The organism is Streptomyces sp. NPDC104309, assembly GCF_055584025.1.
The window spans coordinates 108,733-163,944 of record NZ_JBVJMV010000018.1; the positions used below are offsets into that span (position 1 = coordinate 108,733).

Genomic DNA, 55,212 nt, shown 5'->3' on the forward strand with positions numbered 1-55,212 from the left:
GGTCCTGGTCCGTGGGACGAACCGGGGCGGGGGACCTTCAAGGGACGGTGCCGGACCGTCAGGCTCCTTGTCCCGCAAGGTCGGTCACAGCTTGAACGGCACGCCGCGCCACGTCCATCCCGCGCCGAGGACCGCGTCCCGCAGGGGAATCTTCATCTCTGGCCCCAAACTTGAAACTGTGACCCTCGAAGTCTGAGCCGAGCACGCCACCAGACCACAGCACCGCCTTCGACCTGTCCGGGCCCGGCGCAGCTGCGCCGGGCCCGGACCTGGGGCTACTCGGTAGGCAGGGTCTCCCGCATCGCCTTGGCGGTGGCAGTTGGGTCGTAGCTCTCGGGGACGCCCTCGACCAGGATGATGTCGCCCTCAATGTGCCGCGAGCGCAGTGGTGCGATCTCCTGGTATGCGGGTGAGTCCCACCAGGCCCGTGCCTCGGCGATCCCGGGGAAGCCGATCACCACGACGTGCCCGGGCCAGCTGCCCTCTTTCACCTCATGCTGTGCGGCGTGCACGAGGAATCGGCCGCCGTGCGGCTCAAAGGTGGCGGTGATGCACTCGATGTACTCAACGATCTCAGGCGCCGGGGCGGCCTCTTGCAGGTGCGCTATGGCATAGGCGGGCATGGTGTCCTTCCAGTCGGTCGGGCTCCGTACGCCGCCGATCATGGCATGCGAAAGCACCCGGGGTGATGACCCGCCGGGCAGGGTTCCTGCCCTCATGACGACCTCCATCGCCGAGCAACTCAGTCTTGAGCCTCGTGCGTTCACTGGTACGGCACCAGTGAGACCCGCTGGAACCACTAGGAGCAGATCCGAATCAACGACCCGCGAAGTCCGGGGCTAGCGGTCGATCGGGATCTCGTAGACGATCTCGCAGTGCGCGGCGGGCACCACGAACTCGTGCTCGCGGCGTAGGGCGTCCGCGATGAGGAGTTCGGCAAGGGCGGCCTCGCCGAGTCGGCCGTGTGCGATGCCGGTGTCCACGATCAGCTTCGGCTCGTCGAAGTACGCCACCCACGCCGGGTCCGGATCGCCGGGACTGATCCGGCCGAAGTAGGTGTGGGCTTCCGAGATCGCGCCGTGGGTCGCACTGTGGTTCCCGAGGGTGGCGTGGGCGAAGGCTTCTCGCATGGCGAGCATGGCCAGTACGCGAGGAGTTGTCCCCACAGTGGCTCGGGTCTGGTCCTGGGCTGCTGTGACGAGTGCGAGGGCGTCCCCGGGCTTGTCCTGGCAGGTGGCCTGGAGGCTCATGCGGGCGAGGACGTTGGCCATGAACTGGCGGTCGTCGATGGCTTGGGCGAGGACCCGGTGCTCTCGGACAACCCTGGCGGCTGACCGCCGTGCATGTGTCGCCGGTGCGTGGAGCGGAACTCCGTCGGCTCTCTACGGATGGTGTCGTGATGTGGTGCGCGCACTGGCGCTGGGTGCCGTTGGACCTGGCGCGGGAAGCGCGGGAGAGGTCGGCCGCCGAGTGCGTCGACAGGGCCGTGCAGTGCCAGTTGTCCACGCACGGCGGCGATGGGCACTACGGCCTCCTCGACGACGTCGGCGAGTACGGGACCGCGCTGTGGCTCCGCCGGCGGGAGAGAACCGAGGTGGGCCTGGTCGTTCTGCCGGACTGCCCGGTGGTCGCCCCGGGGCCCGGCGGTGAGGGCTGCTGTCTGTTCGCCGGCCACACCGAGCAGCACACCTGGGAAGACACCTTGGAGGAGGTCTCGTGCCCCATCTGATCACGAGCCCGCACAACGACACGTTCCTCGTCCGCCCCGACTCTCCAAGCGGAATGCAGACCAGGCGCCCAGTCGTGATTCTCGACGGCATTCCGGAAGAGACTGCCGGGAGCGCGGTCGCGGCCCTCCGCGATGCGGGAGGACAGGCAGAGCTGAGGCAGCGGCCGGAACCACACTCCGCCGGTCCTGTCGCCTGACGGCCCGGTCGAGCAGCTCACGGCCCGGAGACGGCCCCAGCACAGCACGAGGCCCCCACCAACGGCTAACCCGCAGATAGGGGCCTTGACCAGGCAGGGTTACTTCTTCTTGCCCTGGTTCTTCACGGCCTCGATCGCGGCCTTCGCCGCGTCCGGGTCGAGGTAGGTGCCGCCCGGCTTGATCGGGCGGAAGTCGGCGTCCAGCTCGTAGGCGAGCGGGATGCCGGTCGGGATGTTCAGGCCCGCGATGTCGGCGTCGGAGATGCCGTCGAGGTGCTTGACCAGGGCGCGGAGGCTGTTGCCGTGGGCGGCGACCAGGACCGTGCGGCCGGCCAGGAGGTCCGGGACGATGCCGTCGTACCAGTACGGCAGCATGCGGACCACGACGTCCTTGAGGCACTCGGTGCGCGGGCGCAGCTCCGGCGGGATCGTCGCGTAGCGCGGGTCGTCGCTCTGCGAGAACTCGGTGCCGTCCTCCAGGGCGGGCGGCGGGGTGTCGTACGAGCGACGCCACAGCATGAACTGCTCCTCGCCGAACTCGGCGAGCGTCTGCGCCTTGTCCTTGCCTTGCAGAGCGCCGTAGTGGCGCTCGTTCAGCCGCCAGGAGCGGTGGACGGGGATCCAGTGGCGGTCCGCGGCTTCCAGCGCGAGCTGCGCGGTGCGGATGGCGCGCTTCTGGAGGGAGGTGTGCAGGACATCGGGGAGCAGACCGGCGTCCTTGAGCAGCTCACCGCCGCGGACTGCCTCCTTCTCGCCCTTCTCCGTAAGGTTGACGTCCACCCAACCGGTGAACAGGTTCTTCGCGTTCCATTCGCTCTCGCCGTGGCGGAGGAGGATCAGCTTGTACGGTGCGTCGGCCATGGCTCTGAGCGTAATCGACGCCGTACGGGCGCTGCGCGGGCCGGTCACAGGGCGGACAGGCGGGCGAGTGAGGGGTGTCACAGGCCCCGGGGCCTGTGACGATTGACGGGCGGCGTCAATTGACTGGCGGACCGCAATCCGGGGTTCGTAATGTTCGGACAGTCGCCGGGCCTCTTACCGGCGGTGCTCGTTCCGTACTTCCCTGGGGGGATCCCGAATGTCTGTCGCCGGTCTCAGACGGGCCGTACACGAGTCCGTGTCCGGTCTCCCCAGGGAGTTCTGGTGGCTGTGGACCAGCACGCTGGTCAACCGCCTGGGCGGGTTCGTCGCCACGTTCATGGCGCTCTACCTGACCCTGGACCGGGGCTACTCCGCCTCGTACGCCGGACTGGTCGCCGCGCTGCACGGGCTCGGCGGGGTCGTCTCCTCGCTCGGGGCGGGGGTGATGACCGACCGGCTGGGCCGTCGGCCCACCATGCTCATCGCGCAGAGCTCCACCGCCGCGTCCGTGGCCGTCCTCGGGTTCATGGTCCATCCGGTGGCCATCGCGGCCGTCGCCTTCGTCGTCGGCATGGCCAGCAACGCCTCGCGGCCCGCCGTGCAGGCGATGATGGCCGACATCGTCCGGCCCGAGGACCGGGTGCGGGCCTTCTCGCTCAATTACTGGGCGATCAACCTCGGCTTCGCCGTCTCCTCCGCAGGGGCCGGGTTCGTCGCCGAGTACAGCTATCTCGCCGGGTTCCTCGGCGAGGCCGCGATGACCCTCGGCTGCGCCCTCGTCGTCTTCATGAAGGTGCCCGAGTCGAGGCCCGAGAAGGCGGCGGTGCCGGAGCGCGCGGCCGGCGGCGCGGACGAGGTCCGGCTCTCCACCGTGCTGCGCGACGGGCGGTTCATGAGCGTCGTGGGGCTGTCCTTCGTCATCGCCCTGATCTTCCAGCAGGGGTACGTGGGGCTGCCGGTGGCCATGGGGGCGGACGGGTTCTCCAGCTCCGACTTCGGGACCGCCATCGCCGTCAACGGTGTGCTGATCGTGGTGCTCCAGATCCCGGTCACCCGCTTCATCCAGCACCGCGATCCGCGCCGGCTGCTCATCGTGTCGTCGCTGCTGGCGGGGTACGGATTCGGGCTCACCGCGTTCGCCGGGTCGGTCGCCGTGTACGCGCTGACCATCTGCGTCTGGACGGTCGCCGAGATCGTCAACTCGCCCATCCAGAGCAGCCTGGTGGTCCGGCTGTCGCCCGCCCGGGGCCGGGGCCGCTACCAGGGCATGTACACGATGTCCTGGTCCGCCGCCGCGCTGGTCGCGCCGCTGATGTCGGGCGCGGTGATCGACCGGTTCGGGGCGCAGTGGCTGTGGGGGGCGTGCGCTGTCCTGGGGACCGGGGCCGCGCTCGGCTACGGGCTGCTGATGCGGAATCTGCCGGGGGAGGACAGGGGCGGCAGCCGGGTGGCGGAGAGCGGCAGCTCTTCGGCCGGCTCCGGGGCCGACCGCGCCACCGGAAGCGGAAGCGGAACCGGCCGCGACGCCGGAACCATCGGGGCCGAGCCTTCCGTCGAGCCGATGGGGTGAGACGCCCGGTCTACGGGGCCGGGCTCGCGGCGCGGGCCCGGTTGGACGGGGACTCCCGCCGACGCGGTACGCAGGACGGCCCGTCGCCCTCTCCCCGGCCCCGCGCCCAGAAGTAGATGCCGATCGCGTACGAGACCAGCGCCACCGTGTTGAAGCGGCCGTACCGTCCGCCGTCCGGGAGGAAGAGGTCTTCGAGCGCGTAGCGGCCTCGGTGCACCAGGTAGAAGCCGATCAGGTCGATCGCGGTCCACGGGACGAGAACGACCAGCAGCACCAGCACCAGGTTCACGAAGTGCGAGACGAAGTCGCCGGCCAGGCCGACCGCGATCAGCGGCGCGGCCGCCGGCACCACGGCCGACACCGTGCCGCGCGCCGTCTGGAAACGGGCGGCCCCCGGCACCGCGTCCGCACACGAGGGCGCCCCGCGCGAAACGGAGAGCAGTCCGTCCCGCGCGGGGCGCCCTTCCGGCTCCGCCGGCCGACCGGTCAGCCGCTGCAGCCGCCGCACTGGCACGGGGCCCCGGACTGGCACCCGCACCCGCAGCCGGAGCCGCAGCCGCAGGCGCCGAGGACGGTCAGGCGCACCACGTCGGCGGGCGCCTCCTGCTGGGGATCGGTCGTGGGGGAATCGGCCATGGTTCCTCCTCAGGACGTACGTCAGGGCCGTACGCCACTGCGACGCGCGCACGACCGGGGCGTACGGACAAGTCGTGCCGCCCCACCCCATTGGATGCCCACCCGGGCGGGCGCATCAACAGCGCACACGCGCAGAGACACATGTGCGACCCTGTGCGACCGCGCACGCCCTCACGGGCCAGAGGCCCCCTGGCCCGTGGCCCCCGGCCCGTGACCTCCGGCCTTGCGGCTACGCGCCCTCCACCGGGGTCGGCTGCTGGATCTCGTCGGCGTGCTCGCCCGTCACCAGGTAGACCACACGCTTGGCGACCGACACCGCGTGGTCGGCGAAGCGCTCGTAGTAGCGGCCGAGCAGCGTCACGTCGACGGCCGTCTCGATGCCGTGCTTCCAGCGGTCGTCCATCAGGTGCTGGAACAGCGTGCGGTGCAGCAGGTCCATCTCGTCGTCGTCCTGCTCCAGCTGGAGCGCCAGATCGACGTCCTTGGTGATGATCACCTCGGCGGCCTTGGCCATCAGGCGCTGTGCCAGCTGGCCCATCTCCAGAATGGTGGCGTGCAGGTCGTGCGGCACCGCCGATTCCGGGAACCGCAGCCGGGCCAGCTTGGCGACGTGCTGGGCGAGGTCGCCCGAGCGCTCCAGGTCGGCGCTCATCCGCAGCGAGGTGACCACGATCCGCAGATCCGTCGCCACGGGCTGCTGGCGGGCGAGCAGGGCGATGGCCCGCGCCTCCAGGTCGTGCTGGAGGTCGTCGACCTTCTGGTCCGCGGCGATCACGCTCTCCGCGAGCTTGAGATCGGCATCGAGCATGGACGTCGTCGCCCGGCCGATCGCCGACCCGACGAGCCGGGCCATCTCGACCAGTCCCTCGCCGATCGAGTCGAGTTCCTCGTGGTAGGCGTCACGCATGGAAGTCCCTCTCCAGTCCTGTGTGCAATGCCGGGGCAGGCTGTGAGCCCCACGCTGCCACCCTGGGCGGCGTACGCGTCGCCTTCCGGCCGACCAAGTGAACCAACCCTTGCCCCTCGGTGAACTCTGGGCGACGAGTGTTCGGATACGCACTCGGATGGCTGGGAGAGTCCTCCGGCACCCGCATAACCTTGACGTATGGACGTGAACGCGGCAGTCGCCGCAGCTGCGGCGATCGGCGGTGCTTGTACCGGCGTGATCGCCATGCTGGCGTTCCGCTGGAGCGAGCGCGACCAGAAGAAGCCGACGCGGACCTCCCTGCGGCCCGACAGCAACGCGCCCCTGCCCCCCGGGGTGGACACGGTCCTGTCCGTGCTCAGTTCCTCCGCGGTCGTCCTCGACGAGAGCGACAGCGTGGTCAAGGCCAGCTCCGCCGCCTATGCGCTGGGACTGGTCAGGGGCGGGCGGCTCGCCGTCGACGCGATGCTGCACATGGCCAGGGACACCCGCCGCGACGGTGAGATACGGCAGGTCGAACTGGACCTGCCCCGGCGCGGTACGGGCCGCGGCGAGGCCCTCGCGGTCTCCGCCCGGGTCGCCCCGCTGGGCTCCCGGCTGGTGCTTCTGCTGGTCGAGGACCTCACCGAGGCCCGCCGCATAGAAGCGGTACGGCGCGACTTCGTCGCCAACGTCAGCCATGAGCTCAAGACCCCGGTCGGCGCGCTCTCGCTGCTCTCCGAGGCCGTGATGGACGCGTCCGACGACCCGGAGGCGGTGGAGCGGTTCGCGGGGCGGATGCAGATCGAGGCGACCCGGCTGACCAACCTCGTACAGGAGATCATCGACCTCTCCCGGGTGCAGAACGACGACCCGCTGGAGGACGCCGAGCCGGTCCGGGTCGACGAGCTGGTGGCCGAGGCCATCGACCGCTGCCGCCAGCAGGCCGGTTCGAAGCAGATCACCATGGCAGCGGGCGGCACCGCGGAGCTCCGCATCTGGGGCAACCGCGGTCAGCTCGCCGCGGCACTCGGCAACCTCGTCGAGAACGCCGTCAACTACAGCCCCGCCCGGACCCGAGTGGGCATCGCCGCCAGGCGGCTGTCCGTACCCGGCGGGGACCAGATCGAGATAGCCGTGACCGACCAGGGCATCGGCATCTCGGAGAAGGACCGCGAGCGGGTCTTCGAACGCTTCTACCGCGTCGACCCGGCCCGCTCCCGGGCCACCGGTGGCACCGGCCTCGGCCTCGCCATCGTCAAGCACGTGGCCGCCTCGCACGGCGGGGAGGTCACGGTCTGGAGCTCGGAGGGCCAGGGCTCCACCTTCACCCTGCGGCTGCCCGAAGCGGGCTCCGTACGGGAACGGGACCGCCGCTCCGGCGGACCGCTCATCGTCAACGGCGACGAGGGCCCCTACGGACCCGCTCACCCCGACACCCGTGAACCATTCCCAGCCCCGGAGGTCCTTCCGTGACCCGAGTGCTCGTCGTCGAGGATGAGGAATCCTTCAGCGACGCCCTGTCCTACATGCTCCGCAAGGAGGGCTTCGAGGTCGCCATCGCGGCCACGGGCCCGGACGGGCTTGACGAGTTCGAGCGCAACGGCGCCGACCTCGTCCTGCTCGACCTGATGCTGCCGGGCCTGCCCGGCACGGAGGTCTGCCGTCAGCTGCGCAGCCGGTCCAATGTCCCCGTGATCATGGTCACGGCCAAGGACAGCGAGATCGACAAGGTGGTCGGCCTGGAAATAGGAGCCGACGACTACGTCACCAAGCCGTTCTCCTCGCGGGAGCTCGTTGCCCGCATCCGCGCGGTGCTGCGCCGCCGCGGTGAGCCCGAGGAGGTCACACCGGCCGCCCTGGAGGCGGGCCCGGTCCGGATGGACGTGGACCGCCACGTCGTCACGGTCGCCGGCGGCAAGGTCGACCTCCCGCTCAAGGAGTTCGACCTGCTGGAGATGCTGCTGCGCAACGCGGGCCGGGTGCTGACCCGGATGCAGCTGATCGACCGGGTCTGGGGCGCGGACTACGTGGGCGACACCAAGACCCTCGACGTCCACGTCAAGCGCCTGCGCGCCAAGATCGAGCCCGACCCGGGAGCGCCGCGCTTCCTGGTGACGGTGCGCGGTCTGGGCTACAAGTTCGAGCCGTAGACCGGCGGGTGCACGACGGCGGAGGGCGCCCCCCCGAAAAGGAGGGCGCCCTCCGCCGTTCACGCGTGTGCGTACCGGGGCGCGGTCAGCCCGCCGAGGCGGACGCGGCGTCGGTCGGGGCGACCGTGTCGTCCGCGGAGTCGGACGCGCCCGGCGCACCCGGGTGCGCGGACGTGGAGCCGGTCGGCGTCGCGGGCGACTTCGACGGCAGCGTCGGCAGCGAGCTGGGACCGAAGCCCGTGAAGTAGCTGGTCGCCGGGACGACGAACGCGCCGAGCGGGATCTCCCCGGTCGAGCTGAACTTGAAGACGACGGGCTGCACGTTGCCGGCCTGCGCGGCCTCGTGGCTGTTCTCGATCACGGCGGACGCGTTGCCCTTGCCGCCGAGAACCACCCTGCCGCCGGCCGGGACCACGATGGGTCCGGAACCCTTGGCGGCGTGCAGCTGCACCGCGACGCTCGTACCCGGCAGGGTGACGGCGTCCAGGGTCTGCTGCTTGGTGCCGTTGTTGAACAGCGTCGCGGAGACGACCGCCGGGCCCTCGGCGCCGCGCTCGGGCTGGGTGATGACGTTCGCGTTCTGGATGCTGATGTCACCGGAGGTGGTGGCCGCGCTGTCCGGCCTGACCTTCAGCGTCGCTGCGTCATTGCCCGCACCGCACGCGGCGAGCGAGGCGATCGAGAACACGATGGCGGTGGCGGCGAGAGCGCCGTGTCGAAGGCTGCGGCTCACGGCGGCGGCAACTCCTTGAACGTTCGGACTGCGGACGGGTGGGGCGGGCGACGTAAAGCCGCCCTAAGGATGTGTCAGCGGCCTTAGGCTACCGAGCCGTCCCTTCCGCCCCGCACCCGACCCGCCCCTACGCGCCCCTTCGTGCTCCGGCGGTTGCCGGGGCGGGTGCCCTTGGCCGGTCCCGCACCCGGCCGGGGTTTGCGGACTGGCGCACGCCGAAACCCGTCGACATGCACCGTTCACATATCGCCCGTGATCAATTCATGGAGCGTGGCGCATTCCTTGCGCATAACCGATCACGGCGAGGCGTTGAGCAATATCCATTGATCAACCACACTTACGTCCGTACGGGTGATCGATGCTCGAACGGACTACGTAAAGTTCACCATCCGGAATCCGGCAAACCGGGACGTTAGACCACTTCGGAGGGGGGTTCCGGGGTGTGTGACGTGCGTGTTTCACCTCGCCCGTACAGCCGCTCCGACCTGCGAATACCGTCCCCCGAGAACCTTCCGCAGCACGTACGTGTTGCTGTTGTCAAGCCCCGAGATATGCCCTGACCTGCGAAAACGCCATTCAGGAGAAGCTGTTCTCGTGTTACCCTTGATAGCCACGGAAGGGGTACCTGTCACATGACGTTCAAGGTTGGCGACACCGTGGTCTATCCCCATCACGGGGCCGCGCTGATCGAGGCTATCGAAACTCGCCAGATCAAAGGCGTGGACAAGACCTACTTGGTGCTCAAGGTCGCCCAGGGCGACTTGACGGTTCGCGTGCCGGCGGACAATGCGGAGTTCGTGGGCGTACGCGACGTGGTCGGGCAGGAGGGGCTGGACCGGGTCTTCGAGGTGCTGCGCGCACCGTATGCCGAAGAGCCGACGAACTGGTCCCGGCGCTACAAGGCAAATCTGGAGAAGCTCGCCTCCGGCGATGTCATCAAGGTCGCCGAAGTGGTTCGCGACCTGTGGCGTCGTGAGCGCGAGCGCGGACTCTCCGCAGGTGAGAAGCGGATGCTCGCCAAGGCTCGCCAGATTCTGGTGAGCGAGCTCGCTCTCGCAGAGAACACGAACGAAGACAAGGCCGAGGCTCTGCTCGACGAGGTACTCGCGTCCTGAACCGGCTCGCGCCGGTCTCGAAAAAATGTGCCGCGGTGCCCGCTGACAACCGTATTCACGGTATGTCGTCGGGCGCTGCGGCATGTCTGGATTCAGCCATGGCGTGTCCGGATTGCGTCCCCGACTCACCGATGCGTTGGCTTCATCGCCAATCCCCCGGATACGTTGCTCGCGATCTTGTGCAGCCGATCCCGAGCGGCCGGTGCGGCTTGTCCGAATCGACCGGATGTCACGGAAGGGCCCGGTCGAGTCAGGGCGTGGCACCCGGCTCGCTTGTGGCCATACCCATGTCGGCTGTGGAAACAAACATGCCGAAGCTTCGGAGTGCAACCGATGTCTGATCTATCGCGTCCGTACCGCACGGCCGCCGTGATTCCCGCGGCCGGCCGCGGCGTACGGCTCGGCCCGGGAGCCCCCAAGGCGCTCCGCGCGCTGGGCGGGACGCCCATGCTCATCCACGCGGTACGGGCCATGGCGGCCTCCCGTTCCGTCTCCCTGGTCGTCGTCGTCGCGCCGCCGGACGGCGCCCCCGAGGTCAAGAACCTGCTCGACGAGCACGCCCTGCCCGAGCGCACCGACTACCTCGTCGTACCGGGTGGCGACACCCGTCAGGAGTCGGTGCGCCTGGGCCTCGACGCCCTGCCCGAGGACGTCTCCGTCGTCCTCGTCCACGACGCGGCCCGCCCGCTGGTGCCGGTCGACACGGTGGACGCGGTGATCGAGGCGGTACGGGACGGCGCGGCCGCAGTCGTCCCCGCGCTGCCGCTCGCCGACACCGTCAAGGAGGTCGAGCCCGGCGCACCGGGGGTACCGGAGCCGGTGCTCGGCACGCCCGTGCGGGCCCGGCTGCGCGCCGTGCAGACCCCGCAGGGCTTCGACCGCGGCACGCTCGTGCGCGCCCACGAGACCGTCGCCGTCAGCGGCGAGGGTGCCACGGACGACGCGGGCATGGTGGAGCGGCTCGGGGCGCCCGTCGTGGTCGTCCCCGGGCACGAGGAGGCGTTCAAGGTGACCCGGCCGCTGGACCTGGTGCTGGCCGAGGCGGTACTGGCGCGCAGGAGGGCCAACGATGGCTTCTGAAGAAACGATGCCCTCCGAGGGACGGACCGGACCGGTGATCCCGCTGGTCGGGATCGGTACCGACATCCACGCCTTCGAAGAGGGCCGCGAACTGTGGTGCGCGGGGCTGCTGTGGGAGGGCGAGGGGCCCGGTCTGGCCGGGCACTCCGACGCCGATGTCGTCGCGCACGCCGCGTGCAACGCGCTCTTCTCGGCCGCCGGGCTCGGCGACCTGGGGCAGCACTTCGGCACCGGGCGGCCCGAGTGGTCCGGCGCCGCCGGGGTCACCCTGCTGACCGAGGCGGCGCGGATCGTACGGGCCGCGGGCTTCGAGATCGGCAATGTCGCCGTACAGGTCGTCGGCGTACGGCCGAAGATCGGCAAGCGGCGCGACGAGGCGCAGCGGGTGCTGTCGGCGGCCGTGGGGGCGCCCGTCTCGCTCTCCGCCGCCACGTCCGACGGGCTCGGCTTCACCGGTCGGGCCGAGGGTCTCGCCGGGATCGCGACGGCACTGATCCACCGCGCGGGCTGATCCACCGCGCGGCCCCGCCCCGTCGTCCTGGCCCCGTCGTCCTCGCCGGAACACGCCCGGCCGGTGCCGCGCCGGGCTCCCGTCACCCGGACGGCCGACTCCCGCGCCTGCGTGCGCGAGGTCCTCGGCAACGGCCCGTTCCTCGTGTACGACCACCCTTCCGGCGGCCGGGAACGGGAAGCGGGAGCGCGGGAACCGGGTTGGGATACGGGGAGGAGCACCACCGATCCCCCTGAGAGGACGTACGCCATGACCGCCGCACTCTCCGCAGAACTCAAGGCGCTGCTCGACACCCCCGTCTTCGTCACCGTCGCCACCGTCCAGCCCGACGGCAGCCCCCAGGTCTCCCCGGTCTGGGTGAAGCGCGACGGCGACGACCTGCTCTTCTCCACGACCGTCGGCCGCCGCAAGGAGCGGAACCTGCGCCGGGACCCGCGGGTCTCCGTCGTCGTGCAGCCCTTCGCCGCTCCGTACACGTACGCCGAGGTGCGCGGCACCGCCGAACTCAGCACCGAGGGCGGTCAGGAGCTCATCGACGAGCTGTCCGCGAAGTACACCGGCAAGAAGTACGCGGAGTTCAACCCCTCGGCCGCCGACGACGCCGAGCGCGTGGTCGTCCGGATCACCCCGCGAAAAGTCGTCGGCCGGATCTGAGGCCTCCCGGTGTGCCGGCCACGAGCGGTCGGCGACGCCCGCGATCGGCACGTGGCGGGGAGAGACCCCGCCACAAGAAACTTTTCCCCGCGATCCCCGAGGGGTCGCGGGGCACTGGTGCGCGCCCACTACCCTTGAGGCGTGACTATTCGCCTGTACGACACCAGCGCCCGGAAGATCCGTGACTTCGTACCGCTCACCGCGGGCTGTGTCTCGATCTACCTCTGTGGCGCGACCGTCCAGGCCGCCCCGCACATCGGGCACATCCGGTCGGGGCTGAACTTCGACATCATGCGCCGCTGGTTCGAGTACCGCGGCTACGACGTCACGTTCATCCGGAACGTCACCGACATCGACGACAAGATCATCGCGAAGTCGGCCGAACAGGGCCGCCCCTGGTGGGCCATCGGGTACGAGAACGAGCGGGCGTTCAACGCCGGCTACGACGCGCTCGGCTGCCTCCCGGTCACGTACGAACCGCGAGCGACCGGCCACATCACCGAGATGATCGAGATGATGCGCGGCCTGATCGAGCGCGGTCACGCCTACGCGGCCGACGGCAACGTCTACTTCGACGTGCGCTCCTACCCCGGCTACCTGGAGCTCTCCAACCAGGACCTGGACGATCTGCGCCAGCCGTCCGGCGAGGGCGAGACCGGCAAGCGCGACCAGCGCGACTTCGCGATGTGGAAGGCGACCAAGCCGGGCGAGCCCAGCTGGGAGACCCCGTGGGGCCGCGGCCGTCCCGGCTGGCACCTGGAGTGCTCCGCCATGGCCCACAAGTACCTCGGCACCGCCTTCGACATCCACGGCGGCGGCATCGACCTGATCTTCCCGCACCACGAGAACGAGATCGCCCAGGCCAAGGCGTACGGCGACGAGTTCGCGAAGTACTGGGTGCACAACGGCTGGGTCACCATGTCCGGCGAGAAGATGTCGAAGTCGCTGGGCAACTCGGTGCTGGTCAGCGAGATGGTCAGGGCGTGGCGCCCGATCGTGCTGCGCTACTACCTCGGCACCCCGCACTACCGGTCGATGATCGAGTACAGCGAGGAGGCCCTGCGCGAGGCCGAGTCCGCGTTCGCCCGGATCGAGGGCTTCGTGCAGCGCGTCACCGAGAAGGCGGGCGAGACGGTCGAGCCCGCCGACGAGGTGCCGCCCGCCTTCGCCGAGGCGATGGACGACGACCTGGGCGTCCCGCAGGCGCTCGCGATCGTCCACACCACGGTCCGGCAGGGCAACTCCGCACTCGCCGCCGACGACAAGGAGGCCGCCGTCGCCCGGCTCGCGGAGGTCCGTGCGATGCTGGGTGTCCTCGGCCTCGACCCGCTCGACGAGCACTGGGCCGGCGAGAGCGACCGCGGCGACGATCTGCACGGCGTCGTCGACACACTCGTGCGCCTGGTCCTGGACCAGCGCCAGTCGGCCCGCGAGCGCAAGGACTGGCCCGCCGCCGACGCCATCCGCGACCAGCTCAACCAGTCCGGTCTCGTCATCGAGGACAGCCCGGCCGGACCACGGTGGACACTCGGCCCGCGCCAGTAGTCCTCCCCATGTGCCGCCCGGCCTTCCGGGCGGCACACTTCACTTACGTACGCATGTCTGAGAAGAAACGAAACAGGTAGGTCATGGCCGGGAACAGCCAGCGCAGGAACCGCCGCACGTCCAACAAGAAGGGCGCGCAGGTCGGCAGCGGTGGGCAGCGACGCCGTGGCCTCGAAGGCAAGGGCCCGACGCCTCCCGCCTCCGCCCGCAAGGGACACAAGAAGAACCGCGTCGCCAACGCCCAGGCCAAGCAGGCCGCGGCCCGCCGCCCGGCGCCCCGGCGCGGCGGCGCCAAGGGCACGTCCGAGATGGTCGTCGGCCGCAACCCGGTCTACGAGGCCCTGCGCGACGGCGTCCCGGCGACGACCCTGTACGTCCAGCAGTACATCGACAACGACGAGCGGGTCCGCGACGCGCTCCAGCTCGCCGGTGAGCGCGGCAACATCAACCTGATGGAGGCCCCGCGCGTCGAACTGGACCGGATGACGAACGGCCTGAACCACCAGGGCCTCGTCCTCCAGGTCCCGCCGTACGAGTACGCGCACCCGGAGGACCTCACCGCCGCCGCGTACGACAACGGCGAGGACCCGCTGATCGTCGCCCTCGACGGCGTCACCGACCCGCGCAACCTGGGTGCGATCGTCCGCTCCGTCTCCGCGTTCGGCGGGCACGGCGTGGTCGTGCCCGAGCGGCGCGCGGCCGGAATGACGGCGGGCGCGTGGAAGTCCTCGGCGGGCACGGCCGCCCGTACGCCGGTCTCCCGGGTGACGAACCTGACCCGGGCCCTGGAGGGCTACCAGAAGGCCGGTCTCACCGTCGTCGGCCTCGCCGCGGACGGCGAGCACACCGTCGAGGACCTGGAGGCCCTCGACGGCCCCGTCGTCATCGTCATCGGCAGCGAGGGCAAGGGCCTGGGCCGCCTCGTCGGCGAGACCTGCGACTACCGGGTCCGCATCTCGATGCCGGGCGGCGCGGAGTCGCTGAACGCCGGTGTCGCGGCCGGGATCGTCCTGTACGAGGTCGCGCGGCGCCGGGCCTGAGACGCACCCGGACGGGGGGCGGCCGACCGGGGCGCCCCCCGTTGACGGGTCTCGGACACATCGGGCCCGTCAAGGCAGTGTCCTAAACACACATCACTCGGTTAGATGAGTGTGGACACCAGAACGCCTCGGTTCGACGAACAACCCGCCCTGAGCATGACCAAGGTGGACTGCGACCCCGCGCAGGTCATCGTCAACCACGCCAGCTTCCGGGTACAGCTCGGCCCCGGCCAGCGCACGCGGCTGCGCGGTCTGGCTCCCGCGGGCGCGACCAGGATCCCCGCCATGAGCGGCGGCGCCGGAGCGGTGCGCGGCAGGCGCTCGCCCGTCGTGTGGAGCGGCAGGTCCGCCCCGGGCGATCCCGGCGCCACCGGGCTCCTCCAGGCCGTACGGAACTCCACCGTGGGCCGCCCGACCTCCGCGTACGACTCCTACGATCCCCACGCCCCCCGCACCGGCCACGACTTCGACGGCGGGCTGGGCGGCACCCAGGTCATCGAGCGCCTGGAAGAGACCCAGCCCAACCCCGTCATCACCGCACCCCGCCGGCCGGGCCGCCACGGCAACGGCCCGCTGCTGCCGCCCATGCGCCGGGCGGTCGGCGCCTACGACGCCGTCGACACCGGACCGTACGGCCGTGCGGCGTACGACGACGGTGAGTACGACGACGGTGAGTACGACGACGCGTACGACGACTTGACCGAGGCCCGGGACCGGCGGCACGCCAACGACTCCGTACGGCACGCGTACTACCCCGGGCGCCGTATGAACCTCGGCGTCGTGCTGCTGCCCATGCGCGTCTTCCTCGGCTTCATCTCCATCTACGCCGGCATGGGCAAGCTGTGCGACCCCGTCTACTTCGACGGCGGCGAGCGCGGCTCCATGGTCAAGTGGCTGACCTCGCTGCACCCCTGGGCGCTGGCCGAGCCGCTGCGCGACTTCGCGCTCTCGCACCCCGTAGGCGCCGGACTCACCGTCGCCTTCCTCCAGGTCGTCGTCGGCGTCCTCACCGTCCTGGGCCTCTGGCAGCGCGTCGCCGCCTCCGTCGGCGCGCTCCTCTCCGCCGCCCTGCTGGTCACCGTCAGCTGGCGCACCGTCGCCGTCTACGACACGCCCGACATCATCTACCTCGCCGCCTGGAGCCCGCTGATCATCGCGGGCGCCCCCGTCTACTCCGTCGACGGGCGGCTCGCCGGCGAGGCCTGGCGCAGGCTCGGCCCGCGCTCGGCGATCTGGGACCTCCGCCGCCGGGTGCTGCGCCGGGGTGCCGTCGTCGCCACCGTGGTCGTCGGCCTCACCCTGCTCGTGGGTTCCATGCTCGGTGGCGCGGTCCGTTCCTCCGGGGTCGTCACCGTGCCCGGTCCGAACGGCAACCCGACCAACCAGCTCCCCGGCTCCCCGCTCCCGCAGGAGTCCCATGGCCGCCGGGCCTCCCACACGCCCGACGGGCGACGTCCCTCGCCGTCCCGCAGCAGTGCCTCCACCACTCCTTCGGCCAAGGCGTCCACGCCCGCCGCGGACTCCGTACGCGAGTCCGGCCAGGCGGCCGGTGCCGGGCAGCCCAGCCAGACCCGGGGCACCGTGCAGCAGCCCCCGCAGCAGACGGCCCCGCAGCCGCCTCCGTCCGGCAGTTCCGGCCCGAGCTCCTCCGGCTCCACCGGCGCCGGCGGCAGTTCCGCGACCGGCGGATCGGACGGCGGCGGCGGCTCCACCGGCGGTACGTCCGGCGGCGGCGGGCAGAACCCCATCGGCGGTCTGCTCGGCTGAGCCGCCGGGTCGGCGCAGGACGGAGGGGCGGTCACCGGAACGAACCGGTGACCGCCCCTCCGTCCTGCCGCGTCGCGTGCCGCTATTGGCCGTCGAGCTCCTTGGCGGCCTCGGTCAGGTCCTTCGCGGTGTCGATGGCCCGCCAGTACGCGCCGTGCGGCAGCGGATACCCGGCCAGCCTGCGCTCGCGGGCCAGCCGTGGGAACGTCGTCCGCTCGTGGTCGCCCCGGTCCGGCAGCAGGGTGGTGAACGCGGGGGAGAAGACGTACACACCGGCGTTGATGAGATACGGGGAGGGCGGCGACTCGATGAAGTCGGTGATGTGCCCGAACGCGTCCGTCTCCACGGCGCCCCACGGGATGCGGGGACGGGCCAGGGCGAGGGTTGCGGTCGCGTCGCGCTCGGCGTGGAACGCGGCCATCTCGCGCAGGGAGAAACGCGTCCAGATGTCGCCGTTGGTGGCGTACCAGGGCTCCTCCGGATCGGGGAGCCGGGCGGCGGCGTACTTCAGCCCGCCGCCGCGTCCCAGGGGTTCGGACTCCACGACCGTCGTCACGCGCAGCGGCAGCACCGCCGAGTCCAGCCACTCCTGGAGCACCTCGGCCAGATGACCGCACGACACCACGGCGTCGGTCACGCCCTCGGCGGCCAGCCAGGAAAGCTGATGGCCGATGATCGGAGTCCCGGTGCCCGGGATCTCGACCATCGGCTTGGGGCGGTCATCGGTGTACGGGCGCAGCCGCGATCCCTGGCCACCTGCCAGGACCACGGCCTGCGTCGGATACGTATGCATGCCAGGCACGATATGCGGTGCCCGGACCGGCCGGTCAGCTGAACTGTGCGACGCCCGAGGCGAAGGACGTGTCGCAGACGGGCCGCGAGAACCTGTGGGCCCGCGTCGGACCGTACTGCTCGACGGCCGCGCGGCCCAGCGCCCTGGCGATCGACATGCAGTGCCGGGCGAGCGAGGGGCGGGCCTCGACGGAACGCTGCAGGTCGGTCAGGGCGACACCCGGGTCCTTCTCCCGGAGCTCCAGGAGCAGCCGGTCACGGAGGAGGTCCTGGGGGGTGCGCTTCGGGGCGCGCTTCGAGACGTCCTGAGCGGAGGCGGCCAGGACCTGGGACTCGGAGTTGTGCGCTGCCCACGGCACGCTGGTGACGGCGAGGGTCCCGGAGAGGACCATCACGACGGGCAGTACGAGAGCGAGGGATCGGCCGATACGGCGAGCGGTGTGGGTCACGCAGCGAGCGTAGCGGGCAGTGATGATTTGGCGACATTACGTCACCCGTGAGGGGGATGGTTCGAGGGGGCTTTTCGAATCGCGTGTTGACGGGTCGCAGTGAAATGCCCGGTGTGCCGGGGAATCCGGCGCCGTACGGATTCAAACCCGGACGCGCCCCGCGCCGCGCGAACGGCCCCGCATGACGGCTTCTCGCCCGCGCGCCGGCCGCTCGCCCGCACGCACGGGGTCTTCGCCCGTATGCCGGTCTCTCGCCCCACGCCGGCCGCTCGCCCGCGCGACGCGCGAGCGGCCCCGCACGAAGAACGTGCGGGGCCGCTGGCTGTGGTGCGGGTGATGCCGGTGCCCGGGGCGGGGCTGGACGGGGCTGGGTGTCAGTCGGTGAGACGCGCGCCCGTCGAGGTCGAGAAGACGTGCAGCTCGTCCGGGCGCGGCACGACGTGCAGCTTGGTGCCCTTCTCCGGAACGGCGCGGCCGCCGACGCGGACGACCAGGTCCTTGTCCTCGCCGTCGACCTGCGCGGAGCCGTAGACGAAGCCGTCGGCGCCGAGCTCCTCGACGACGTTGACCGAGACGGCCAGACCGGCCGGGGCGTCGGCGCTGTCCTTCGAGAGGGACTTCGCGGCGGCGCCGCCGTGCTCGACGATGTCGAAGTGCTCGGGGCGGATGCCGACCGTGACGGTCGTGTCGCCCTTCTCCGAGGCGGCGGTCAGCGCTTCGCGCGAGACCGGGACGACGCTGTTGCCGAACTTCACGCCGCCGTCGGTGATCGGGACCTCGATCAGGTTCATGGCCGGGGAGCCGATGAAGCCGGCCACGAAGAGGTTCGCCGGCTTGTCGTACATGTTGCGCGGCGAGTCGACCTGCTGGAGCAGACCGTCCTTGAGGACCGCGACACGGTCGCCCATGGTCAGGGCCTCGACCTGGTCGTGCGTGACGTACACGGTCGTGATGCCCAGACGGCGCTGGAGCGAGGCGATCTGCGTACGGGTGGAGACGCGGAGCTTGGCGTCGAGGTTCGACAGCGGCTCGTCCATGAGGAAGACCTGCGGCTCACGCACGATGGCCCGGCCCATCGCGACACGCTGACGCTGACCACCGGAGAGCGCCTTCGGCTTGCGGTCCAGGTACTCGGTGAGGTCCAGCATCTTGGCGGCCTCTTCGACCTTCGCCCGGATGTCGCTCTTGTTGACCCCGGCGATCTTGAGCGCGAAGCCCATGTTGTCCGCGACGGTCATGTGCGGGTAGAGCGCGTAGTTCTGGAACACCATGGCGATGTCCCGGTCCTTCGGCGGCAGGTGCGTGACGTCGCGGTCGCCGATGCGGATCGCGCCGCCGTTGACGTCCTCAAGACCCGCGAGCATGCGCAGGGAGGTCGACTTGCCACAACCGGAAGGACCGACGAGGACGAGGAACTCACCGTCCGCGATGTCGATCTCCAGCTGGTCCACAGCCGGCTTCGTGGAGCCGGGGTAGACACGGGACGCCTTGTCGAACGTGACACTGGCCATGCTGAATCTTCTCCTTCACCGGCAGGAACGTGCCGGACGATCCGAGTAAGGGAGTGGTCTGGTCCACTTGGGTGAATCCTCAGCGACGCTACCTGGACATGTGGAATCTGTCAGTAGTTCGAGGACCGCGAAATTCTGGGACCGCGCGGGGTGCGGTGTTGGTTACACTGCTCCGGCACGCCTCCTTAGCTCAGCTGGCCAGAGCAACGCACTTGTAATGCGTAGGTCGTCGGTTCGAATCCGACAGGGGGCTCAACGGGAAGTCCAGCTCAGATGTGCTCTGAGCTGGACTTTCTTTGTTTCGGCGGACGCGGCGGCGACGCCGGGAGCGGGCCGCGCGGGTGTCCGTGGTCTCAGTTCTGGTCTCGGTTGCGGCTTCGGGCGGGGCCTCTGGCGGCGGTACGAAGAACTCGCCCATGCGCCGCATCACGTCCTTCGACAGGTGTGTGGTCGGCCCTCCACGTACCGCCGCGTCCGGCTGATCCGGGTGTGCCGCAGGATCTCCATGATCGCGGGCATGTCATCCAGTTCGGTGGTGCGGCCCATCCGGTCTCCCTGGGCGTCAAGACCATCCGGGCCGGGCGGACCGTGCGGCAGATGACCAGCAGCACGCAGAGCGTGCCGACCAGGACGGGACGCATGGGGTGGGACGGCACGATCGTCGGGGCGACGAACCCTCAGAGCATCGTGTTCCTCACGGTCGTGCTGCCTCGGTTCGTGGACGGAGACCGCGGCCATGTCGTACCGGCGTGCGGGCAACGCCGGAACGTGCCCGGCGTCACGGACCGGGACTCCCCGGTCGTCTGGGAGGTGGTGACCGGCTGGTCAGAGCGCGTTGACGGGGGTCAGGTTCGGTCCGCGGCCGACGGCCCCCTGCCGTCTCGGACCGGCAACCGCATGCGGACCACGGTCGGAGAAAAGGCTTTGCGTTCGCGTTCCCCAGGTCGCTACGGTCAATCGGCCGCCGGACGGCTGGCCCATTGGACGAGGAGGAGGTGTGCAGCACATGCGCACGAGTGCTGAGTTGTCGAACCCGATTTCGACGTACACCACCTCACTCTGGAGCCACCCTGTCCGTTCACATCACCTCACTGATCGATCCTGAGCACAGGCCGTCCAGTCGCCGCCTTGCGTGGCTGGCGTCCGACGCCGATGGGATCCCTGTCGGATCGGTGTTTCTGCGGCTGTTCACCACCCCCGGGCAGAAGCACTACGCCGAGATGGACCTGCACGTCCACCCGTCCGAGCGCAGACACGGTACGGGAACGCTGCTGCTGACCGCCGCCGCGCACGCCGCCCGTGAGTACGGCCGCCGCTCGCTCGCGGCGCAGGCCGAACCCGGGTCCCCCGGTGCCCGGTTCCTGTCGGCCAGAGGCTTCAACGAAGCCGCGGCATTCACGTTCACCCGGCTGAACCTGGCCGAGGCGAACCTGCCGGCGCTCACGGCGCTCGTCGAACGGCCCCATCCGGGCTATCGACTGTCCTCCTGGGACGGCACCGTCCCGGACGAGCTCGCGGACACGTTCGCGCTGTCCCGCCGCGCCATGGACGACATGCCGATGGGCGGCACCGACTACGGCACGGTGGACTGGGACGTGGATCGCGTCCGGGCCGCGGCCGCGGCCGTGGCCCGGCGCGGCGATGTGCTGCACACCGTCGTCGCCATCGATGAGACCGACGGCTCGATCGCCGGGTTCACCGAGCTGGTCGTCCCCGGCGACGGCACCGGCGACGGTCAGCACTACGGCACCGGCGTCCTGCCCGAGCACCGCGGGCACGGTCTCGGCCGGTGGATGAAGGCGGCCGCCATCATCCAGGCCCGCGACCTGCACCCGCACCTCGACGGCCTGCGCACCGACACCGCCGACGGCAACCTGCCGATGCGCGCGATCAACGACGCGGTCGGCTACACGCCGACCCATCGGATCGTCCACCACAGGCTCGATCTCCTGCCGCACTAGCCGATCTCGGATCGGACGCGGCGTCAGCACGGTCCGCCCGTAGGCCGGTCGGTGCCGGCCCTCGGGGTCATCCGACTCTTCGTCAGAACCTCAAGCATCGACGGGCACCTCGCAGGACTCCGTCCCGGAGTGGGACAAGGCGAGTCCCGTCGTGGAAGGCACGCTCTTGAACCGCGAACAACTCTCCTCCATCGCCCACACCAACCACCCGATCAAGTCTCCGCTCGACGATGCCTCCGTGCGTCGGCTCCTGGAACACGGGCTGCCGCGAGGCGACGAGCGGGTGCTCGACCTCGGTTGCGGCAGCGCGGAATGGCTTCTGCGCGCCCTGGCCGTACGACCGCATCTGCACGCCGAGGGCGTGGACATCTCCCCGGACGCTCTGGCCCAGGCCAGGCAGGCGGCGAGTGACCGCGGTGTGGAGGACCGCCTCGTCCTCCACCACCAGGAAGCCGAAGGTTTCGTCTCCGCGGAGCCGTTCGACCTGGTGATCAGCGTCGGGGCCACGCACGCCTTCGGCGGTCTGCTGCCCACCCTCGCCGCGGCCCGCAAGCACCTGGCCCCCGGCGGCCGTGTCCTGATCGGTGAGGGATTCTGGGACCGCGCCCCGTCCCAGGAGGCCATCGACATGCTCGGGGACTGCACCGACCTGGCGACCACCGTGGACCGCGTCGTCGCCGACGGATGGACGCCGATCCACGGGCACATCAGCACACGTCGCGAACTGGACGACTACGAATGGGCCTGCTGGGGGTCGCTCGCCTCCTGGGCGCTCGACCACCCGGCCGATCCGGACAGTTCCCATGCGCTCGCCGCGGCGACCACCCACCGGACCGAATGGCTGCGCGTCTACCGGGACACCTGGGGCTTCGTCTCTCTCGTGCTGGGCCAGACGCCCGACCACTCCTGACACAGCTCCGCCGCTCAGCACCTGGTGGCAACCCGGCTGCCTGCCCTCGGGTCCCGGGACAGGTTTCCGAGATCCGGAAGGGCGGCTCGGGTGACAGTTGAGTCGTGGGGCGGGGGGCCCCCCCCCCCCCCCCCCCGCCCCCGGGGGCCCCCAAACCGCCTGGTGGGGGGGGCCCCCGGGGGCGCCCCCCGGGGGCGCCCCCCGGGGGGCCGGGGCCGGGGTTCCCGCCCCCCCGGGGGGGGGGGGGGGGGGGTTTTTGGGGGGGGGGGGGGGGGGCGCCCCCCCCCCCCCCCCCCCACGGCCACTGGTCGCCACAAACGAGCGTGGTCGGGCAGCCCGGGGCATCCCCCGGGCTGCCCGACCGGGGCCTCGCCCGGTTTCGTCGATGACTGGCGCTCGCGGAAGGGTTCGCCGAGCTGCAAGACCGCCGTGCAACGGGGTGGTGGTCGGCGCCGAACTCTTCTCCGGCAACTCCGCGGCTTCCGGCAGCGCTCCGCTCGCTGCCCTTATGGGGCGGTGGTCCTGCGGCGGGACCAGGCCCACAGTCCGAGTGCCAAGGCCGTGCCGACGAGGAGGACCGCGACCGCGACCCAGGTGGCGTAGGTGACCGCGTCGGTGAACGCGGTGCGCGGGTCGTGGACGTGCGTCACGCGGTCCTTGAAGCGTGTGGTGATCAGTGTGCCGAGGATGCTGGTGCCGAGGACGGCGCCGATCTGGCGGGCGGCGTTGACGGTGCCGCCCGCCTCGCCCTCGCGGCCGTGTGGGACGTGGCCGACGGCGAGGGCGGTGGACGGGGCGTTGGCGAGACCGCAGCCGAGGCCGAACAGGACGAAGGCGGAGGCGTACCCGGCGAACGCGGTGTCCGGTTCGACCTGCGCGAAGAGGGCGGCGCCGACGGCCGCGAGCAGCAGGCCCGCCGTGATCAGGACGCGCGGGCCGAGTCGGCGCACCAGTATTCCGGCCAGGACCGAGGCCGCGATGAACGCGCCGAATTCCGCGAGGAGTTGGACGCCCACCTGCAGGCCGGTCAGTCCTCTCACCCGCTGCAGCCACAGCACTTGGAGAAGGGAGAGGCCGACGAAGCCGAACAGGACGGTCGCGGCCAGTAGAAGGGAGGCGCTGTAGGAAGGGTCGCGCATCAGCCGCAGGTCGACCATGGGGGCGGTGCGGCGCAGTTCGACGATGGTGAAGGCGGCCAGCAGAAGGACCGCTGCCACGACGGCGGCCAGGGCCCGTGCGGAGCCGTAGCCGTGGTGACCGCCGTCGATCAGCCAGAAGACCAGTAGCGCGAGACCTGCGATCGCGGTGAACTGCCCAGCCCAGTCCAGGCGTTGGCCCGGGTTGCGGGATTCGGGGACCCGGCCGAGCGCGACCGCCGCCGCGAGGCCCGCCATGGCGAGGTTGAGCCAGAACGCCGTGTGCCAGGTCCACCAGCGCAGCGCGAGGCCCGCGATGAGGGGGCCGACGGCCAGCCCCAGCCCGGAGGTGGCCGCCCATGCGGCGATCGCCCCGGCGCGGCGGCGCGGGTCGCGGACGGCGTGTGTGATCAGCGCGAGCGAGCTGGGCGTGATCAGGGCACCGCCCAGGCCGGCGATCGCCTGGCCGGTGAGGACGGTGGCCAGATTGTCGGCCAGGACCAGCACCAGGGCGCCCGCGGCCATCGCCGCGGTCCCGGCGAGGAAGACGCGTTTGCGCCCCCACCGGTCGGCCAGTGCGCCGGCGCCGAGCACGCAGGACGCCACGACCAGGGTGTACATGCTCGGCACCCACACCATGTCGCCCGGGGCGAGGCGCAGGTCGGCCTGGACGGCACCGAGCGTGCCGATGGTCTCGGTGGTCTGGAGGAACACCGTGAACAGCCCCAGGCAGGCGGCGACGAGGACCGGCACGGGGCTGCCGGCGTGGGCGGTGCCGCGTTCCCCGGCTGCCGCGTCACGCAGAACGGTGGTCATCGTTCGCCCCTCCGGACAGCATGGTCTTGATCTGGCGGGTGACGGCGTCGGCGAGGACTTCCTCGCGGCCGGCCTCGACGGCGTCGAGGACCTGTTCGACCACGGCGGCGGGGCTGATCTTGGGCTGGTCGGTGTTGGCGGCCATGTCGGTGTCGATGAACGCGGCGTGCACGGCGACCGTGAGGGTGCCCTGTGGGCGCAGCTCTTCGCGTACCGCGTTGGTCATCGACCAGGCCGCCGCCTTGGAGACGCCGTAGGAGCCGATCTGGGGGAGCGTGTGCCAGGAGAGCACGGAGAGCATGTTGACCAGGGCCCCGCCGCCGTTCCTGCCGAGAACGGGGGCGAAGTCGTGGCACATGGCGAGTGTGCCGAACAGGTTGGTCTCCAGCTCGGCGCGCGCCCCGTCGAGGGTGTCCGAGCCGAGCAGCGAATCACCACGCAGGATGCCCGCGTTGTTGACCAGCAGGGTGGTGTCCGAGCAGCGCTCGGCGGCCGCGGCCACGGAGGCCGGGTCGGTGATGTCGAGTGCGAGGGGCGTCAGTCCGGGGTCGGTCACCGACTTCGGGTCGCGGGCCGCTCCGTACACGGTGTGCGCGCCCCGTGCCAGCAGGCCCTGCGCGAAGGCGCGGCCCAGTCCTCGGTTGGCGCCGGTGACGAGCGCGATGGATCCGTTGATGTTCACAGGGCCTCCTGCGGGAGTGTCGTGGACGAGGGTGAGGACGCGTGATCCGCGGAGGAGTCCTGGACTACGCGGGCCTGCCGGGCGAGGGCCAGTAGCCGGCCGTCGGCCGACCACACCGCGCTGTCGTCCACCGCCCAGCCGCTGCCGGCCTGTTCGGTGCGGATCCGGACCAGGGCCCAGCCCGTGAGTGCCTCGGCGTCCAGCGCGTCGGTGAAGTGGATGGTCAGCTCGGCGGTCGGCACCGGGCGCGGGGTGCGCCAGCGCGCGAACAGGGCGGGCGGGAGGACGTCGGTGAGGGTGACGACCGCGGCCTCGTCCAGCGCCCGCCCGTCGGTGAACCGCACCCAGGCGACCAGCTCGGCCCGCTCACCCCCGGCGAGAGGCAGCGCCTCGGTGGCGGGACGGATCTCCACCTGCCGGGCGAAGGCCACGACCCCGGCCGACAGGTCGAGGGGCATGCAGTCGGCCGGACCCGGTACCCGGGGCGAGGTCCGCCCGACATAGCTGGGCCCTCGGCGGCCGTGGCCGAATACCGCCGAGCCCACGAGCACCGTGGCTCCGTCCTGATGGCCCGTGAAGGCACAGGTCGCGGCCCGGCGCCCCACCGATGGCCTGGCCAGGGACAGATGGAGCGGAAGGGTACCGACAGGTGCGAGGAAGTGGGCGGTCAGGGCGCGGACCGGACGGCCTTCCCCTACGCCTCGTTCCCGCATGGTGGTGAGCGCCGCCGCCGCGACATGCCCCCCGTGCGCACCCGCCCAGGACCGCCACAAGGGGTCGATCCGAGCCACCGCCTCATCCTCGGTGGCACACGTGCTGCCGGGTGGTGAAGCCCTCATTCCCGTCTCCTCATTCGGTCGAGCCCAACGAGCCCGCTAGACAGTTGGAAAACGAGACTCACTATAGGTGTGTCAGTTTGAAAATCAAACGCTCATGTTGTTCGTTGCCTGGGCGGCATTCGGGGCGTCGGTCGCCAAGGGGGCATGGTGGGCATGGTGGGTCCCGTTTTCCAACGCGCTGTGCTTATAGTGAGTTGGAAAGGGCAACCAGGGTCTTTCGTTCGGATCAGGCCGGATCGGGGAGCGGCGCCCGGATGCGCGCTGTGACCCGTCAGCACGCCGCAACCCCCAGGAGGTCCAGGCAGATGCCCGCCGTCGGCCCACGTTCCTGCTCCATCGCGAACTCGCTCGCCGTCATCGGTGAGCGCTGGAGCCTGCTCGCGCTGCGGGAGGTGTTCCTCGGGGCGCGCCGCTTCGACCAGATCGCGGCGAACACCGGCGCCAGCCGGGACATCCTCACGGCCCGGCTGAAGAAGCTCGTGGAGAACGGGGTCCTGGCCAAGGAGCTCTACCAGGCCCACCCGCCGCGCTACGAGTACACGCTGACCGAGGCCGGACTCGCGCTGCAGCCGGTCCTGCTCGCCCTCATGGAATGGGGCGACCGCTACGTGACCGAGGGGGAACCCCCGACGGTGTTCAGGCATGACTGTGGCGAGGTACTCCACCCGCGCACCGTCTGTGACGCCTGCAGCCGGCCCGTCCCTCCCGACAGTGCCCACGCGATCCGCCTCGGTGGCGTCCCGCAGTAGTCCGAGGGCGCCCCGGCGCCGGGACGAGGGCGAGGCCGGCCGTCCCGGCGTCGGATCGAGGGGAAGGCCGGCCGTCCCGGCGCCGGACCGACGGCAGGACCCGCCGACCCGGCGCCGCCCCGTCGCCGAGCCGGTCACTGCCTCGGTTGATCCGGCATCGAGGACGCGATCCGGATGACCGTGCTGTTCAGCCGCCAACTCGCCTACGCGGGACTGATTCCCGTACCCGACACCGATCGGAGTACCAGTTCGTGACCATCCAATGCGCCGTCGACGGCGTCATCGCCACCGTCACCATCGATCGCCCCGCAAAACTCAACGCCCTGAACTACGCCACCATCGACGCGCTCGTCGCCACCCTCGACCGGATCGAGGCGGACGACGCGATCCGCGCCGTCATCCTCACCGGTGCCGGAGAGCGCGCCTTCAGTGCCGGCGCGGACATCGGCGACCTCGCGAACAGCATCGCGGGCGGTGTCGACCAGGCTCTGCGCGAGATCGTACGGCGGGGCAGGGCCTCACCCGCCGCATCGAGCAGTTCCCGAAACCGCTCATCGCGGCAGTCAACGGGCTTGCCTATGGCGGCGGTTGCGAGATCACCGAAGCGGCCCACCTCGCCATCGCCGGCGAGCACGCCACCTTCGCCAAGCCGGAGATCACTCTGGGCTTCCCGCCGCCCTTCGGCGGCTCACAGCGTCTTCCCCGGCACATCGGCCGCAAGAGGGGCCTGGAGATGATCCTCACCGGCGATCCGATCACCGCCGGTCGTGCGGCAGAACTCGGCATTGTCAACCACGTCGTTCCGCACGCCGACCTGCTCCCGGCCGCCCGTGAGCTGGCCGACCGCATCGTCCGTCACGCGCCCACCGCCGTGAGCGCCTGCCTGGCCGCGGTGACGCGCGGCATCAATCTGCCCATCGACGAGGGCCTGGCCGTCGAAGCCTCCTGGTTCGCCGTCACCGTTCCCACCGAGGGAGTCACCGAAGGGCTCCGCGGTTTCCTCGGCAAATCGGCCGACGCCACGCGGTAGCCCGCTCGCCCCTGGCGGCGGGGCCGGCGCGAGGCCGCTGTGGAAGCCGCCGCCGCACGCTGTCCACCGGCGACGTTGTGTGCCGGCCCGAAGATGTCGGCCCCGCGCGGCGACGTCCGCCCCAAGGCCACGAGCAGGACTTGGGGCCGACGCCGCGCGAGGCCTGAACCGACCGACGCGTCGCGGCGGAGATCCGCCTCGCTCCAGCCGTTCGTACTGGCATCTGACGCCCCGCGACGCCCCGCGACGCGGACCGCCGATGTCAGTGCGGGAGCCGCGTCGTCAGGCCGTCGAGGACGACCTCCAGGCCGTAGGCGAACTTGGTGTCGCGGATCTCGACGGGGTCGAGGGCCGGGGGAGCGGCGTAGGCCTCGGCGAGGTGGTCGTGGCCGGCCGCGGCCTGCTGGGCCGCGGGCATGAGGTGGGCGATGAAGTCCGCCTCGGTCTTGCCGGAACGGGCGACCGTGGTGAGCCAGGCGGCCTCCGTGGCGCTCATGCCGATGACGTAGGACAGGACGGTGTCGATCGCGCGGCTCGGCTCGGGGAAGCCGGCGGTCGCGAAGAGGGCGGCCAGCCGCTCGGTGAAGGACATGAGGTTGGGCCCCAGGTAGGCGAGGCCCGCCTGGCCGAGGACCGACGTCAGCCACGGGTGGCGCAGGGCCGTCGTACGGAAGGACCGGGCGGCCTCGGTGGCGGCGGCACGCCAGTCGGGGCCGTCGGTGCCACCGGCCCCGGAGTCCCCTCGGGCCGCGTCCGGGGACGGGACGGCGATCTCGGCGAAGACCTCGTCCACCGCCAGTTCCATCAGCTCGTCCTTGGTCGCGACGTGCCGGTAGAGGGAGGTCGCGCCGGCGTTCAGGCGGGCGCCGAGCTTGCGCATGCTGAGCGCCTCGATGCCGTCGGCGTCCAGCATGACGATCGCCTCGCGGACGATCGCGGCCCGGCTGAGCGAGGGCTGGTCGGTGCGGCGCTGCTGCCGGGTCCACACGGACGGGATCGGGTCGGACGTGGCGGCCATGACTCCTCCTTGATGCGTACACCGTTCGCAATCAGCGTACATGAATGGTTCTTGCGAACGCCGCACCCGTCTGCGTACAGTGTGCGCATCGAAGGAACGGTGTGCGCAATGGTGAGAGGAAACCCCATGGAGACCCGCAATCCACGCCGCTGGTGGATCCTGATCGTGCTCTGCCTCAGCTCGCTGGTCCTGGTGGTCGACAGCATGGCGCTGACCGTCGGGGTGCCGTCGATGACCGAGGACATCGGCGCGAGCGCCCAGGACACGCAGTGGATCCTCGACTCCTACATCCTGGTCTTCGCCGGGCTCCTGCTCACCTCCGGCAGCCTCGGCGACCGGTTCGGCCGCCGGAGAGTCATGATCGTCGGGCTGCTGCTCTTCGGCGCGGCGTCACTGGCCGCGACCTTCTGCACGAACCCCGGCGAGGTGATCGCCGCGCGGATCACGATGGGGGTCGGCGGGGCGCTCATCATGCCCTCGACGCTGTCGATCCTCATCACCGTCTTCGACGAGGAGGAGCGCGGCAGGGCGATGGCGGTGTGGAGTTCGGTGTCGATGCTCGGACTGGTCGGCAGCCCGGTGCTCGGCGGTGTGCTGATCGACCACTTCTCCTGGCACTCGATCTTCTTCATCAACGTCCCGGTCGTCGCCCTGGCCGTCCTGGCGGGCCTCACCCTCATGCCGGAGTCGAAGGGGCCGTGGCAGAAGCCCGACCCGCTCGGTGCGGTGCTGTCCGCGGCCGGTATCACCGCCCTGGTCTGGTGGATCATCGAGATCCCGCAGCACGGCGCCTTCGAGGGCCGGTCGGTGATCACCCTGGTCGTCGCGGTCGTCGCCCTCGCCGGGTTCGTGGTCTGGGAGAACGTCATCTCCGCGCCGATGGTGCCGCTGGTCCTGTTCAAGCACCGCAACTTCAGCGGGGGTTCGCTGTCACTGACCCTGGTGCAGATCGGCAACGGCGGTCTGCTGCTGGTGCTCACCCAGTACCTGCAGTTCGTGCTCGGCTACTCGCCGATCGAGGCGGGCCTCGCGTTCGTGCCGCTGGCCGGCGCCGCGCTGGTCGGCAACGTCGTGGGCACCGGGCTCGCCGCGAAGGTCGGCAACCGCCTCCTGGTGCTGGCCGGAATGCTCGTCATGGTCTCCTCCTTCGCGCTGCTGACCACCGTCTCGGCCGACAGCGGTTTCGCCGTCCCGGCGGTCGCGCTCGGCCTGCTCGGCCTCGGCGCGGGCCTCGCGATGCCGGCCGCGGTCGGCGCGCTGATGGGCACCATTCCGCCGGAGAAGGCGGGCGTCGGCTCGGCCCTCAACGACACCATCCAGCAGGCCGGCGCCGCGCTCGGCATCGCGATCCTCGGCTCGCTCCTGTCGAGCGGCTTCGCCCGCGAGATGCCCGCCGGTGCACCCGAGCAGGCGAAGCGCTCGATCGCGGACGCGCTGGCCGTCGCCCACGGCGACACCGGCCTGGTCCACGCCGCCCGGGAGGCCTTCACCGCCTCGATGTCGGCCACCTTCACCGTCAGCGCGATCGGCGTACTCGCCGCCGCCGTCCTGGCCGCCCTGGTCATGCGCGACAGCAGGCCCGAGCCCGCGGCGGCTCCGGCGGAGGAGCCCGAACTCGTCGCCTGACGTCCCCGTGAAGGCGGTCGACTCCGCGACCTGGCAGCGGGGCCGCGGCTGGGCGCTCTCCGTCGCGTTGATCCAGCTGCCCTACTACCAGCACCGGAATCCCCCGCTCGCCGCCCGCGCACGGCACGTGATCGGGGAGGTCCTGGCCGACCACACCTCCGGCACATGAGCGCCCGCTCGGCCTTCGCACCGCTGACCGCAGGGCCCGAGGACCCCCGTCACCACCCGGTGGCGGGGGTCCGGCCGTTCGCTCAGTGCCGCCCGGCCAGCCGGTCCGCGGCCTTGGCGATGGGGTCCGTGCCCGCGCGGGGCGAGGTGAGTTCGCGGCGGTCGGCAGCGCGGTAGGCGGCGTACATGCCGTGGACACCGATCCAGCGGAAGGGTTCCGGTTCCCACCGGCGGACCTTGTGGTTGACCCAGGGCAGGGACGTCAGCTCCGTGGGGCCGGACTGGCCGGAGTCCTGCTGGATCAGGTCGCGCAGGGTACGGGCGGCGAGGTTGGTGGTGGCGACGCCGGAGCCGACGTAGCCGCCGGCCCAGCCGAGACCGGTGGAGCGGTCGAGGGTGACGGTGGCGCACCAGTCACGGGGGACGCCGAGGACACCGGACCAGGCGTGGTCGATGCGCGTGGCCGCGGTGGTGGGGAAGAGGCGGACGAGGATGTCGCGGAGGGCCTCGATGGTGGCGGGCTGGGTGCGGCCGTCGTTGTCGGTGGCCGAGCCGTAGCGGTACGGCACGCCGCGACCGCCGAGCGCGATGCGGTCGTCGGCGGTGCGCTGGGCGTACATGTAGGCGTGGGCCATGTCGCCGAGGGTTTCGCGGCCGTCCCAGCCGATGGTGTCCCACATCGAGCTCGGGAGCGGCTCGGTGGCGATCATCGACGAGTTCATGGGGAGCCAGGTGCGCTTCTGGCCCTTGAGGTTCGCGGTGAAGCCCTCGGTGCAGCGCAGGATGTACGGGGCGCGGACGGTGCCGTACGGGGTGCGGGCGTGCTTGGGCTCGATCTCGGTGACCGGTGTCGATTCGTGGATGGTGACGCCGAGCGCCTCGACGGTGGCCGCGAGGCCCTTGATGAGTTTGACCGGGTGCAGGCGGGCGCCGTGCGGGGTCCAGGTGGAGCCGACGGCTCCGGTGACGTTGACACGCTCGGCGGTTTCGCGGGCGCCGCGCAGGACGCGGTCCTTCTCGCCGAAGGCGATCTCCACGGAGTGGAAGTCCTTGAGCCGGGCCAGTTGGGCCGGGGTGTAGGCGACTTCGAGAACACCGCCCTGGTGGATATCGGCGTCGATGTTCTCCTCGGCGGCGATCCGGACGACTTCGTCGACGGTGTCGTTCATCGCCTGCTGGAGGCGGACGGCGGCTTCGTGGCCGTGGAGTTTCGCGTACCGGTCGCGGCCCGCGATGCCGTTGTAGAGCCAGCCGCCGTTGCGCCCGGAGGCGCCGTAGCCGCAGAACTTGCCTTCGAGGACGACGATGTTGAGGAAGGGGACGGCCTTCTTGAGGTAGTAGGCGGTCCACAGCCCGGTGTATCCGCCGCCGACGATGCAGATGTCGGCGGTGGTGTCGCCGGGCAGGGGCTCCCGGGCCATGGGGGTGCCTTGGTCCGCGTACCAGAACGATATGCCGCCGTTGACGGTGCTGACGGTGCTCATGTTGCCCCTGCTTTGTCCGGTGTGAAGCCCTGTGGTGAAGCGTGTGAGCGGGACGTTACTGCGCCGGAGGGGTTTTCGTCCTGTGCCGGGACCGGGTCAGTGGGTAGCAGGCGAGGCCGATGAGCACGGCGGTGAAGTGGCCGAGGTCGGTGAAGGTGGGGCCGGTGACGAGGGGGACGCCGTAGAAGACCAGTACGGCGAAGAGGTACACGGGCCGCCAGGACGACGGGACGCGGTACGCGAGGACGGCGATGACGCCCGCGAGCGCGTAACTGACTCCGATGTCGAGTGTGTTGGCGGCGGACTCCGGTACGTGTCCGTGCCGGATGGCCCAGGCCAGGATGCCTTCGCTGACGAGGCTGGCGAGGACATGGGCGGCGACGGCGACGGCGAACCAGCGCAGGGTGCCCAGCCAGCGTTCGGCGGGGGCGTGGAAGACGGTGTAGAGGATGGCGTAGGGGACCCATCGGCCGCTGTCGATCCAGAGGGCACTGACGATCAGCACGCGTACGGGGTCGTGGGAGAGTTCGTGGATGTTGGTCGAGCGCTGACGCAGGAAGTCCTCCTCGAAGTCCGGGGACATCTGGTGCACGATGACGGTCGTGACGAAGAGCGCGGTCAGCCAGATGTAGGTGCCCGGTGCGCTGCGGATCCATGAGCCGACGCTGCGGATCCACGAGCCGGCGGTGGTACGCGGCCGGGTGGGCGGGGCGGGGCTGCTCGGAGTCATATCCGATTGATGCACGGCTCTACGATCGTCCGCGTGATTGACATTCCGGACGGACTGATCGACACCCAGTCCAAGTACAACGGGGCGGCCGGGCGGGCTTTTCTGGCAGCGTTGCCGGGGCGGGCCGCCGAGTTCCTGGAGCGGTGGGGGCTGCGGCGGGACGGTGAGGCGTTCCACGGGGTGTGCGCACTGGTGCTTCCGGTTGTGCGGGTGGCGGACGGTCGTCCGGCGGCGCTGAAGCTTCAGCCGGTGGACGAGGAGACCGTGGGGGAGCCGGTCGCGCTGCGGGTGTGGGGCGAGGCGGGCGCGGGGGCCGTGGAGCTGCTGGATCACGACGCGGCGACGGGGACGCTGTTGCTGGAGCGGCTGGACGGCCGCCGCTCGTTGGCGGGGATGGCGGACGAGCGGGAGGCGGTGCTGATTCTGGCGGGGCTGCTGGCCCGGCTCTCGTCCGTACCGGCTTCGGCTTCGGCTCTTGCTCCGGCTCCTGTTTCGGCCTCGGCTTCGGCTTCGGCGGTTCGCGGGCTGTCGGGACCGCCGGCTCTGTCAGGACCGCCGGCTCTGCGGGGGCTGGGGGAGATGGCGGCGCGGATGCTGGAGGAGGCGCCGGGGGCGGTGGCGGCGCTGGCGGACGAGGAGGAGCGGCGGCTGCTGGCGGACTGCGCGGCGGCGGTGCGTGAGGTCGCCGGGGAGCCGGGGGACCGGTTGCTGCACTGGGACCTGCATTACGGGAACGTACTGGCCGGGAGGGAGGGCCGGTGGGTGGCCATCGACCCGAAACCACTGGTCGGCGATCCGGCGTTCGAGCTGCTTCCGGCGCTGGTCAACAGGTTCGACGCGGCGGCGGTGCGGTGGCGGTTCGACGTGCTGACACAGGCGCTGGGGCTGGACCGGGAGCGGGCGCGGGCCTGGACGCTGGGGCGGCTGCTGCAGAACGGTCTGTGGGACGTGTCGGACGGGCAGCGGCGGCTGGACCCGGACCAGGCCGAGATCGCGCGGCAGCTGCTGGGGCGGAGCCGGCCGGTGACGGGTCTGTGCCTACGCTGACCTCATGATTCGTACCGCCACCCCTGCCGATGTTCCCGTCATCCACGCCATGGTCCGTGAGCTGGCCGACTACGAGAAGGCCCTGCACGAGGTGAGGGCCACCGAGGAACAGCTGCACGAGGCGCTGTTCGGCGAGCGGCCCGCCGCGTACGCGCACATCGCGGAGTCGGACGACGACGGCGAGGTGGTCGGCTTCGCACTGTGGTTCCTGAACTTCTCCACGTGGCGCGGGGTGCACGGCATCTACCTGGAGGACCTGTACGTACGTCCGGAGCGGCGCGGCGGCGGGCACGGGAAGGCTCTGCTGACGGAGCTGGCGCGGATCTGCGTGGCGCGGGGCTACGAGCGCCTGGAGTGGTCGGTGCTGAACTGGAACGCCCCGTCCATCGCGTTCTACGAGTCGCTGGGCGCGCGGCCGCAGGACGAGTGGACGGTGTACCGGCTGACGGACGGGGCGTTGACGAAGCTCGGCGGGTGACGGACCCCGCCGGACCAGGTGAAGCGGCCGGGCCGGGGAGTGCGCTCGGCTTTGTGAGGCGGCCGGGCCGGGGAGTGCGCTCGGCTATGTGAGGCGGCCGGGCCGGGGAGTGCGCTCGGCTATGTGAGGCGGCCGGGCCGGGGAGTGCGCTCGGCTATGTGAGGCGGCCGGGCCGGAAAGCGCGCTCGGGCCCGGGACGCCGGGTTACGGACCCTGCCGGTCCACGGGAGGCGGTCGCCCCAGGGATGCCGCTCGGCCGGGGACGCCGGGTTACGGGATCAGGACGACCTTGCCCATCGTGCCCCGGGTCTCCAGGGCGCGGTGGGCGGCGGCCGCCTCGGCGAGCGGGAAGCGCTGGACGGCGGGGCGGAGCCGGCCTGCGGCGGCTTCGGCGAGCGAACGGGTTTCGAGGGCGCGCAGACCGCCCGCCTTCGCCGTCATGACGGGGCCGAGCACGCTCTCGGAGGTGATGCCGCGTTCGGCGAGCTCTTCGTCGGTGAAGGTGAGCGGGGCTCCGTCGTGGAGTCCGGCGCCGGACCAGCCGAACACGATGTGCTGCCCGCCCGCACCGAGCAGGTCGACGGCGGCCCGGCCGGTGGTCCCCCCGACGGAGTCGTAGACGACGGTGGCGCGGCGGCCGAGCCCGTCGAGGTGGGCGCGGACCTGCCGGTCCCAGTCGGGGAGCGTGTAGTCGACGGCGAGGTCCGCACCGTTCGCCCGGACGGCGGCGACCTTGGCGGGGCCTCCGGCGAGGCCGATGACGGTGGCCCCGGCGTTCTTGGCGTACTGCACGATCAGGGTGCCGATGCCGCCCGCCGCTGCGGGGACGACGACGGTGGAGCCGGGGCCGAGTTCGGTGAACTGCAGGATGCCCAGGGCGGCGCGGCCGGTGCCGATCATGGCGACGGCCGCGGCTTCGTCGAGGCCGTCCGGGACCGGGTGCAGCTTCTCGGCGTCGACGACGGCGAGTTCGGCGTAGCCGCCCGGGACCATGCCGATATGGGCGACGACGCGCCGGCCGAGCCAGCCGGGATCGGTGCCCTCGCCGAGTGACTCGACCCGGCCGGCGACCTCGCGCCCGGGGATGGTCGGCAGCTCGGCGGGGGCCGGGAACGGGCCGCTCATGCCTTCGCGCAGAGCCGTGTCGAGGAGGTGTACGCCTGCCGCGGCCACGGCGATACGGACCTGGCCTGGGCCGGGCACGGGGTCGTCGGTCCACTCGTGGACGAGGTTCTCGGCCGGGCCGAAGGTATGAAGGCGAATGGCATGCACGGTGGACTCCCCGTCGTGTCGGTCGCTGTGGAGGCGGGCAGGTCCTGCGGGACCTGTGGAGCCACCCTCCGACCTCAAGCCCGCTTGAGGTCAAGTCCTGTCGTGGCGCCGCGGTTGTTCCGTTCCTCCCGTAGCGGCGAGGGGCGTTGTCAGTGGGGTGGGTGACGATGGGGGCATGGCACGCAGCAGCGGGAAGACGGACACCATCGCGACGGCACGGCGGCCGGAGGTGCGGCTGCCACCGCTCGTTCCGTACGACGGGGAAGGACTGGAGCCCGACGGGGACTACGACGGGGTGTGCTTCGAGGGGGCGGATCTGGCGGACGAGTCGGGGCCGGGCGCCCGGTTCATGGACTGTGCGCTGAACGGCTGCGCACTGGACCGTACGGAGCTGGTCAGGGCCCGCTTCATCGACTCGGTGCTGACGGGCGTACGGGGGGTGGGCACCGATCTCGCGGGGGCGTCGCTGCGGGATGTGGAGGTGGTGGACGCGCGGCTGGGCGGGGTGCAGCTGCACGGCGCGGTGCTGGAGCGGGTGCTGGTGCGCGGCGGGAAGATCGACTACCTGAATCTGCGGAAGGCGCGGCTGAAGGACGTGGTGTTCGAGGGCTGTGTGCTGTCCGAGCCGGATTTCGGGAATGCGGAGCTGGTGCGGGTGGAGTTCCGCGACTGTGTGCTGAAGCGGGCGGACTTCAGTTCCGTACGGATGGAGGCGGTCGACCTGCGGACGGTCGCGGAGCTGGACATCGCGCGCGGGGTGGAGCGGCTGGCGGGTGCGGTGATCAGCCCGGCACAGCTGATGGAGCTGGCTCCGGCGTTCGCGGCGCAGATCGGGGTGCGGGTGGAGGCGTAGCCGCCGGGCCGGACGCCCGGATCAGATACGGGGGAAGCGGGCCTGGAGGTCCCAGATCACGGGATTGTCGGCGAGACCTTCGTGCATGTCGGCGAGGTCGGCGATGAGATCGTGCAGGAAGTCGCGGGCCTCGCGGCGCAGCATCGCGTGGTTGAAGGTGAGCGGGGGCTCGTCGCCGGGCATCCAGTCGGCCTCGACGTCGACCCAGCCGAAGCGGCGTTCGAAGAGCATCCGGTCGGACGACTCCGTGAAGTCCAGCTCCGCGAACTGCTGCCGGTGCGAGCGGTTGCCGCGCGGGTCCTGGTCGATCTGCTCGACGATGTCGCACAGCGCCCACGCGAAGTCGAGCACCGGCACCCATCCCCAGGCTGTGGACACCTCGCGGTCCGCCTTGGTGTCCGCGAGGTAGACGTCCCCGGAGAAGAGGTCGTGCCGCAGGGCGTGGACGTCCGCGCGGCGGTAGTCGGTCTGCGGGGGATCGGGAAAGCGCCGGGAGAGGGAGTAGCCGATATCGAGCACGGTTCGATGGTGCCATGCCCTGGCACATGTCAACGCCGGGGCGGGTGACTGCTCGATCGAGTGAGGCCGATGCTGCGGCGGTCTTCGCCGGATTCACCGGGGCCGGTCCGGCGGACACCCCGGCCCGCGCGATCCGGGGGCAGGCACGGCCGGCGGGTCCGGGGCGGTCGCCGACGCGCGGCTGCCACGGCCTTCCCGTTCGGGGCCGGCCTACGGGAGCAGCCGCTGCTCCTTCGCCACGGCGACGGCGCCCGCGCGGGTGTCGACGCCGAGTTTGTCGTAGATGCGGCCCAGGTGGGTCTTCACCGTGGCCTCGCTGATGAACAGGGCGCGGGCGATGTCCCGGTTGCCCAGGCCCTGGGAGAGCTGGGCGAGGATGTCGAGTTCGCGGTCGGTGAGGCCGGGCCGGGGCTTGCGCAAGCGGGCCATGACACGGCTGGCCACGGGCGGGGAGAGCGTGGTGCGGCCCTGGGCGGCCGAGCGGATCGCGGCGAACAGTTCCTCCGGGCGCTCGGCCTTCAGCAGATAGCCGGTGGCACCCGCCTCGATGGCGCGGGTGATGTCGGCGTCCGTGTCGTACGTGGTGAGGACCAGGACGTGGGCCTCGGTGGCGGCGATGCGGCGGGTGGCCTCGACGCCGTCGATGCCCTCGCCGAGCTGGAGATCCATCAGGACGACGTCCGGGGTGAGCTTGGCGGCCAGGGCGACCGCCTCCTCGCCGCTGCCGGCCTCGCCGACGACCTCGATGTCCGGTTCGCTGCCGAGCAGCGCGAGCAGCCCGGCGCGTACGACGGCGTGGTCGTCGCAGAGCAGGATGCGTACGGGCGGCTTCGCGTTCATGCGGGGTCCTCCGGGGCGGGGGCGGGCGTGACGGGGTCCTCCGGAGCGGGGGCGGGCGTGAGGGGGACGGCGGCGGACAGGACCGTACCCTCGCCCGGTGCCGACTCGATCGTCAGTGTGCCGCCGAGCTGGTGCAGCCTCGCACGCATCGCGGGCAGGCCGTGGCCGCGTACGCCGTCGCCGGGCCCGGGGCGCCCGGCGGGTGTGAAGCCCCGCCCGTTGTCGGCGATGTCCAGGACGATCCGGTCGTCGAGACGGGTCAGCGTCAGCGCGGCCTCCGTCGCGTGCGCGTGCTCCTTCACGTTGGCCAGGGCGCCCTGTGCGATGCGCAGCAGAGCGGACTGCACCCGGTCGGGCGGTGCGGTGTGCTGCTCGCCCTCCACATGGCAGCGGACGGTGAGCCGCCCCTGCGCCTGCGCCGTCTCGCGTGCGGCCAGTGCGTGCAACGCCGCCTCCAGGCCGCCGCCCTCCGCGAGATCCGCCGGGGCCAGGTCGTGGACGAAGCGGCGGGCCTCGGCGAGATTGCGTTCCGCGATGCCCGTCGCCGTACGGACATGGCGGCGGGCGGTCGCCGGGTCGGCGTCCCAGGTGCGGTCGGCGGCCTGGAGCAGCATCTGCTGGCTGGACAGGCCCTGCGCCAGGGTGTCGTGGATCTCCATCGAGAGCCGCTGGCGTTCCGCGAGGGTTCCTTCCCGGCGTTCGGTGGCGGCCAGTTCGCGGCGGGTGCGCAGCAGGTCGTCGATCAGTTCGCGCTGCCGCACGGTCTGACGCTGCATATGGACGAAGACCGCTGTCGCGATGGCCGCCACCGCGGGCGGTGCGAGCACCAGGTTCGGGTCGAAACCCTCGGCCAGCCGCAGTTGCGCGGCGACGACGAACAGGGTGAGCAGGGCGACGAGCACGAGTGCGGCGCGTGGCGGAAGGATCCGCAGCCCGGTGTAGAACAGCGGGACCGCGCACCACGCGAAGCTCGGCGCGAGGACGACCAGCACCATCCACACGGCGACCAGCACCCCCAGCCACACCAGGTTGCGCGGCGTGGGACGCGAACCGAGCACCGGCCCGAGCACGTACAGCACGGCCAGCGCGACGGAGAGCGCGATGATCCACGGGGTGCGGCCCTCGCCGGGGTGCCGCAGCAGGAAGCGGGCGAGCGAGGCGCCGAGCAGCAGGAAGAACGCGGCGTGCATCAGGAGCGTGAGCCGGCGCGCGTCCGGGTCGCCGCTCCCGCTTGCTCCGGTGGCGCCGGTCCGTCCCGTGCCGGTGCCATCGGTCCGTCCCCTGCTGGTGCCGTCGGTTCGGCCCGTGACCGTGCCGGGTGCCGATCGGGTTCGGTGCTTCACCTTGTGCCCTCGCTCCTCACCGTCGTCATCGGCACTGCTGACCTGCACGGACACGTCCATGGTCACCCTGGACGGCCACCCCCGCATCAACCGATCGGCCGATGGGGCCGTCGGCCGTCCCGCGCGTGGCATCGAGCCGGTTCGTCGACCGTACGGCGCCCTGTGCGGCCGGAGGATCGATGGCAGAGCGGAAGAAGCTCATCCACCGAACTGCTGCCGAAGGAACCCACCATGAAGAAGCTGTCGCCGCGTACCCGCGTCCTGACCGGTGCCGTCGCCGCCGTCGTCCTCGGCGCCGGGACCTTCGGCGCCATGTCCGCCAACGCTTCCACCCCGGCCGCCGCGCCCGCCGCCGCTGTCCAGGCCGACACCTCGAACCGGAACCTCCAGCAGACCACCCACCTCACCGTGGCCGCCGCCACCAAGGCCGCGCAGGCCACCCTCGACGCCGCGAAGAAGGAGAACCAGCGTGTCTCCGTCGCCGTCGTCGACCGCAACGGCAACACCATCGTGACGCTGCGCGGCGACGGCGCGGGCCCGCAGGCGTACGAGTCGGCCGTGAAGAAGGCGTACACCGCCGTCTCCTGGAACGCACCCACCTCCGAGCTGGCCAAGCGCCTTCAGCAGGCCCCGACCCTCAAGGACATCCCCGGCACCCTGTTCCTCGCGGGTGGCGCCCCGGTACAGGTCAAGGGTGCCCCGGTGGCGGCCATCGGCGTGGCCGGAGCCCCCAGCGGTGACCTCGACGAGAAGTTCGCGACGGTCGGCGTCGCAGCCCTCGCCAAGTAGGCCGAGCGGCCCGAACACGCGAGCGGCCCGAACGCGCGAGCAGGCCGAACGGGCGAGCGGGCCGAGCAGGCCGGGCAGGCGAGCAGGCCGAGCAGGCCGAGCAGGCCGGGCAGGGCTGCGGGACGGGCGGGCCGGGCAGGCCAGAAGGACCGGCGGGCCGGGCCGGCCTGAGGGACCGGCAGGCCGAGCGGGCCGGGCGAACAGACTCCCCGGCCCCGGCCCCGCCCTGCGTCCTTCCGCACCCGCCGCACCCGCCCGCCCTGCGTCCTTCCGCACCCGCCCGCCCTGCGTCCTTCCGCACCCGCCGCACCCGCCCGCCCTGCGTCCTTCCGCCCCGCCCCGGCCCGCTTCCCCCACCTGGCCCACCCCGCCCCCGTGCCCGGCCGGTCCACCGCGTCGGCCCTCCGCGTTCGAACGCCCCGCGCCTAGGATCACGGGTGTGGATCACCGAACACCGGTTCGCCGCACAGTGCGCGCCGCCGTCCTCGCCCTGCTGGTTCTGACGACCTCGACCGGTTGCGCCGGCGGTGTCGAAGGCACCCCCGGCGCGGCCGGTCTGCGCGACCCGTACTTCCCGAAGCTCGGCAACGGCGGTTACGACGTCACGCACTACGACCTCGCCCTCGACGTCGACGCGCCCGCCGACCGGCTGCGCGGCACCGCGACGATCACCGCGCGCGCCACCCAGGACCTCAGCGCCTTCAACCTGGACCTCGTCGGGTTCACCGTGCAGTCCGCGACCGTCGAGGGCCGACCGGCCGCCGTCAACCGGGCCGGCCACGAGCTGACGCTGCGCCCCGACGCCGACATCGGGAGCCACCTGCGCAAGGGCAGGACGTTCCGTACCGTCGTCCACTACTCCGGCTCCCCGCAGACCATCACCGACCCGGACAAGTCGAAGGAGGGCTGGCTGAGGACGGCGGACGGAGCGGTCGCGCTCGGTGAACCGACCGGGTCCATGGCCTGGTTCCCCGGCAACAACTACCCGAGCGACAAGGCGTCGTACGACATCACCGTCACCGTCGCCAAGGGGCTGACGGTCGTCTCCAACGGCGAGCTGGCCTCCCGCGCGACCTCGGGCGGCACCACCACGTACCACTGGCACGTCGCGGAACCGATGGCGAGCTATCTCGCGACGGTCGCCATCGGCCGGTTCGACACCAAGTCGTCGGCCACCCCGGACGGCATCAAGGTGTTCACCGCCGCGGACACGAAGGTGGCGGCGGACAGCGCGCGGGTGCTCGCCCGTGTTCCCGAGGTCGTGAAATGGGAGGCGGAACGTTTCGGCCCGTACCCCTTCTCCGCCACGGGCGCGATCGTCGGGCGTGCCGGGGATGCCGGATACGCGCTGGAGACCCAGAACCGGCCGTACTTCCCGGGCCCGCCGAGCACCGGGCTGCTCGTCCACGAGATGGCCCACCAGTGGTTCGGGGACTCCGTCACGCCCGAGAGCTGGCGGGACATGTGGCTCAACGAGGGCTTCGCGACCTACGCGGAGTGGATGTGGGAGGCCGACAAGGAGGACAACCCGGTCCAGGACCGGTTCGACGCCGCCTTCGAGGACGACGACAACTGGGCCTTTCCGCCCGCCGATCCACCGACGGCCGCGGACATCTCGCAGGCGCCGGTGTACGGGCGCGGGGCGATGGTCATCCACAAGATCCGGCAGGCCGTGCACGACGACAAGCGGTTCTTCGCGCTCATCAAGGGCTGGACGAAGGCCCACCGGCACGGCAACGCGTCCACCGCCGACTTCACCGCCTATGTGGAGAAGACGACCGGCAAGGATCTGACGAAGCTGTGGAACACCTGGCTGTACGGCAGGAGCCGGCCCGCCTCGGAGGGCTGACCGGCTCCCGTGTACGACCAGTGGTGCTACTTCACGTTGACGCCGCTCCAGGCGGCGTCGACGGCCGCGAGTTCGGTGCTGTCCGCCCCGTACAGGTCGGTCGCCGCCTTCTCGGTCGCCGCGCGGGCGGCCGCGTAGTCGGTGGTCGACGTCATGTACTCGGAGAGGGCCTTGTACCAGATCTGGACGGCCTTGTCCCGGCCGATGCCGGTGACCGTGGAGCCGTCGATGGTCGGGGAGTCGTAGTCGACGCCGTTGATCGTCTTCGCGCCGCTGCCCTCGGACAGCAGGTAGAAGAAGTGGTTGGCGACGCCGGAGGAGTAGTGCACGTCGAGGTCGCCGACGCTGCTGTCCCAGTAGTCCGCGGAGCCGCCGTCCTTGCTCGGCTCGTCCATGTAGCGCAGCGGGGTGCCGTCGCCGTTGATGTCGATCTTCTCGCCGATGAGGTAGTCGCCGACGTCCGTGCTGTTGTCGGCGGAGAACTCCACCGCGGTGCCGAGGATGTCGCTGGTCGCCTCGTTGAGGCCGCCGGACTCGCCGACGTAGTCGAGGTTGGCGGTGGACGCGGTCAGGCCGTGGCTCATCTCGTGGCCCGCGACGTCGAGAGCGGTGAGGGCGCTCTTGTTGTCGGCGCCGTCGCCGTACGTCATGCAGAAGCAGCTGTCGTCCCAGAAGGCGTTGACGTACGCGTCGCCGTAGTGGACCCGCGAGTACGCGGCCTTGCCGTCACCGGCGATGCCGTCGCGGCCGAACGCCGACTTGTAGAAGTCCCAGGTCTTCGCCGCACCGTAGGCGGCGTCGACGGCGGCGGTCTGGCGGTCATTGCCGGTGCCGTCGCCCCAGGTGTCGTCGTCGTCCGTGACGAGGGCGCCGGTGCCGTTCTCGCCCTGGTTGAGGTCGTACGTCTTGTGGCCGCCCCGGTCGCCGTCGGTCAGTTCGAAACCGGAGCCGGTTTTGGTGGTCGTCAGATCGACCTGGCCGCTGTACTGACTGTTGCCGATGCCGGTCTCGATGGCCTCGTAGCTCTGAAGCTTCTTGCCGGTGGTCGCGTCGGTGATGATGTGCAGCCTGCTGGGCGTGCCGTCCTTCTGCACCCCGGTCCTCACCGTCTCGAAGGCGAGGACGGGCTTGCCTTCGCCCGCCCAGATCACCTTGCGGGCGGCGGCCGCGGTCTTGATCTTCGCCGTCGTCGACGGCACGGATATCCGGGCCTTGTTCGCCTTGGTGACGCCCTTGAGCTGTCCGCCGCGAGCCGTGTGGGTCACCAGGTCGCCGCCGAGGACCGGGAGCCCGGCGTAGGTGCGCTCGTAGCGGGTGTGGACGGTGCCGTCGGCGTCCTTGATCACATCACGGACGATCAGCTTCTCCTTGCTGCCGAGCCCGAGGGAGTCGGCGGTCGAAGAGGCGTCGGTCTGGGCCGAGTTGATGGCGGCGGTGCGCTGCGACGCGTTGTTCGCGCCGAAGGGGACGGCGCTGCGAGAGGCGGAGGGGCCGTCGGTGCCGTTGTCCGGGGCGGCGTTCGCCGCTCCGGTCTGGACGCCGACGACGACCATCGCGGCCACGGCGGCCAGGGCTGCGGCGCGACGGGTGTTCATGTGGGGGGTCATGCGTTCTCCGTTGCTCGTTCCGTGGGGGGTTACGAGCGGAGAGCGTGCCACCGAATGACCAGGATTGACGGTGTGCTAACAAATGCCTCACATTTTTTTGACCACTTCTTGTCCGAATGGGGTGCGCTTGTGTTCGCTATTCGGCGGAATCCCGAGGCAGGTGTGCACCATCGCGCAGACGGGCGGGAGCCCCCGGCCGCGGGGGACGCGGCCGGGGGCTCCCGGTGTGTACGGATCTACTCGCTGCGGAACGTCAGAGGTTGACGCCGAAGTCCTGGGCGATGCCGCGCAGGCCCGAGGCGTAACCCTGGCCGACCGCGCGGAACTTCCACTCCGCGCCGTTTCGGTAGAGCTCGCCGAAGACCATGGCGGTCTCGGTGGCGGCGTCCTCGCTCAGGTCGTAACGGGCGATCTCCGTGCCGCCGGCCTGGTTGATGACGCGGATGAAGGCGTTGCGCACCTGGCCGAAGTTCTGGCTGCGCGTCTCGGCGTCGTAGATCGAGACCGGGAAGACGATCTTGTCGACCTCGGCCGGCAGGCCCGCCAGGTTGACGTTGATCTGCTCGTCGTCGCCCTCGCCCTCGCCCGTGACGTTGTCACCGGTGTGGACGATGGTCTGGTCCGGCGTCGACTTGTTGTTGAAGAAGACGAAGTGGCCGTCGGAGACGACCTTGCCGCCGCCGTCCACCGCGATCGCCGAGGCGTCGAGGTCGAAGTCGGTGCCGGTGGTGGTGCGGACGTCCCAGCCGAGGCCGACCGTGACGGCGGTCAGGCCCGGGGCCTCCTTGGTGAGCGAGACGTTGCCGCCCTTGGACAGGCTTACAGCCATGGGAAGTCCCTTTCATCGTCGAGTGCGGGCTTCATGCCATCAAGAAGCTACCGTCACAGGTCATAACGCGGACAAGGGACCGAGAGGTTCCTGCTCCCTTTACTTTCTTTACCGAAATCCCCCGTTCCGCCGAAGCCCCCTGCCCGTCGAAGTGCCCTGCCCGCCGAAGCCCCGCCCCTGCCCGCCGAAGCCCCGCCCCTGTGCCGAAGCGTCTCCGGCCACCCCGTACGCGAAAGCCCGGCGGCCCCGTGCGGCAAAAGAAGGTGACGAACGCCCGGTGGGCCGGGGAACATGGGTGTCATGTCCGGGCCCTATGTCATCCGCGGTTCGGTCTCCCTGCCGGAGGCCGAGCTCATGTGGCGTTTCTCGCGGTCCTCCGGGCCCGGCGGGCAGCACGTCAACACCAGCGACTCCCAGGTGGAGCTCCGCTTCGACCTCGCGGCGACCGAATCGCTTCCCGAGGTGTGGAAGGAGCGGGCGCTCCAGCGTCTGGAGAGCAGGCTGGTGGACGGCGTGATCGCGGTACGGGCGTCCGAGCACCGCTCCCAATGGCGCAACCGGGAGACGGCGCTCGTGCGGCTCGCCTCCCTGCTGGCCGAGGCCACGGCGCCGCCCCCGAGGCCGCGCCGCAAGACCAGGATTCCGCGCGGTATCAACGAACGCCGGCTGCGCGAGAAGAAGCAGCGTGGCGAGACGAAGCGCGGGCGCTCCGGCCGCGACTGGTGACGACGCGCGGCCGGTCGCGCGGCGGCGGGCCGGGGAGTCTCACCCCAACTGCCGGTACCGCCCCCGGAAGTACGTCAGCGGCGCCCCGTCGCCGCTCGGCAGGGCCGCGCTCAGCACCCGGCCGATCACCAGCGTGTGGTCGCCCGCCGGGACCCGCTGCTCGGTGCGGCACTCCAGCGTGGCCAGCGCGCCCCCGACCAGCGGCGCGCCGCTGACCTCTCCCCTTGAGAAGGGGATGTCCTCGAACAGCAGCCGGTCGCTGATCCGGCCCTTCATCGCGAACCGTCCGGCGATGTGCCGCTGGCTCTCGGCGAGCACGGAGACCGCCCACAGCGGCTGCTCCGCCAGCAGATCGTCCATCCGTGAGCCGTTGCGCAGGCTGACCATGACCAGCGGCGGGTCCAGCGACACCGACATGAAGGCGGTCGCCGTCATCCCGACGTCCTCGCCTCGTCCGTTCTCGTCCAGGGGCGGTTCCTCGGCGGTGATCAGCACCACTCCGGCGGCCAGCCGGGCGAGGGCGCCACGGAACTCGTCGTTGCTCACCCCCTCAGCATGGGGGATGGGCTCGGAACGCGGGGCGGGGGACTTCGTCTGCAACACACCGGGCACGCTAGCCGCGCCTGGCGTCCCGCCGCATCGGACCAGGGGACCAGGCTGGTCCTAGGACCCCGGTCACGGCCACGGCGGCCCGGCGCTGCAACGCCCGGGATTTGCGTTCAAGAAAAGGACGGACCGCAGCCGGGCGACACTCGCGCCCCTTTACCATCTGTTGTGACTTGAGTCACAGAGTGCAATATTTGCTGACCCTGTGTACCGGCTGCACAGCTCACTGTGATTCAGTGGCCGTGACACTGCAGTAAGTACGTCGATATGAAACCTGGAGTGCTGTCGAGGTCTCGGGGAGTGCGAGCAATGGAGGCCGAGTCGGAGCCGTACGTCCGTCTTGCGACGATGCGGCAACTGCACCAGGCCGTCGCCGATCTCAATACGGCGCGGAGCCTGGCCGACACACTGCAGACCGTGGCCGACGGAATTGTCGCCGGTCTCGGCTACGAGCTTGCCTGCGTGAACCTGGTCCGTCCCGACGGCGACCTCGTCATCGCCGCCTTCGCCGGCAACACTGCGGCGGAAGCCCTCATCACCGGCCGCGTCGGCTCACGCAGCTCCTGGGAGCGCAGGCTTTCGATGGGTGAGGAGTGGGACGAGCTCCGCTTCATACCCCACACCGACGGCTGGGTCCTCCTCGACGACGACGTACCGCAGTGGCACACCGACGGACCCGATCCCCGCTTCGAGGACGAGTGGCACCCCCAGGACCGCCTCTACGCCCCGATGTACGCGTCCGGCGGCGGCCCCGATCTGCTGGGCGTCATCTCCGTCGACCGCCCCCGCAACGGCCGCCGACCCGGCGCCTGGGGCCGTGAGGCCCTCCAGATGTACGCATCGCAGGCGGCCATTGCGATCAGCAACGCCCGGCTGCGAGCAAACATGCAACGCGCCCTGGTCCGTCTGGAGCGGGAGCAGCAGGCGCTGCGGGCCAGCGAGGAGTCCTTCCGCCAGGCCTTCGAGTACGCGCCCAGCGGCATGGCCATCGCCGAGATGGGCGGCGACCAGCACGGCCGGCTGCTGCGCACCAACGACGCCCTGTGCCGGCTGCTCGGCCGCCCGGCATCCGTGCTGCGCCGCTACTCCTTCGCCGACCTCGTCCACCCCGAGGACATCGGCACCCTGCTGCGCACCTCCGCCGAGGGCGGTCGCGCCGAGCTGCGGCTCGGCCGACGGGACGGCACCTACCTCTGGGTGTCGCTGCGCAACTCCGTCGTGGCCGACACAACGGACGGCCCGCGCTTCCTGCTCACCCACGTCGAGGACATAGAGGAGCGCAAGCGTCACGAGCTGCATCTCGCACACCGTGCCTCGCACGACGCGCTCACCGGTCTGCCCAACAGCGCCGAGCTGCGCTCCCGGCTCGGCTCCCGGCTCTGCGAGCGCCCGCACTCGGTGGCCACCACCGCGGTCGAGGCGCTGGACGCGGCGTACGGCGACGTCGACGATCCGGACGCGCGGACGCACGGCTACGACGTGGACGCGGTGCCCGGCGGGCCGCACGACCACCATGTGCATTCCGTCGCGCCCGACACCGAGAACGACGACGGGGCGAAGGGCCTCGCGGTCCTCTTCTGCGACCTCGACGGCTTCAAGTCGATCAACGACCGCTTCGGCCACCACACCGGCGACGCCGTGCTGATCGAGGTCGCCCGACGCCTGACCACCTGTGTCCGCGACGGCGACACCGTCGCCCGGCTCGGGGGTGACGAATTCGTCGTGCTGGCCGACGGCCTCGGTGCCGCGGATGCTGCGGACCTGGCCGTACGCCTTCGTAACGCCATCATTCCGCCCATCCGGGTCGACGGCCGGGCGGTGCGCGTCGGGGCGAGCTTCGGCATCGGCTGGGCCGCCTGCGGCATGACCGCCGAAGAGGTGCTGCGCTCCGCCGATCAGCGGATGTACGTGGAGAAGCGGTCCCGGGCGAAGGTTCACCGCAGGGCCGGTTGATGTTCACGACGGCGCTGTTCCCGCACCCGGCCGTGGTCGCGGGGCGGACGACGGCAATTCTTGGTGCGGGCCGTTCGGGGTAGGCTCGGCCGGTCGGCCACGGCTGGCAATTTTCGGCGACGGCTGGCGACATGGTGAGGAGTGACCCAGGGATGACGGCCGGGAACAACGGCACAAACACGCCCGAGGACGACGATCCGTTCGGCTACCTGTACGAGGACGGACAGGCAGCGGGCGCCCAGCCGCCGAGGCAGGGCGGCTACGGCTACCCTCCGGTGGCCCCGCAGCCCGGTGTGCCCCGGACCTCGTACAACCAGGTGCGGACCGTCGGCGAGCGGCAGTACGGGCAGCAGGTGCCGCACCAGCAGGCGTACGGCCAGCCGAACGCGCAGTACGCGGCCCCGGAGACGTACCCCGGTGCCCCCACCGCGCAGGTCCCGCAGCAGGGCGGCCGCGGCCGCGACGGCGGCCCCGGCAAGGGCGGCCCGAACACCAAGGGCCTGCTGATCGGCGCGGTCGCGGTGGTCCTGGTCGTGCTCGTCGGCATCGGCGCCGCGCTGATCACGGGCAACGACAAGGACAAGAAGAAGGACGAGGCCACCTCCTCCGCCGGCCCCGGCAGCCAGGTGCAGGAGTCCCCGAAGCCCCAGCAGTCCGCGAGCGCCGAGGCCCCGGCCGAGCTGCCCAAGCAGGACGCGGCGACGCTGAAGCTCGGCGGTTCGGCCCAGCTGGACAACACGACTCCTGGAGCCAAGAGCGCCAACGGCCAGTACATCAACCTCAACGAGGTCGGCCGGTCGGCGACCTGGTCGGTCGAGGTGCCGGAGGCCGGTGCGTACACGCTGTTCGTGACGTACGGCGTGCCGGGCAAGGACGCCAAGACGTCCCTCACGATCAATTCCGAGGCTCCCCGCGGCATCAACATGAACAACTACGCGAACGCGCCGGAGGGCGACCTGGAGAAGGGCTGGACGACCACGTACTCCTGGATCCAGCTCAGCAAGGGCTCGAACTCGATCACGATCTCGTGCAACGAGGGCGACCAGTGCGACGCCAATCTCGACCAGCTGTCGCTGAAGGCCGGTCACGTGAAGCGCTGACCTTCCCCGGACGCACTCCGGCCCCCTTGCCTTCGGGCGAGGGGGCCGGTTCGTTTCCCGATGCGCCGGCTCAGCCCATCAGGGCCAGGAAGCCCGCAACCGTCGCGGCCATCGCCTCGCGCCCGGGGGCGATGTACTTCCGCGGGTCGACGCCCGTCGTGTTCTCGCCCAGGTACGCCCGAACCGCGCCGGTGAACGCCGTGTTCAGTGCCGTGCCCACGTTGATCTTGACCATGCCGGAGGAGGCGACGGCCTGGCGGATCTCCTCGTCCGGGACGCCGCTGGAGCCGTGCAGCACCAGCGGGACCGGGACGGCGTCGCGGAGCCGGCCGATCAGGGCGTGGTCCAGGGCGGCGGTGCGCTCGGTCATGGCGTGCGAGGAGCCGACCGCGACGGCCAGCGCGTCCACTCCGGTGTCGCGGACGTACGCGGCGGCCTCGGCCGGGTCGGTACGGACTCCGGGGGCGTGGGCGTCGAGCGGGGCCTCGCCCTCCTTGCCGCCGACCTTGCCGAGCTCGGCCTCGATCCAGATGCCGCGCTCATGGCCCCAGGCCACCGCCTCGGCCGTGGCGCGCACGTTCTCCTCGTACGGCAGCTTGGAGGCGTCGAACATGACCGAGCCGAACCCCTCGGCGTGCGCCTGGTGCAACAGCTCCACGGACTCGACGTGGTCGAGGTGGAGCGCGAGGGGGGCGCCGGAGGTGCGGGCGACGGCCGCCGCCGCGGCGGCGATGGCCGAAAGCCGCCCGCCGTGGAACTTCACGGCGTTCTCGGAGATCTGCAGGATGGCGGGCGCCCCGGCGCGCTCGGCGCCGGCCGCGATGGCCTCCGCGTGCTCCAGCGTGATGACATTGAAGGCGGCGATCCCGCGTCCCTCGGCCTGGGCGGCGGAGACGAGTTCACCGGTGCTGACGAGCGGCATGCTGACCTCTTGCTACTTCTTCGAACCAGCTGAACGCGGGTCCGGGACGGGCGCGGCCTCAGGCCGCCGTTGTGTGTTCCTCGACGCCGACGCGCGGCAGCAGCTCCTCGTACGCCGCGCGGTCGAAGTCACCGGCCGTCGGGGAGAGCACGGTCGCCGTCGACAGTGCCACCGCCCGCCGCAGCCGGTCCGGCCAGCTCAGCCCCTCGACGAGGCCGGACAGCAGTCCGGCCACCGCGGAGTCGCCCGCACCGGTCGGGTTGCCCTGGACCTTGGCGGGCGGGGACGCCCGCCAGACGCCGTCGGGGGTGACCGCCAGCATCCCGTCCGGGCCCAGTGACGCGACGACCCCGTGCGCGCCGCGGCGGCGGGCGTCGCGGGTGGCGCGCAGGGGTTCGCGGGAGCCGGTGAGCTGGGCGAGCTCGTCGGCGTTGGGCTTGATCAGGTCGGGGCGGGCGGCGATACCGCGGCGCAGCGGTTCGCCGCTGGTGTCCAGGAGGACGGGGACGTTCGCCGCACGGGCCAGGCGGACCAGTTCGGCGTAGGCGCCGACGTGGATGCCGGGCGGCAGGCTGCCGCAGAGGGCGACGGCGTCGGCCCCGGTGAGGAGCTCCTCGTACCGGCCGAGGAGCGCGGCCCATTCGTCGGCGCCGATGAGCGGGCCGGGCTCGTTGAGTTGGGTGGTGTCGCCGGTGGCCCGGTCGACGACGGCGATCGTGCGGCGGGTGTTCCCGGCGACGGTGACGAAGGCGTCGGTGATCGGTGCGGCGGCGGGCGTGGTGCCGGTGGCGGCCGTCGGGTCCGTCTCCCGTGACGACGATGTGGCCAGCAGCTCGCGCAGTACGGCTCCGGTGGAGCCTCCGGCGAATCCGGTGACCACCGTGTCGTGGCCGAGGGCGGAGAGCACCCGGGCCACGTTGAGGCCCTTGCCGCCGGGGCGCTCGGACATGTCGCTGACGCGGTGGCTGGCGTGCGGGACGAGTTCCGGGACGCCGTACGTCAGGTCGAGTGCCGTATTCAGTGTGACCGTGAGGATCACCGCGGCCGCTCCCTCGATCCGTGCTCCGGAGCGCGAATCCTTGGAGGGAATGCGCTTTCTCTGCCTGTTTCCCAGGCGATCATGCCAAAGAGGTGACGGTCGGCCCAGACCTCCGGACCAACCGCCGTCTCTTCGTTACGCATTCGATTCGCCGTCAACAACGGGTCGGATCAACCGATCTGCGGATCGATGATCCATTCGCCCTTGCGCATGACGCCCTTGAGCGTGAAGTCCGCGTCCAGGACCACCAGGTCCGCGTCCTTGCCCGGCTCCAGCGAGCCGACCCGGTCGTACACGCCGAGCAGCCGTGCCGGGTTGGCGGAGATGGACTGCACGACGTCGTCGACCGGGATCCGGTCGATGGTCACGGCCCGGTGGAACGCGGTGTCCAGGGTGAGCGTGGAGCCAGCGATCGAGTTGCCCTCCACCAGCCGCGCGACACCGTCCTTGACCTCGACCGCGAGCGGGCCGAGCTGGTACCGGCCGTCGCCGAAACCGGCCGCGTCCATGGCGTCGGTGATCAGCGCGACGCGGTGGGCGCCCGCGTGGTGGTAGGCCAGCTCCAGGGCGGCGGGGTGCAGATGCGTACCGTCGTTGATCAGCTCGACGGTGATCCGTTCGTCCTCCAGCAGGGCGGCGATCGGACCGGGCTCGCGGTGGGCGAGCGGCGGCATCGCGTTGAACAGGTGCGTGGCGACGGTGGCGCCCGCGTCGATCGCCTCGACGGTCTGCTCGTACGTCGCGTCGGTGTGCCCGATCGCGGCGATCACTCCGTGCTCGGCGAGCAGCCGCACCGACTCGATGCCGCCGGGCAGTTCGGTGGCGAGCGTGAACATCTTCGCGGTGCCGCGCGCCGCGTCCATCAGCTTGCGGACCTCGGCCGGGTCCGGGTGGCGCAGCAGATCCTCGCTGTGCGCGCCTTTGCGGCACGGCGAGATGAACGGTCCCTCGAAGTGGATACCGGCCAGGTCGCCCTGCTCGACCAGCTCGGAGAGGACGCCGGCCCGCTGGGCGAGGAAGTCCATCTCGCCGGTGACGGTGGAGGCGACCAGGGTGGTGGTGCCGTGCTCGCGGTGGGTGCGGATGCCGGTGAGGACCTCGTCCACGGTGCCGGAGGTGAAGGACGCGCCGCCGCCGCCGTGGTTGTGCATGTCGACGAAGCCCGGGACCACCCAGTGGCCGCTCAGGTCGACGGTCGGGGCGCCCTGCGGTACCGAGCCGGCGATCCGGGCGCCCTCGACGATCACCCGGCCGTCCTCGACGGTCCCGGTGGGAAGCACCACCCGGGCACCTGCGAGAACTGTGCTGTCTGCGCGTCCGGCCATCAGGCGGATACCTCCGTGGAGAGTAGATCCCAGGCGAGCAGCCCTGCGCCCAGGCATCCGGCGGTGTCCCCGAGGGCCGCCGGGACGATGTGGGGCAGCTTCTGGAACGTGACACGTTCCTCGACGGCCGCACGGAGTGGTGTGAACAAGGTTTCCCCGGCCTCGGCCAGCCCGCCACCGATGATGAGGGCGCGCGGGTCGAGCAGCGTCAGCGCGGTGACCAGCCCGGCGGCGAGCGCGTCCACCGCGTTGCGCCAGACCTCCACGGCCGCCGGATCGCCCGACTCGACGGCCTTCGCGCAGTCGGCGGCGTCCGCCGCCGGGTCGCCGGACGCGGCGGCCCAGGCGCGGGTCACCGCGGCGGCGGATGCCAGGGTCTCCAGACAGCCGCGCTGGCCGCAGCCGCAGTCCGGGCCGTCCGGCCGGACCACGATGTGGCCGATCTCGCCCGCGTACCCGTGCGCGCCGGCCTCGATGGTGCCCGCGATGCCGATGGCCCCGGCGATCCCGGTGCCCAGCGGTACGAAGAGGAAGCGGTCGGCTCCCTTGCCCGCGCCGATCCGGCCCTCGGCGAGCCCGCCGGTGCGCACATCGTGGCCGAGCGCGACGGGGACACCGCCGAGCCGTTCGCCGAGCAGTTCCCGCATGGGTACGTCGCGCCAGCCCAGGTTCGAGGCGTAGACCGCGATCCCGTTCTCCGCGTCGACGATGCCGGGCACGGCGACACCGGCCGCGACGGCGCTCTCGCCGAGGTGCTCCTCGCCGTACGTCCGCAGGTCCGCGGCGAAGGCGAGGATCGACTCCACGACGGCGTCGGGGCCGCGCTCTCTGCCGGTCGCCCGCCGTGCCTCGTACAGCAGGGTGCCGTCGGCCCCGACCAGTGCGGCCTTCATTCCGGTGCCGCCCACATCGAGGGCGATGACGTGTTTCACGGGAAACAGTTTCGCCCGAGGAACCCCGATAGGTCTAGTCCACTAGTGCGGTTTGTTGCGCATCCATACAAAATCACCGCCGTGGTATCGCCGCTGCGGCGATACCACGGCCCGAGCGGCGGACTCAGGACGAAAGGATCACGCTGCGCGAGAGGTTGCGCGGGCGGTCCGGGTCGTACCCCTTCGACTCCGCGAGCGCCACCGCCAGCCGCTGCGCCCGGATCAGATCGGCCATCGGGTCCGCGGTGGCGTGCGCGACCAGTGTGCCGCCCACCCGTGCCACCTCGCCGGCGAGCCCCTCCGGCAGCGGACCGAACACCCACGCCACCCGCTGGGGTCCGGTGATCGAGATCGGGCCGTGGCGGTACTCCATGGCCGGGTACGACTCCGTCCAGGCGCCCGCCGCCTCGCGCATCTTCAGCCCGGCCTCCTGCGCCAGACCGTACGTCCAGCCGCGCCCCAGGAACGTCCACTGCTCGGCCGAGACCACCGCCTCGTCCAGCGGTTCCGTCACCGCGAGTTCCGCGTCGACCGCCGCGGCGGCCACCGTCTTCACCCCGGCCGGAAGCGGACCCGACGCCTCCAGGCCGGCCCGCAGAAAGGCCAGCGCGGTGGTGGCGAACCGGGTCTGGACGACCGACTCCTCGTCCGCCCAGTCCAGTACGGCCACCGTGTCGGCGGCCTCCATCACCGGCGTCCGCGGGTCGGCGGTCAGCGCGACGGTGGTGACCTTGCCGCGCAGTTCGGCGAGGAGCTCCAGCACCTCGGTCGTCGTGCCGGAGCGGGTGATCGCCACGACCCGGTCGTACGGCCGCCCGGCCGGGAACTCCGACGAGGGGTACGCGTCCGTCTCGCCCTGCCCCGCCGCCTCGCGCAGCGCCGCGTACGCGATGGCCATGAACCAGGAGGTGCCGCACCCGGTGACGGCGACCCGCTCGCCCGGACGCGGCAGTCCGTCGAACACCGCCCCCGCCTCCGCGGCACGCCGCCAACAGCCGGGCTGGGTGGCAATTTCCGATGCGGTACGCGACATGCTCGACGGCTCCTTGTGGCGTGGAACGGTGACGGTGCGGGCGGTGCGGTGCAGCGAGGGAGCGAAGGTCTGGACCACGAAGAGCCTTGCGCCGCAACCTACTTAGCAGTCGGCGCAGGTCAAGGGCAATGCCCCCGCGCGGCAACAGGGCCCGGATCCGGCTGCGTTGCGAAAGCGATATGACTCTGGTGTAGACCTTCGGTGATCGTTCGGGGGAGGATCACAGCTCATCCGGAGGCCCCCACGAGGACGTGGCCGGCGCGGATGACACCGAGGACGAGGACGGACTGGGCTGTGCAGCGGCGCTACTTGGGACTGACCGCGGCTGGGGCCGCACTGGCATTGACGACGACGTTGTCGGGATGCGGCGGCAGCGGCGACTCGGGGGACGTCACCCTCAGGCTCGTCGCGGCCGACTACGGCAACAGCGCGGCCAACAGTTCCAAGAAGTACTGGGCCGCACTCGTGAAGGGCTTCGAGGCGTCCCACCCCGGCATCAAGGTCGAGGTCAGCGTCTATTCGTGGAAGGACATCGACCGCGAGGTCGCCGGGATGGTGAAGAGGGGGGATGCCCCCGACATCGCCCAGATCGGCGCGTATGCCGACTACGCCAAGGCGGGCAAGCTCTACCGGGCCGACGAGATGCTGAACATCACCGCCCAGGCCAACTTCCTGCCGCGGCTGGCCGACGCGGGCAGCGTGGACCGCACCCAGTACGGGCTGCCGTTCGTCGCCAGCACCCGGCTGCTCTTCTACAACAAGAAGCTCTTCGCCCGGGCGGGCCTGGCCGCCCCGCGGACCTGGGACGACATACGCGACGACGCGACGGTGCTCAAGCAGCGCGGCGTGACGTACCCGTTCGCGCTGCCGCTCGGTCCTGAGGAGTCCCAGGCCGAGACCATGATGTGGCTGCTGAGCGGGGGCGGCGGCTACATCGACGACATGGGCTCGTACGAGATCGACTCGGCCGAGAACGTCAGGACCTTCGACTGGCTGAAGACGAACCTGGTCGACAAGGGCCTTGTCGGCCCCGTGGCCCCCGGCAAACTCGACCGGGGCAAGGCGTTCGCCGCGTTCACGAGCGGCGAGGTCGGCATGCTGAACGGTCATCCGACCCTGATGAAGGAGGCCGAGAAGAAGGGCGTCTCCGTCGGCATGGTGCCGCTGCCCGGTGTCGGCGGCCCCACCAAGGGCTCGATGGGCGTCGCCGACTGGATCATGGGCTTCAAGCAGCGCGGCCACCGGGTGCAGCTGGGCAAGTTCTTCGACTATCTGTTCACCGACAAGAACGTCATCGACTTCGCCGACGAGTACGGCCTGCTGCCGGTCACCGACAGCGCCTCCGCGGCGATGGAGTCCGATCCCCGGTACAAGCCGCTGCGGAAGTTCCTGGCCGCGCTGCCGAACGCGGAGTTCTACCCGTACGGCAAGACGTCCTGGGCCCGTGCCAACGAGTCGATCAAGGAGAACATCGGTAGGGCGGTCGAGCCGAACGGGAGCCCCGAGAGCGCGCTGGGGCGGATCGCGCGGGAGTCGGCGGCGGCGGAGCACACGGGGTGACGACCGGGTGACGACCGGGTGGCGACCCTCCGGCCGGGCGATAGGTTGGCTGATATGACCGCGCCCACGAACGGCCCCGACGACACGAACGGCCCCGCCGGACTCTCCGACCGGGACCGCGCCGTGCTCGCCGTCGAGCGGCAGTCGTGGGCCGGAGCCGGAGCGAAGGACCGCGCGATCCGCGAGCGGCTCGG

General features: G+C 71.2%; 53 protein-coding genes, 1 tRNA gene and 4 pseudogenes (1 of these 58 only partly in view). 29 read left to right on the forward strand and 29 right to left on the reverse strand.

Going from position 1 to position 55,212, the window contains the following annotated elements; genetic code table 11:
* Positions 1–275: 275 nt before the first annotated feature.
* A complete protein-coding gene (locus tag ACZ68L_RS25630; RefSeq protein ID WP_469580867.1) occupies positions 276–623 on the reverse strand; it encodes a DUF1330 domain-containing protein in 348 nt (115 codons plus the stop codon).
* A 279-nt stretch (positions 624–902) separates the two neighbouring features.
* Positions 903–1,301 (reverse strand): annotated as a pseudogene (locus ACZ68L_RS25635) (hypothetical protein); the annotation flags it as partial.
* Positions 1,302–1,399: 98 nt separating this feature from the next.
* Here ACZ68L_RS25635 and ACZ68L_RS25640 point away from each other — a divergent pair.
* Positions 1,400–1,729: a hypothetical protein gene (locus tag ACZ68L_RS25640; RefSeq protein WP_469580868.1), complete on the forward strand. Its 330-nt coding sequence runs from the start codon at positions 1,400–1,402 to the stop codon at positions 1,727–1,729.
* A 296-nt stretch (positions 1,730–2,025) separates the two neighbouring features.
* Here ACZ68L_RS25640 and ACZ68L_RS25645 read toward each other — a convergent pair whose 3' ends face one another.
* Positions 2,026–2,787, reverse strand: coding sequence for a phosphoglyceromutase (locus ACZ68L_RS25645; RefSeq protein WP_469580698.1), 762 nt, complete (start codon positions 2,785–2,787; stop codon positions 2,026–2,028).
* A 217-nt stretch (positions 2,788–3,004) separates the two neighbouring features.
* On the opposite strand from ACZ68L_RS25645, the gene ACZ68L_RS25650 reads away from it, so the two are divergent.
* A complete protein-coding gene (locus ACZ68L_RS25650) occupies positions 3,005–4,357 on the forward strand; it encodes an MDR family MFS transporter (RefSeq protein ID WP_469580701.1) in 1,353 nt (450 codons plus the stop codon).
* Positions 4,358–4,367: 10 nt separating this feature from the next.
* On the opposite strand, the gene ACZ68L_RS25655 is transcribed toward ACZ68L_RS25650, so the two are convergent.
* The 3 genes from ACZ68L_RS25655 to phoU form a co-directional block, all read right to left on the reverse strand.
* The gene (locus tag ACZ68L_RS25655) at positions 4,368–4,709 is read right to left on the reverse strand and encodes a hypothetical protein (protein ID WP_469580707.1); all 342 of its coding nucleotides are present in this window, start codon (positions 4,707–4,709) and stop codon (positions 4,368–4,370) included.
* Positions 4,710–4,843: 134 nt separating this feature from the next.
* On the reverse strand, positions 4,844–4,993 hold the full coding sequence (locus ACZ68L_RS25660; protein WP_469580709.1) for a hypothetical protein: 150 nt from the start codon (positions 4,991–4,993) through the stop codon (positions 4,844–4,846).
* Positions 4,994–5,222: 229 nt separating this feature from the next.
* The gene (phoU, locus tag ACZ68L_RS25665) at positions 5,223–5,900 is read right to left on the reverse strand and encodes a phosphate signaling complex protein PhoU (protein ID WP_361446439.1); all 678 of its coding nucleotides are present in this window, start codon (positions 5,898–5,900) and stop codon (positions 5,223–5,225) included.
* A gap of 198 nt (positions 5,901–6,098) precedes the next feature.
* Here phoU and phoR point away from each other — a divergent pair, with 198 nt between their 5' ends.
* Entirely contained in the window at positions 6,099–7,373 is a 1,275-nt protein-coding gene (gene phoR, locus ACZ68L_RS25670) for a two-component system sensor histidine kinase PhoR (protein ID WP_469580713.1), read from the forward strand.
* A gap of 5 nt (positions 7,374–7,378) precedes the next feature.
* Entirely contained in the window at positions 7,379–8,050 is a 672-nt protein-coding gene (phoP, locus tag ACZ68L_RS25675) for a two-component system response regulator PhoP (protein WP_465270482.1), read from the forward strand.
* An 85-nt stretch (positions 8,051–8,135) separates the two neighbouring features.
* Here the strand turns inward: phoP and ACZ68L_RS25680 are convergent, their stop codons facing one another.
* Positions 8,136–8,783, reverse strand: a complete 648-nt coding sequence (locus tag ACZ68L_RS25680) for a copper chaperone PCu(A)C (RefSeq protein WP_469580716.1) — start codon at positions 8,781–8,783, stop codon at positions 8,136–8,138.
* Between the two features lie 632 nt (positions 8,784–9,415).
* On the opposite strand from ACZ68L_RS25680, the gene ACZ68L_RS25685 reads away from it, so the two are divergent.
* From ACZ68L_RS25685 to ACZ68L_RS25715, 7 genes are all read left to right on the forward strand, one after another.
* Positions 9,416–9,898, forward strand: a complete 483-nt coding sequence (locus tag ACZ68L_RS25685; RefSeq protein WP_006380568.1) for a CarD family transcriptional regulator — start codon at positions 9,416–9,418, stop codon at positions 9,896–9,898.
* 333 nt (positions 9,899–10,231) lie between these two features.
* Positions 10,232–10,978, forward strand: coding sequence for a 2-C-methyl-D-erythritol 4-phosphate cytidylyltransferase (ispD, locus tag ACZ68L_RS25690; protein ID WP_469580718.1), 747 nt, complete (start codon positions 10,232–10,234; stop codon positions 10,976–10,978).
* Positions 10,968–11,489, forward strand: a complete 522-nt coding sequence (gene ispF / locus ACZ68L_RS25695; RefSeq protein WP_469580720.1) for a 2-C-methyl-D-erythritol 2,4-cyclodiphosphate synthase — start codon at positions 10,968–10,970, stop codon at positions 11,487–11,489. The genes ispD and ispF overlap by 11 nt, the downstream gene beginning before the upstream one ends.
* Positions 11,490–11,738: 249 nt before the next feature.
* Positions 11,739–12,143: a PPOX class F420-dependent oxidoreductase gene (locus ACZ68L_RS25700; RefSeq protein WP_361446428.1), complete on the forward strand. Its 405-nt coding sequence runs from the start codon at positions 11,739–11,741 to the stop codon at positions 12,141–12,143.
* Between the two features lie 141 nt (positions 12,144–12,284).
* Positions 12,285–13,688, forward strand: a complete 1,404-nt coding sequence (cysS, locus tag ACZ68L_RS25705) for a cysteine--tRNA ligase (protein WP_469580724.1) — start codon at positions 12,285–12,287, stop codon at positions 13,686–13,688.
* Positions 13,689–13,771: 83 nt separating this feature from the next.
* Complete coding sequence (rlmB, locus tag ACZ68L_RS25710) at positions 13,772–14,728, forward strand: 23S rRNA (guanosine(2251)-2'-O)-methyltransferase RlmB (protein ID WP_469580727.1); 957 nt, start codon at positions 13,772–13,774, stop codon at positions 14,726–14,728.
* 105 nt (positions 14,729–14,833) lie between these two features.
* Complete coding sequence (locus ACZ68L_RS25715; RefSeq protein WP_469580731.1) at positions 14,834–16,495, forward strand: DoxX family membrane protein; 1,662 nt, start codon at positions 14,834–14,836, stop codon at positions 16,493–16,495.
* Positions 16,496–16,577: 82 nt separating this feature from the next.
* On the opposite strand, the gene ACZ68L_RS25720 is transcribed toward ACZ68L_RS25715, so the two are convergent.
* The 3 genes from ACZ68L_RS25720 to ACZ68L_RS25730 form a co-directional block, all read right to left on the reverse strand.
* Positions 16,578–17,288 carry a nucleotidyltransferase family protein gene (locus tag ACZ68L_RS25720; RefSeq protein ID WP_469580734.1) on the reverse strand — a complete coding sequence of 237 codons (711 nt, stop codon included), beginning with the start codon at positions 17,286–17,288 and terminating at the stop codon, positions 16,578–16,580.
* Positions 17,289–17,322: 34 nt separating this feature from the next.
* Positions 17,323–17,736, reverse strand: coding sequence for a hypothetical protein (locus tag ACZ68L_RS25725; RefSeq protein ID WP_469580737.1), 414 nt, complete (start codon positions 17,734–17,736; stop codon positions 17,323–17,325).
* Positions 17,737–18,110: 374 nt separating this feature from the next.
* On the reverse strand, positions 18,111–19,247 hold the full coding sequence (locus tag ACZ68L_RS25730) for an ABC transporter ATP-binding protein (RefSeq protein WP_469580740.1): 1,137 nt from the start codon (positions 19,245–19,247) through the stop codon (positions 18,111–18,113).
* A gap of 179 nt (positions 19,248–19,426) precedes the next feature.
* On the opposite strand from ACZ68L_RS25730, the gene ACZ68L_RS25735 reads away from it, so the two are divergent.
* Positions 19,427–19,500: transfer RNA gene (locus ACZ68L_RS25735), tRNA-Thr, on the forward strand.
* 51 nt (positions 19,501–19,551) lie between these two features.
* Here the strand turns inward: ACZ68L_RS25735 and ACZ68L_RS25740 are convergent.
* Positions 19,552–19,769, reverse strand: a pseudogene (locus ACZ68L_RS25740) (tyrosine-type recombinase/integrase); the annotation flags it as partial.
* Positions 19,770–20,317: 548 nt separating this feature from the next.
* Between ACZ68L_RS25740 and ACZ68L_RS25745 the strand changes: the two are divergent.
* Together ACZ68L_RS25745 and ACZ68L_RS25750 are read left to right on the forward strand one after the other, a co-directional pair.
* Positions 20,318–21,208, forward strand: a complete 891-nt coding sequence (locus ACZ68L_RS25745) for a GNAT family N-acetyltransferase (protein WP_469580870.1) — start codon at positions 20,318–20,320, stop codon at positions 21,206–21,208.
* Positions 21,209–21,374: 166 nt separating this feature from the next.
* Entirely contained in the window at positions 21,375–22,118 is a 744-nt protein-coding gene (locus ACZ68L_RS25750; RefSeq protein ID WP_469580872.1) for an SAM-dependent methyltransferase, read from the forward strand.
* Positions 22,119–22,624: 506 nt separating this feature from the next.
* Here the strand turns inward: ACZ68L_RS25750 and ACZ68L_RS25755 are convergent.
* The 3 genes from ACZ68L_RS25755 to ACZ68L_RS25765 are packed head-to-tail and all read right to left on the reverse strand — an operon-like array spanning position 22,625 to position 25,591.
* Positions 22,625–24,070 carry an MFS transporter gene (locus ACZ68L_RS25755; protein ID WP_469580743.1) on the reverse strand — a complete coding sequence of 482 codons (1,446 nt, stop codon included), beginning with the start codon at positions 24,068–24,070 and terminating at the stop codon, positions 22,625–22,627.
* Positions 24,051–24,752 (reverse strand): SDR family oxidoreductase, encoded by a 702-nt coding sequence (locus ACZ68L_RS25760; protein WP_469580747.1) that lies wholly within the window; start codon positions 24,750–24,752, stop codon positions 24,051–24,053. The genes ACZ68L_RS25755 and ACZ68L_RS25760 overlap by 20 nt, the downstream gene beginning before the upstream one ends.
* Entirely contained in the window at positions 24,749–25,591 is an 843-nt protein-coding gene (locus ACZ68L_RS25765; RefSeq protein ID WP_469580751.1) for an acyl-CoA thioesterase, read from the reverse strand. Before ACZ68L_RS25765 ends, ACZ68L_RS25760 begins: the two co-directional genes overlap by 4 nt.
* Positions 25,592–25,896: 305 nt before the next feature.
* Here ACZ68L_RS25765 and ACZ68L_RS25770 point away from each other — a divergent pair, with 305 nt between their 5' ends.
* From ACZ68L_RS25770 to ACZ68L_RS25780, 3 genes and pseudogenes are all read left to right on the forward strand, one after another.
* Positions 25,897–26,340: a winged helix-turn-helix transcriptional regulator gene (locus tag ACZ68L_RS25770; protein WP_469580754.1), complete on the forward strand. Its 444-nt coding sequence runs from the start codon at positions 25,897–25,899 to the stop codon at positions 26,338–26,340.
* Positions 26,341–26,591: 251 nt separating this feature from the next.
* Positions 26,592–26,768: pseudogene (locus ACZ68L_RS25775) on the forward strand (enoyl-CoA hydratase-related protein); the annotation flags it as partial.
* A 125-nt stretch (positions 26,769–26,893) separates the two neighbouring features.
* Positions 26,894–27,370: an enoyl-CoA hydratase-related protein gene (locus ACZ68L_RS25780; protein ID WP_469580874.1), complete on the forward strand. Its 477-nt coding sequence runs from the start codon at positions 26,894–26,896 to the stop codon at positions 27,368–27,370.
* 262 nt (positions 27,371–27,632) lie between these two features.
* On the opposite strand, the gene ACZ68L_RS25785 is transcribed toward ACZ68L_RS25780, so the two are convergent.
* The gene (locus ACZ68L_RS25785; RefSeq protein ID WP_469580756.1) at positions 27,633–28,388 is read right to left on the reverse strand and encodes a TetR/AcrR family transcriptional regulator; all 756 of its coding nucleotides are present in this window, start codon (positions 28,386–28,388) and stop codon (positions 27,633–27,635) included.
* A gap of 126 nt (positions 28,389–28,514) precedes the next feature.
* On the opposite strand from ACZ68L_RS25785, the gene ACZ68L_RS25790 reads away from it, so the two are divergent.
* Both ACZ68L_RS25790 and ACZ68L_RS25795 read left to right on the forward strand, forming a co-directional pair.
* Positions 28,515–30,014 carry an MFS transporter gene (locus ACZ68L_RS25790; protein ID WP_469580758.1) on the forward strand — a complete coding sequence of 500 codons (1,500 nt, stop codon included), beginning with the start codon at positions 28,515–28,517 and terminating at the stop codon, positions 30,012–30,014.
* A gap of 16 nt (positions 30,015–30,030) precedes the next feature.
* Positions 30,031–30,183, forward strand: a pseudogene (locus tag ACZ68L_RS25795) (phosphotransferase); the annotation flags it as partial.
* Between the two features lie 82 nt (positions 30,184–30,265).
* Here ACZ68L_RS25795 and ACZ68L_RS25800 read toward each other — a convergent pair.
* Positions 30,266–31,666, reverse strand: coding sequence for an NAD(P)/FAD-dependent oxidoreductase (locus ACZ68L_RS25800; protein ID WP_469580761.1), 1,401 nt, complete (start codon positions 31,664–31,666; stop codon positions 30,266–30,268).
* A 55-nt stretch (positions 31,667–31,721) separates the two neighbouring features.
* The gene (locus tag ACZ68L_RS25805) at positions 31,722–32,396 is read right to left on the reverse strand and encodes a rhomboid-like protein (protein ID WP_469580764.1); all 675 of its coding nucleotides are present in this window, start codon (positions 32,394–32,396) and stop codon (positions 31,722–31,724) included.
* A gap of 9 nt (positions 32,397–32,405) precedes the next feature.
* On the opposite strand from ACZ68L_RS25805, the gene ACZ68L_RS25810 reads away from it, so the two are divergent.
* Entirely contained in the window at positions 32,406–33,443 is a 1,038-nt protein-coding gene (locus tag ACZ68L_RS25810; RefSeq protein ID WP_469580767.1) for an aminoglycoside phosphotransferase family protein, read from the forward strand.
* 4 nt (positions 33,444–33,447) lie between these two features.
* A complete protein-coding gene (locus ACZ68L_RS25815) occupies positions 33,448–33,921 on the forward strand; it encodes a GNAT family N-acetyltransferase (RefSeq protein WP_469580769.1) in 474 nt (157 codons plus the stop codon).
* A gap of 270 nt (positions 33,922–34,191) precedes the next feature.
* On the opposite strand, the gene ACZ68L_RS25820 is transcribed toward ACZ68L_RS25815, so the two are convergent.
* Positions 34,192–35,193, reverse strand: a complete 1,002-nt coding sequence (locus ACZ68L_RS25820) for a zinc-binding dehydrogenase (protein WP_469580771.1) — start codon at positions 35,191–35,193, stop codon at positions 34,192–34,194.
* 175 nt (positions 35,194–35,368) lie between these two features.
* On the opposite strand from ACZ68L_RS25820, the gene ACZ68L_RS25825 reads away from it, so the two are divergent.
* A complete protein-coding gene (locus ACZ68L_RS25825; RefSeq protein WP_469580774.1) occupies positions 35,369–36,046 on the forward strand; it encodes a pentapeptide repeat-containing protein in 678 nt (225 codons plus the stop codon).
* A 21-nt stretch (positions 36,047–36,067) separates the two neighbouring features.
* Here ACZ68L_RS25825 and ACZ68L_RS25830 read toward each other — a convergent pair whose 3' ends face one another.
* From ACZ68L_RS25830 to ACZ68L_RS25840, 3 genes are all read right to left on the reverse strand, one after another.
* Entirely contained in the window at positions 36,068–36,565 is a 498-nt protein-coding gene (locus tag ACZ68L_RS25830) for a hypothetical protein (RefSeq protein ID WP_469580777.1), read from the reverse strand.
* Positions 36,566–36,775: 210 nt separating this feature from the next.
* Positions 36,776–37,405, reverse strand: coding sequence for a response regulator (locus ACZ68L_RS25835; RefSeq protein ID WP_469580779.1), 630 nt, complete (start codon positions 37,403–37,405; stop codon positions 36,776–36,778).
* Positions 37,402–38,808, reverse strand: coding sequence for a sensor histidine kinase (locus ACZ68L_RS25840; RefSeq protein WP_469580782.1), 1,407 nt, complete (start codon positions 38,806–38,808; stop codon positions 37,402–37,404). The genes ACZ68L_RS25835 and ACZ68L_RS25840 overlap by 4 nt, the downstream gene beginning before the upstream one ends.
* Positions 38,809–38,979: 171 nt before the next feature.
* Here ACZ68L_RS25840 and ACZ68L_RS25845 point away from each other — a divergent pair, with 171 nt between their 5' ends.
* Together ACZ68L_RS25845 and ACZ68L_RS25850 are read left to right on the forward strand one after the other, a co-directional pair.
* Entirely contained in the window at positions 38,980–39,537 is a 558-nt protein-coding gene (locus tag ACZ68L_RS25845) for a GlcG/HbpS family heme-binding protein (RefSeq protein ID WP_469580785.1), read from the forward strand.
* Between the two features lie 439 nt (positions 39,538–39,976).
* Complete coding sequence (locus ACZ68L_RS25850) at positions 39,977–41,386, forward strand: M1 family metallopeptidase (protein WP_469580787.1); 1,410 nt, start codon at positions 39,977–39,979, stop codon at positions 41,384–41,386.
* A gap of 26 nt (positions 41,387–41,412) precedes the next feature.
* Here ACZ68L_RS25850 and ACZ68L_RS25855 read toward each other — a convergent pair whose 3' ends face one another.
* Together ACZ68L_RS25855 and ACZ68L_RS25860 are read right to left on the reverse strand one after the other, a co-directional pair.
* Positions 41,413–42,993 carry a M4 family metallopeptidase gene (locus ACZ68L_RS25855; RefSeq protein WP_469580790.1) on the reverse strand — a complete coding sequence of 527 codons (1,581 nt, stop codon included), beginning with the start codon at positions 42,991–42,993 and terminating at the stop codon, positions 41,413–41,415.
* A 253-nt stretch (positions 42,994–43,246) separates the two neighbouring features.
* On the reverse strand, positions 43,247–43,822 hold the full coding sequence (locus ACZ68L_RS25860) for a TerD family protein (protein WP_469580793.1): 576 nt from the start codon (positions 43,820–43,822) through the stop codon (positions 43,247–43,249).
* 291 nt (positions 43,823–44,113) lie between these two features.
* Here ACZ68L_RS25860 and arfB point away from each other — a divergent pair, with 291 nt between their 5' ends.
* Positions 44,114–44,548: an alternative ribosome rescue aminoacyl-tRNA hydrolase ArfB gene (gene arfB / locus ACZ68L_RS25865; protein ID WP_376219047.1), complete on the forward strand. Its 435-nt coding sequence runs from the start codon at positions 44,114–44,116 to the stop codon at positions 44,546–44,548.
* A 39-nt stretch (positions 44,549–44,587) separates the two neighbouring features.
* On the opposite strand, the gene ACZ68L_RS25870 is transcribed toward arfB, so the two are convergent.
* Entirely contained in the window at positions 44,588–45,094 is a 507-nt protein-coding gene (locus tag ACZ68L_RS25870; RefSeq protein WP_469580796.1) for a flavin reductase family protein, read from the reverse strand.
* Positions 45,095–45,463: 369 nt separating this feature from the next.
* Here ACZ68L_RS25870 and cdgB point away from each other — a divergent pair, with 369 nt between their 5' ends.
* Positions 45,464–47,107 carry a diguanylate cyclase CdgB gene (gene cdgB, locus ACZ68L_RS25875; RefSeq protein ID WP_469580799.1) on the forward strand — a complete coding sequence of 548 codons (1,644 nt, stop codon included), beginning with the start codon at positions 45,464–45,466 and terminating at the stop codon, positions 47,105–47,107.
* A 152-nt stretch (positions 47,108–47,259) separates the two neighbouring features.
* Positions 47,260–48,207: a carbohydrate-binding protein gene (locus tag ACZ68L_RS25880; protein WP_469580802.1), complete on the forward strand. Its 948-nt coding sequence runs from the start codon at positions 47,260–47,262 to the stop codon at positions 48,205–48,207.
* Between the two features lie 70 nt (positions 48,208–48,277).
* Here the strand turns inward: ACZ68L_RS25880 and ACZ68L_RS25885 are convergent, their stop codons facing one another.
* The 5 genes from ACZ68L_RS25885 to ACZ68L_RS25905 all read right to left on the reverse strand — a co-directional run bounded on the left by ACZ68L_RS25885 (position 48,278) and on the right by ACZ68L_RS25905 (position 53,458).
* A complete protein-coding gene (locus tag ACZ68L_RS25885; protein WP_469580805.1) occupies positions 48,278–49,129 on the reverse strand; it encodes a class II fructose-bisphosphate aldolase in 852 nt (283 codons plus the stop codon).
* Between the two features lie 58 nt (positions 49,130–49,187).
* The gene (locus tag ACZ68L_RS25890; protein ID WP_469580808.1) at positions 49,188–50,168 is read right to left on the reverse strand and encodes a 1-phosphofructokinase family hexose kinase; all 981 of its coding nucleotides are present in this window, start codon (positions 50,166–50,168) and stop codon (positions 49,188–49,190) included.
* Between the two features lie 170 nt (positions 50,169–50,338).
* Positions 50,339–51,493, reverse strand: coding sequence for an N-acetylglucosamine-6-phosphate deacetylase (gene nagA, locus ACZ68L_RS25895; protein WP_469580809.1), 1,155 nt, complete (start codon positions 51,491–51,493; stop codon positions 50,339–50,341).
* Positions 51,493–52,425, reverse strand: coding sequence for an ROK family protein (locus ACZ68L_RS25900; RefSeq protein ID WP_469580811.1), 933 nt, complete (start codon positions 52,423–52,425; stop codon positions 51,493–51,495). The genes nagA and ACZ68L_RS25900 overlap by 1 nt, the downstream gene beginning before the upstream one ends.
* A gap of 124 nt (positions 52,426–52,549) precedes the next feature.
* Positions 52,550–53,458, reverse strand: coding sequence for an SIS domain-containing protein (locus tag ACZ68L_RS25905; RefSeq protein WP_469580813.1), 909 nt, complete (start codon positions 53,456–53,458; stop codon positions 52,550–52,552).
* Between the two features lie 264 nt (positions 53,459–53,722).
* On the opposite strand from ACZ68L_RS25905, the gene ACZ68L_RS25910 reads away from it, so the two are divergent.
* Both ACZ68L_RS25910 and ACZ68L_RS25915 read left to right on the forward strand, forming a co-directional pair.
* Positions 53,723–55,018 (forward strand): extracellular solute-binding protein, encoded by a 1,296-nt coding sequence (locus ACZ68L_RS25910; RefSeq protein ID WP_469580816.1) that lies wholly within the window; start codon positions 53,723–53,725, stop codon positions 55,016–55,018.
* Between the two features lie 54 nt (positions 55,019–55,072).
* Positions 55,073–55,212, forward strand: partial view of a DUF3263 domain-containing protein gene (locus ACZ68L_RS25915; protein ID WP_469580818.1) — the 5' portion only. Its footprint extends 127 nt past the window's final position; only the first 140 of its 267 coding nucleotides appear in the window; the start codon lies at positions 55,073–55,075; its stop codon lies beyond the right edge, outside the window.

Coding starts and splice junctions, on each gene's coding strand:
- cdgB (WP_469580799.1), top strand. CDS start 45,464: ATGGAGGCCGAGTCGGAGCCGTACGTCCGTCTTGCGACGATGCGGCAA.
- ACZ68L_RS25765 (WP_469580751.1), bottom strand. CDS start 25,591: ATGAGGGCTTCACCACCCGGCAGCACGTGTGCCACCGAGGATGAGGCG.
- ACZ68L_RS25785 (WP_469580756.1), bottom strand. CDS start 28,388: ATGGCCGCCACGTCCGACCCGATCCCGTCCGTGTGGACCCGGCAGCAG.
- ACZ68L_RS25910 (WP_469580816.1), top strand. CDS start 53,723: ATGACACCGAGGACGAGGACGGACTGGGCTGTGCAGCGGCGCTACTTG.
- ACZ68L_RS25630 (WP_469580867.1), bottom strand. CDS start 623: ATGCCCGCCTATGCCATAGCGCACCTGCAAGAGGCCGCCCCGGCGCCT.
- ACZ68L_RS25770 (WP_469580754.1), top strand. CDS start 25,897: ATGCCCGCCGTCGGCCCACGTTCCTGCTCCATCGCGAACTCGCTCGCC.
- ispF (WP_469580720.1), top strand. CDS start 10,968: ATGGCTTCTGAAGAAACGATGCCCTCCGAGGGACGGACCGGACCGGTG.
- ACZ68L_RS25835 (WP_469580779.1), bottom strand. CDS start 37,405: ATGAACGCGAAGCCGCCCGTACGCATCCTGCTCTGCGACGACCACGCC.
- ACZ68L_RS25650 (WP_469580701.1), top strand. CDS start 3,005: ATGTCTGTCGCCGGTCTCAGACGGGCCGTACACGAGTCCGTGTCCGGT.
- phoU (WP_361446439.1), bottom strand. CDS start 5,900: ATGCGTGACGCCTACCACGAGGAACTCGACTCGATCGGCGAGGGACTG.
- phoR (WP_469580713.1), top strand. CDS start 6,099: ATGGACGTGAACGCGGCAGTCGCCGCAGCTGCGGCGATCGGCGGTGCT.
- ACZ68L_RS25845 (WP_469580785.1), top strand. CDS start 38,980: ATGAAGAAGCTGTCGCCGCGTACCCGCGTCCTGACCGGTGCCGTCGCC.
- ACZ68L_RS25720 (WP_469580734.1), bottom strand. CDS start 17,288: ATGCATACGTATCCGACGCAGGCCGTGGTCCTGGCAGGTGGCCAGGGA.
- ACZ68L_RS25660 (WP_469580709.1), bottom strand. CDS start 4,993: ATGGCCGATTCCCCCACGACCGATCCCCAGCAGGAGGCGCCCGCCGAC.
- ACZ68L_RS25755 (WP_469580743.1), bottom strand. CDS start 24,070: ATGACCACCGTTCTGCGTGACGCGGCAGCCGGGGAACGCGGCACCGCC.
- ACZ68L_RS25730 (WP_469580740.1), bottom strand. CDS start 19,247: ATGGCCAGTGTCACGTTCGACAAGGCGTCCCGTGTCTACCCCGGCTCC.
- ACZ68L_RS25700 (WP_361446428.1), top strand. CDS start 11,739: ATGACCGCCGCACTCTCCGCAGAACTCAAGGCGCTGCTCGACACCCCC.
- arfB (WP_376219047.1), top strand. CDS start 44,114: ATGGGTGTCATGTCCGGGCCCTATGTCATCCGCGGTTCGGTCTCCCTG.
- ACZ68L_RS25800 (WP_469580761.1), bottom strand. CDS start 31,666: ATGAGCACCGTCAGCACCGTCAACGGCGGCATATCGTTCTGGTACGCG.
- ACZ68L_RS25840 (WP_469580782.1), bottom strand. CDS start 38,808: ATGGACGTGTCCGTGCAGGTCAGCAGTGCCGATGACGACGGTGAGGAG.
- ACZ68L_RS25685 (WP_006380568.1), top strand. CDS start 9,416: ATGACGTTCAAGGTTGGCGACACCGTGGTCTATCCCCATCACGGGGCC.
- ispD (WP_469580718.1), top strand. CDS start 10,232: ATGTCTGATCTATCGCGTCCGTACCGCACGGCCGCCGTGATTCCCGCG.
- nagA (WP_469580809.1), bottom strand. CDS start 51,493: ATGGCCGGACGCGCAGACAGCACAGTTCTCGCAGGTGCCCGGGTGGTG.
- ACZ68L_RS25860 (WP_469580793.1), bottom strand. CDS start 43,822: ATGGCTGTAAGCCTGTCCAAGGGCGGCAACGTCTCGCTCACCAAGGAG.
- ACZ68L_RS25880 (WP_469580802.1), top strand. CDS start 47,260: ATGACGGCCGGGAACAACGGCACAAACACGCCCGAGGACGACGATCCG.
- ACZ68L_RS25855 (WP_469580790.1), bottom strand. CDS start 42,993: ATGACCCCCCACATGAACACCCGTCGCGCCGCAGCCCTGGCCGCCGTG.
- ACZ68L_RS25885 (WP_469580805.1), bottom strand. CDS start 49,129: ATGCCGCTCGTCAGCACCGGTGAACTCGTCTCCGCCGCCCAGGCCGAG.
- ACZ68L_RS25810 (WP_469580767.1), top strand. CDS start 32,406: ATGCACGGCTCTACGATCGTCCGCGTGATTGACATTCCGGACGGACTG.
- ACZ68L_RS25805 (WP_469580764.1), bottom strand. CDS start 32,396: ATGACTCCGAGCAGCCCCGCCCCGCCCACCCGGCCGCGTACCACCGCC.
- ACZ68L_RS25790 (WP_469580758.1), top strand. CDS start 28,515: ATGGAGACCCGCAATCCACGCCGCTGGTGGATCCTGATCGTGCTCTGC.
- ACZ68L_RS25905 (WP_469580813.1), bottom strand. CDS start 53,458: ATGTCGCGTACCGCATCGGAAATTGCCACCCAGCCCGGCTGTTGGCGG.
- ACZ68L_RS25825 (WP_469580774.1), top strand. CDS start 35,369: ATGGCACGCAGCAGCGGGAAGACGGACACCATCGCGACGGCACGGCGG.
- ACZ68L_RS25640 (WP_469580868.1), top strand. CDS start 1,400: ATGTGGTGCGCGCACTGGCGCTGGGTGCCGTTGGACCTGGCGCGGGAA.
- ACZ68L_RS25645 (WP_469580698.1), bottom strand. CDS start 2,787: ATGGCCGACGCACCGTACAAGCTGATCCTCCTCCGCCACGGCGAGAGC.
- ACZ68L_RS25715 (WP_469580731.1), top strand. CDS start 14,834: ATGAGTGTGGACACCAGAACGCCTCGGTTCGACGAACAACCCGCCCTG.
- rlmB (WP_469580727.1), top strand. CDS start 13,772: ATGGCCGGGAACAGCCAGCGCAGGAACCGCCGCACGTCCAACAAGAAG.
- ACZ68L_RS25815 (WP_469580769.1), top strand. CDS start 33,448: ATGATTCGTACCGCCACCCCTGCCGATGTTCCCGTCATCCACGCCATG.